A 57,671-nucleotide genomic window follows, 5' to 3' on the forward strand; every position below is an offset into this window, starting at 1 on the left:
AATTTAGCTTGAGCCTCAGTTTCTTCTTCAACTCCCAATTGTGCAGCAGTTTCATTTTCCGAAGTTACCTTAGCAACAGTCGCTGATTTACGGTTTGTTACTTTAGCAATTTTTGGCTTTTTCTTGTCGTCGGAAATGAGCAAACCACCAACTTCATCTCCACTACTATAATCATATCTATCATTACTTTTAAACCTATACGCTACTGTGAAATCATGTGAAGGACCAAAGGTTGATAAATCACCTATAGCTTTTTCATAATTATATTCTAGTGCTATTTGAGATGTAATGTTTATGCCTATTCCGCCAGAAACACCATAACGTGTATTGTAACCAGCTTGTGCCCAAATTCCTTTAGGTACAGTGAGCATTGCCATTGCAGATAAAATGGTTTCCTCTTTTTGAAATTCAGACTTAATTAGACCTGTAAATTTGGCTTCATCAAAAAAACCACGACTCCGCATCATATATCCAGTATACATAATATGGGCTTGAATGCTTTGTTGTGGATTATCTTCGATTAATGTTGATGATTCAAAATTGTATAATGCCAAATTATTAATTGATAAACCAAAATCTAGAAATCCCATACCGTAGTTTATTCCTGGATTAATGGTAAGTAAAAAGTTTTCGGGTATGTTTTGTAAAGAAGGATCGTCAAAATTTGTAATAACATTACCCGTGTTTACACCACTTTTATAAGCACCAATGTTTACACCAAAAGTTAAATTACTGTCTCGATCTAATTGTGCATTATAGGCGAAGTTTAGTGTACCACCAAACGTAGTTAATACACCATAATTTTGTTGAAACACACCAATACCTGCTCCAATATTTTCACCAAACCTACCAGAATAACTTGCTAAATAGGTGAGTGGTGCATTTTCAAAATCTACCCATTCTCGTTTATTAAAAATACTAATGTATTTAGTTTGTTCTCTAACAAAACTAAAGGTTGGGTTAATGGCGTAACGATTAAATGTTAATGAGTTTCTTATTGGTAGGTCAAGCGCAACCACTCCATCATCTTCTTGAGAATAGAACATCTGTATAGTACAGATACATAATATTAAAACCAAAAGAGGTGTTTTCATATTATTTGATTACTGTTATTGACCCTTTCTTAGTGTCGTTATTACTGGTTGTTATCACGTAATAAAATACTTGATTTATGCTATTTAAATTTAAATCACTCTCTGGCCAATTATTGAGATAATTATCGGTGTCTACAACAATTTTTCCTGTATTGGTCATAATCATGACTTTGGTGTTGGTTCCACTTGTGAAATTCACAGGTATAGTCCATGTATCGTTGATACCATCACCATTTGGGCTAATTACATTAGGGATGTTTTCAACATCTGGAAATGGATCATAAGCTTCTTGTATTTCGAATACAAATTCTCTAGAACCAGTACAACCAGAAGTTTCAGTTACAATAACTTTATAACTTCCAAATTGTGTAGCTTCAAAGTTATCTTCGGAAATATTAGTAATTACAACATCATTTAAATACCATTCAAATTCAGGATTAATCGCATTTGTCGTCACATTTACGGAGAGAGATTCGCCTTCTTCAATTGTATTTATGTCAGACACATTAATAGAGCCATCAAATAATTCGCTTAAGAGCTCAATTTCACCAGATGCCATGCATTCACCTAAATCTACCTGTACTGCATACGTGCCAGACTCACTAGTGTCATACATTTGCGATGTTGCATCAACGATTATATTTCCATCTTTAAACCATTGGTATGAGTTGCCCGAAATAGTAGTTAAAGTAGTAGCTCCATTTGCTGGGCAAAACGGATTTCCTAAACTAGAAGAAATCCCAGCATCAGAATTACCTGAAGTGACTTCGCTAATAGCAACCCGATTAGAAAAAGAATCTGAAGTACAGCTACCATAATTAGTTTCTACAAAAAAGGTTCCTGATTCACTTACGGTTAATGTTGGACCATCAGACACAAAACTAGATGTTGTTGGACCAGTTTCTTTATACCATTTATAAGTAAGAGAAGGGTAGTTAAGAGGAGAATTGTTTGTTCCATTTCCTGGATTGTCAATGGTAAGTAAATAACTTCCTCCTGCACAGTAAACGCCTGTTGAAACGAGGTTGTTTATAGAAAATGGAGCATCTTGAATTTTGTAATAAGCTGCAAATGTCGAAGAACCAGAACTCGTGGCTGCAGGAGCACTACTTTTTATTCTAATTCTATAACCTTCTCCAGCTGTTGTAGGTGGTAATGAAAAATCAATTGTTGCTGGTGAGGTTGTAATTGATCCAGGAGTTGAAGTAAATATTACTGTAGCAGCTGAAAAATCACCATCAGCATCAGATAATTCAATTGAGAATTGGTTTGAAGCACTTAAACCACTTTCTGGAGAAAACACAAAAGTTGTACTGTAGGTATTAAATGTATCGCTTGCGCATGCTTGACTAAATCCTAAATTCGGAGAACCTATAACGATTTGTGCGTTTAGATTTTCCGAAGAAAAAAATAAGATGACAAGCAGTGTGAAGACTAGTCTATTAAGGGAATTAGAGTAATACATTAGTTGTGCGTATTTTTTATTCTATAAGCAGTTTGTCTTAAATTAGGTTAATCTTCATCGTCATCAATAAGATCGTTAGATGCATAAATTCCATTAATTCGTAATCTATAATCTGGACGTGATGTACTAGTTGCATCTATAAAAGTTTCAGAGTCTGGACCTTTAGAATAAACGTTGTCGAAAGATCGACTACCATACCAGTTTTCTAAATCAGCATTATCTGTAAATCCATTTCTAAAGATGTTTCCTTTACAATTATTAAAATAGGTTCTTGTAAATTTTAATCGGTTTAAACTTTCTTGATTAATATTAATGTCTTCATCAAGTATAACGGCAGGATTAAAGCCAGATAAAACACTGGTGTCAATTGAAAAAGAGGCATCTGCACCAATGTATATGGCTTCATTGACTAAGCCAAGTTTAATGTCGTTATTCAAATCAGAACTAAGGTTTATGAGTGTTAAATTTGCTGCAGCAACAAAGGTTTGGTCTTTACTAAAATCGGTATCGTCTTTAATATCATAATCTACAACATATATGCTTCTTGAAATATCTGAATTAGAGACATAAGGAGACCTAACCGCTAGAGAGTTCTCTATCCATACTTGAGCTCCGTTATTAAATTTGTAATCATTACCACTAGATTTGTAAGAAACCATTTGATCTAAAATGAGTTTTCCGCCAAGAACATTGAAAGCATTTCCTTCGCTATAACTTACCATGATATTCTCAATTATAGTTTGTTGACCAACACCTGCTAAAGTTAATGCACTAAAATACCCGTAATCTCTTGTTCGTTTTCCTGCAAATTCTATGCGTACGTATTTTAAAATTCCTGAGTTACTATCTGGATTATCACCTCCAAAAGTTAACGTGTTTGATGCAGAAGAACGTAACCCATAATTTAAAGCTGACGTGCTACCAAATGCGTTTGTTGGCGCATCTCCAAGAATAAATAATCCTCCCCAATCTCCAGGTTTTTTAACACTTTTACTAGATGTGAAAATGATAGGATCTGTGGAGCTACCTTCTGCAATAATTTTAGAACCATTACTTATAGTTAAAGATCCTTTGGTTTTAAAATCACCAATAATTACGGTGCCAGGCTCAATGGTTAATGTGGTACTATCTGTAACAAAAACATCACCTAAAAGAAGATATACATCTCTCTTTGATAATGTTGTGTTTTTAGAAATATTGCCGCTTAGTATTTGGGTAGGTTTACCATATTCAACTTTGTTGGGTTTAAATTCTGTCCAAGGATTTAACCAATTATTATAGCCAATTATGCCTTTTTCTTGCTGGGCAAATAAATTGCCTATAACTAAAAATAAGATTAGAGTTAAAAACGTAACTTTTTTCATAGCAGGTAAATGTTTAATTAGATTAGTGGGTGCTAATTTATATAATCAAAAATAGCGTTTTTACACACGAAACGCAAATAATATCGACGAAATGCATAAATATATATGATTTTAAAGAAAAATCTTACAGCTAAATGCGTGATTTTTTTAAATTTTAAATTGATCAATTAATTCAGTCTAATCATAGCTCAAAATTAATAGCGTAGATGACCAAAAAAAACCTCAGTAAAAAAACTGAGGTTTAGAATTATTAACAATAAAAAACTATGAATTAGTCAGTTTTAAAATCATTATAGGTATGCAAAGATTTAAGTGTTTCTTCATAGAACAATATGGCAGCAATTAAATCTCTTGTATCGGAATATGGTAATATTTTCTTTTGAAATTCTACGGTACTATCAAAATACTCTACAGATGCATCTCTGTTAATCTCTAAAGCTTTTTTATTGTCTTTGGTTTCTGGTATTCCAAGAGAAGCCATAGTTACACCTGGTTTTGTTGCAAATGCAATGTTTGGCAATATATTTACAATAACTTGGATGCGTTCACTATATAATTTAAGTAATTCTCCTTTAGACATTTTGTCTAATTGTGAAAAGTTATGGTATTTAGAAATATTTACTTTACCATCAATAATAGTGATTTCTTTGTCTTTTTTTTGAGCGAAAGTTATACTTGCCATTAGAAAGAAAATAGCAATACATAAAGTAGATTTTGTTTTCATTTTAAAGTTTTTTATAGATCTAGGTGAGACAAATCTATACAAATTATTAAAAATTCCAACTTAATTTTGTGTTTTTTTTAAAATTATTTTTATCTACGAAATGCATATTTTACAGATTAAAGGCTCAAATAGTGGATTAAACGCAATTTTGTCCGATGAAATACCATGTGTTTTTTTTTGCTTTTGATTTCTTTAAATCGTAACAATTTAAGCAAAATTATAGCTTGATATGTTTGATAAAGTGGGTGTACTATAATTATTTATGAGCTCATGTGAGGTGTCATTTCATCGTTAAAAATTGCATGGCTTGTCTGTTTGTCGCATAAATGAGTGTATTGATAAGATTTTTAAGGGTTTATGATATATATCAGCCATTTTTGACTGAATTTATACTTAGCCTAATGAAAAATCTAATCACTCTTTGTTCTCTAATTTGTTTAATCGGACTTCAATTTACTGTAACAGCGCAGGAAATAACAACTATTTCTGGTACTTCAACTGCGCTCATTACAAATACGCAAAAAGAAGATGTTTTAGAGCGTCATCCTATTTATGATTATAATGCTCTAGATATAAGTGCTACAGATAGTATTCCTGATTTTGACACAAAGCAACAGCCTTTAAAAATTACAGGTACTATTTATAAAAGCGATGGTGTAACTCCAGCTCAAGGTGTTATTCTTTATATTGAACAAGCAGATGAAAATGGTGATTTTGATTTAAGAGAAAAAAATAATAAACGTTACGCTCATCATAGAGGTTGGGTAAAGACAGATGTTAATGGTCGTTATACGTTTTATACATTTATACCAGGAAATGACAGACGATATAATCAACTTTCTCAATTGTTTCCTACAATAAAAGAACCTTCACAACCTGCTTACGACTTAGCATCATTCTATTTTGATAATGATCCAATGCTTACCAAGTTATGTCGTAAAAGAATTTCAAAAAAAGGGGATTCAACAAGAATATTGAAACCCATTAAAAAAGACAACTTATTAATTGTAGAGAAAAATATTGTTTTAATTTCAAATACAGTAGCGTCAAAATAATAGCTTATTTTTCTATTACTAGCTTTTGACCAATTTTAAGAACCGAGTTACGTTTAATCGTATTGGTTTTACAAATGGAAGTAATGGTCACATTATTGCGTTTAGAAATTCTAGATAAGGTGTCTCCAGATTTAACAACATAAATAGATTTTTGTTTAATAAGGCTTGCTAATGCTTCTTCTTCGGAAATTAGAGGTTTTATAATGCTTTCTCTTTTGGAATTATGATAAATAGGTCGCGTCCATTTTTTTGTCACCCAAAGTTCATTTGCTCTAATTTTATTATGACTATTAAACTCAAATAAATATTCTGGGTTTATAGATACACCATTATAGTTTATAACCAAATGTAAATGGCTTCCTCTTGCATTACCTGAGACACCACCTTTACCAAGGTATTGGCCTTTTGATAAGGTGTCGTTTTCTTTTACGCCATATTCAGACAGGTGTGCATACACAGTCTCTAGTCCGTTAAAATGTCTTACAACAACGGTTTTGCCATGACCTCTGCTATAACGAGACATTCTTACAATACCATCAAACATGGTAAATAAACTATCTCCTGTTACCAAATCAATATCAATACCTTTGTGAGCACGACCTCTTCTCCAGCCATAACGAGAAGTGATTACCTTATTTTTTCCAATCGGTGAGTGGTAGGTAGAATCTTTAAACTTTAGTTGTAAAGGAAATTCTACGGTTGTTTCATGGTAAGGATTGTATACTGTGTTATCCCAATAATTAGCTTTAATATCTTTTGTGATAACAGTGTCTTTTACAGTAACTAATACTGGTTTTACAGAGTCATTTTGTGTGGTGTTAATTTTTAATTCTGAAAAGTCAATCAAAAGAGGATTAGGCTTCTCTTGTGCATTTAGGCTTATTGTTAGAAGTAATGTTAAAAAGGTAATTATAGATTTCATATGTTGAAATAGTACTTTAAATTTTCAGTTTCCGAAGATATAAAAATTATAAACGTTTCAACCTACTAATGTATTGTTGGTATTATTAGAAAGATTATTGGTCACTAAAATTGTGAATTATTCGAGCTCATTTAGATTAAAAAGTAAATGAGTTAACAATTTATGTGTTACCAATATTCTATTCTATGAATTAAAATGACCTTTGAAAAAAAATTAAACAATGGAAAAAATATTAGTAGCAGGTGCCACAGGTACCACAGGAAAAAAGGTCGTACAATTATTAAAAGCGTCTCAATATTTTGAGCCTATTGCTATGGTGAGAACCCAAGAGCAACAAAATGAATTCAAGGCTCACGATGTAAAAACGGTTATGGGAGATTTAGAAGATAAAGTTGCACATACTGTAAAGGATATAGATAAGGTTGTTTTTGCAGCAGGTTCTGGTGGAAAAAAAGTAAAAGCAGTTGATCAAGATGGTGCTAAAAAATTAATAGAAGCATCTAGTCAAGCGCATATTAAAAAGTTTGTGATGCTAAGTTCTATGGGAGCAGATAATCCTGAATCTAGCAATGAGTTAAAAGAATATCTAGAAGCAAAACATAACGCAGATGAGTTTTTAAAATCATCTCAGCTAAATTATAGTATTATAAGGCCTGGAAGTTTAACTAACCATAAGGGTGAAGGCAAAATAAAATTAGCAAATTCATTAAATGAAAGAGGGGAAATATCAAGAGATGATGTTGCTCAAACTTTAGTGAGAGCTCTACATGATGATGCTGTAAATAAGGCCGTTTTTGAAATTATTAAAGGAGACACTTTAATAGGAGAGGCTATTAATACATTAAATTAAGGATTATCATCGATCTATAAGTACAAGCTCATACACTTAAATTTAGATCGAAAATGTAATAATATTATAACAAAGAGTTATAATACTAGTATTATTATATTTTTGTTCTAAATTCATGTTTGATGAAAAAATTACTACTTACAGGCCTCATAGTCTTTTCATTATCGTTTAGTTTTGCTGCAAATGTTTATGTAGATCAATCTGCGCCTCCAAATGGAGATGGGACGAGTTGGGCAACTGCCTTTAACGACATACAAAGCGCTGTAGATGTGGCAGCAGCCAATGATGTGATTTTTTTAGCTGAAGGCATTTATAAGCCTCAATCTGATATTGATATTTTCATACCACTAACGATCAAAGGTGGCTATCCTCAAGGAGGAGGAGTTCAAAATATTCCGGCTCATATAGCGCAAATTCAAGCAGATTTTGATCCTAATGATTTGTTCTTCCTAATTTTTGATGTTTCTAGTAATTCTGAATTTGAAATTGAAGGCGTTCGGTTTTTTCAAACAAGAAGAGCAATTCATACCGATTCAAATATCATAATAAATAAAGTTCAATTTGAAGGATTAACTAACAATGGTCTAACAATTGGAAGCGATATTGATAGTGTATCAATCACAAATAGTATTTTTTCAAATAGTGAAGATACAAGTATCAATAATGGAGGACGTGTAGTTGCAGATTTTACTTTAGAAAATTGTGTCTTTCAAAATGGTCAAACAACTGCAATTCAAATTTCTGATGCTGTTGTCAATTTTACAATGTCAGATTGTACTATTAAAGATTATAATTCGTCTTCAACTTTAATGGGTTTTAGAGATAATAATGTGTTATTAGATAATTTATTGGCCGAAAATAATACTCTAGAGACTAGCGCTTTAATTGGTTTGTCTACAACAACACTTACTATTAGAGATTCTCAAATAATAAATAATATTGGTGAATCAGCTGTTTGTTTTAGTGGTAGTAATTGCGATGTCACTTTAGAAGGCAGTAGTTTTAGTAATAATACATCTAATGGTTCATTTGCTACTGGTGTTTTTAGCTCCTATAATTCTACAATATCTGCTACAAATTGTAGCTTTAACAATAATGATACTGTCGGATCTCAGCCTAATGGAGTAGGTACTTCAAATGGAGCAGAGACGGTTTTGTCATTTGATCGTTGTGAGTTTAAAAATAATAAGGCAGATGGTTCTATAGCATATGGCTTATTCAAACTATTTACAGGTGTTTCATTAACCGTTACAAACTCTATTATTGATGGTAATGAAGGTAATAATGGTTGTGCTATTAACATGTTTACTCTAGGTGAAATGATTTTAGAAAATAATATTTTTAGAAATCATAATAATGGAGGTCCTGTTATTGATACTTATAATTCAACTTCTGGTGTTGTCATTATAAATAATAACATTTTTGAAGAGAATTCAGTACCAGATCTTAATATAACAAACACAGCAAGTTTAACGTCAACTAACAATATATTCAATGGACCTAGTGCTTTTGTAAATATTTCTGGCGTTAATACGGCGAGTTTGTACAATGATTATTTTAAAGGAAATGAGAATGATGCAGAGTTTTTATCTTTAAATAATACAAATGCAAGCATAACGAACACTGTTATGATTTCCGAAAAAAATAGTGGTACACATGATGTAATTGAATCAGGAAACGGTGTTGCTCTAAATATTTTAAATAGTACATTTTCTTCAAGAACTCTAAGCAATATCAATGTAAGACTAGATTTTGATGATGGTCAACCTTCAACAATTTACAACTCAATAATTTGGGCAGGTAACGATTTAACAAATAGTGGTCTCACTGGAAATTTAAGTGACTTAACTGTAGAGTATTCTTTAATTAAAGGAGAAAATCTAGGAGGAATAGGAGATTTAGATGGTACGTTAAATGATAATAGACCATGGTTTGTAGATCAAAACTCTTTAGACTTCAGACTTCGAGCTTGCTCACCAGCTGTTAATGCAGGAAATAATAGTTATTTCACTGACACGTTAGATCATTTAGGCAATCCTAGAATTTTTGAAACAACTATAGATATGGGTGCTTACGAGTTACAAGAACCTGCTAGCGCAACCTGTGAAGAGCCTGTTATACCACTTTGTACTAATTTAATCGCACCTGTTAACAACGAAACTAATGTGCCTATTGATACCAATTTAAGTTGGTCTGCTGTTCCAGATGCAGTTCAATATCAGCTTGTTGTTGGTACGTCAGCTGGTAGTGCCGATATTTTATCTGTTTTTTTAGGGAACGTTACAAATTACAATCTCGCAAATGATTTACCCGAAAACACTCAAATATATGTAAGAGTAACTCCAATTAATGGAGCAGGTGCTAACCAAAATTGTGTAGACGAAAGTTTTACCACAGCGATAGGAGATATGGTTTCTAATGTAGGATGTAGTATCCTTATTCTGCCAGGTAATGGGTCAGTAAATGAAGAAGTAGATTCAGATATTACCTGGAGTGAAGACACAAACGCTAATGGCTATAGGTTAACTGCTGGCACAACGTCTGGCGGAAATGACATTCTCAATAATTTTGACGTCGGAAATGTAACTACCTACGATTTCCCGTCTGATTTACCAGAAAACACAGAAATCTTTATCATAGTCGTTCCATATAATGCGATAGGTAGTTTCGAAACTTGCCCTGAGCGAAGTTTTACAACAGGTGCAGCACCAACAATACCAAATTGTACAATCTTAAATAATCCAAATGATGGAGCCATTGACGTTTCTGTAGCGACAAATATAAACTGGAACGCTATTGTAGATGCAGATGGTTACATCATAACTATTGGAACAACATCAGGAGGAACAGACATCATAAATAATCAAGATGTTGGTAACATCACAACATTTGATATTCCTACCAATTTGCCAGAAAACACTGAGATTTTCGTAACGATTATACCTTACAATTCCGCAGGAAACGCAACAAGTTGTGCTGAAGAGAGTTTTACTACAGAATCTGCTTCTATAGATTTAGAATGTACTATTATTAATTCTCCTTTAGCTAATGCTATGAATGTTCCTGTGAATACTAATATATCATGGAATGCAGTTTTGGGAGCCACAGGCTATAGAGTTAATATTGGAACAGATTCTGGTGTTTGGGACATTTTAGACGATTTTGATGTAGGTAATACAACAACTGTAAATCCTCCAATCGATTTACCAGAAAACACTGAAATCTTTGTTTTAATAACACCGTACGATACAATTGGAACTTTATTAAGTTGTGAAGAGGAATCTTTTGGGACTGAATTTACTGAAACCATTCCAAATTGTACGTCTTTAAGTACGCCTTTAAATAATGCTATTGATGTCTCTATCTTTACAGACTTAACTTGGAACGCCATTTCTAACGCAGAGGGTTATATACTTACTATTGGAACCACTTCTGGAGGAACTGATATTATTAATAACATGGATGTTGGTAATGTCACAACATATGATATTCCTGCAGACTTACCAATTACTACCGAAATCTTTGTAACCGTTACACCTTACAATGCCTTAGGAAATGCAATTGATTGTATTGAAGAAAGCTTTATTACAGAATTGCCGCTTCCCGAATGCTCAAACCTTTTAATGCCTTCATTTCAGGAATTAGATGTTCCTGTAGATACAGATCTTATATGGTCTGCAAGTCAATATGCCGAAGGCTATACAGTAAATATAGGGACATCTACAGGAGCAACAGATATTTTAGATGTTACAGATGTTGGTAATGTTACAACGTATGATATTCCTTTTGATTTACCTGGAGGTACGGTTATCTATATAACTATTGGTTCATATAATAGTTCTGGCGGAACGGTTTGCGGTGATGATCAATTTACGACAGAAATTCCCTTTGTTGGTTGCTCAAGTTTAATAGATCCATTAAATGGCGCTACAAATGTGTCGGTTACTACAGATATTACATGGAGTGCAGCAGATAATGCAGATGGCTATATTTTAAATGTAGGGACGTCTCCCACGGTTAACGATATTCTTGACGGTTTTAATGTTACAAATGGCAATACATCACACGATTTTGTAAATGATTTACCCGCAAATACTGAGATTTTTGTAAAATTAATTACAGTTAATGCGTTTTCAGTAGATGAAACTTGTACTCAAGAAAGTTTTACAACTGGTGCTGCAAATTCTATGCTTGATTGTACAACGTTGACTTTGCCGTTGGCTGGTGAAACGAATGTATCTGTATCTACAAACTTCTCGTGGAATGCTGTAGAAGGCGCTAATGGTTATTTAATAAGTGTAGGTACAGCTGCTAATTTATTAGGAGGAGATGATGTTGGTAATGCGTTAACTTATGATTTACCTTTTGATTTACCCGAAAACACTGAAATAATTGTACAAATATCTCCATATTTAACACCTAATGACACTTTTGGCTGTGCTTCAGAGTGGTTTACAACCGGTTCTGCACCAGCTGTTCCAGATTGCACCAGTTTAATTTTACCAGTTGATGACAGTGTAAATGTGCCAATTTCCGAAGATATTTCATGGAACGCTGTTGCAAATGCAAGCGGTTATTTACTCAATATTGGGACTACTTCTGGAGGAACAGATATTGCAAATACTATTGACCTCGGAAATGTAACCACTTATGATATACCTGGAGATTTACCAGAAAATACAGTGATTTTCGTGACTGTAACTCCGTATAATTTGGAAGGCAATGCTATAAGTTGCACAGAAGATAGTTTTACAACGGAAACTTTAGCAACTATACCAGAATGTACTTATTTAATTTCACCGGTTGATGGCAGTGTAAATGTGCCAATTTCCGAAGATATTTCATGGAACACTGTTGCAAATGCAAGCGGTTATTTACTCAATATTGGGACTACTTCTGGAGGAACAGATATCATAAATACTATTGACCTCGGAAATGTAACCACCTATGATATTCCAGTAAATTTACCAGAAAACACAGTGATTTTTGTGACTGTAATTCCGTATAATTCTGAAGGAAACGCGCAAAGCTGCGATGAAGAAAGCTTTACAACCGAAACCCAAATTGTATTTCCAGAGGTTGAAGAAACAAAATATGGATTTTCACCAGATGGCAATGGAATTAATGATTTTTGGGAAATTAAAGGCATACAAAACTTTACAGATAATGTGGTGTATATCTACAACAGATGGGGAGATTTAGTTTTTGAGATTAAAGGATATGATAATGCTTCTCGAGTTTTTAGAGGTGATGCAAATAAAAAAAATAGGCTAGGAGCAGGACGATTACCATCTGGAACTTACTTTTTTAATATTCAAATTAATGGTCCTCACAATCTAAAGAAAACAAAAGGTTTTGTTGTTTTAAAGCGCTAATTTATGAAATTTACAAAATTATATAATAGCTTATTGCTAAGCGTTTTATTGCTCTTTTGCGTAAGTAAACATTTAAATGCGCAGCAAACAGCTTCGTTTCCCGAGTATAACTATAATCCGTTTATAATTAATCCTGCCTATGCTGGATTATTGCCAACTACCGAAATGACTCTAGCTAATACAGGTTTTAGTGCATTTGATGGAAGTCCTAAAAATATCAGTTTTAGTTTTCATACACCAATTGCAGATCGCAAAATGGGCATTGGAGCAGGAATTATTAGAGACGAAATAGGTGTTACAACATCTACTAGTGCTTTTGTAGCTTATTCTTATAAAATAAGATTTGACTTTCAAGATGATAGGCCATATTGGCAAAATTATGAGCCAGGAACATTATCTTTTGGATTGACAGCTGGATTACAACAATATCAGGATAATTTATTAGAGTTGAATATTATGGATGATATTCAATTTAGTGAAAATATAAATATTACGATTCCAACAATTGGTCTTGGGTTTTTATTTAATCATTCTCGTTTTTATGCAGGAATATCTGCACCTAACGTTATGGGAACGTCTTTAGCGTCAGAAGATGCTGTAAACCTAGAATTTCCTGTTTATGGTTATTTTGGATATCGCTTTTTTAATAATCGTTTTGAGAATTTTATGATTAAGCCAAGCTTATTCTTGAAACACGAAAAAGGAGCACCTTTGTTAGCAGATATGAATGTATCTGTGAGTTACCAAAATAAATTTGAATTAGGAGCAGGTTATAGATCAAGCTCTGCATTTAACGTACTAGCAGGACTTTATATCGCAAAATCATTGCGATGTATCTATCATTATAGTATAATTTCTGGTACGTCTCCTTTAGGAAATCAACACGGACTCATATTAAGCTTTAGGTTTAAAGAAGGCTACAAAACGAAATAAAATAAAGTAACTGTAAATTATTTGATTTTATAAGTTTTCCAATTGACTTGTTAGTTTTTAACTCTTATAGGTTTAAGCTTAATAAAACCTAGAGCATCTAATACTTTTATAATTACATAGGTGACATCAATTTCGTACCATTTTACCCCAAAATTTGCGCGACTTGCATGCTTATGATGATTATTATGATAACCTTCACCCATCATTAAAAAATCAAACCTGAAGAGATTTTTACTCGTATTCTTCATTTTAAAATTCACATAACCATAAATATGGCCAAACCAATTTATAATCACACCATGAATTGGAGCCATTAAAAATGTAATTGGCAGTAATAACCATTGCCACCAAGCTGTTGCAAAATATACAAAAACTAAAATGTAGAGCGCAATCCAGAGCAGTCTAGATATACGAGAACTAGCGAATGTATCAAAGGTTTTCCATTGCGGCACATTTTTAGTAAAACGCTCATCTACAGCAACACGTTGCTTATTAATATCTTGATATACGGTTTTTGTTTTCCACATCATGGCAAACACATTTGCATCATGAGATGGAGAGTGCGGATCTTTTTCTGTATCAGTATAAGCATGGTGCATACGATGCATTACGCCGTAACCATAAGCACTTAAATAACTTGAGCCTTGAAAAATCCAAGTTAGAACGAATGTTAAACGCTCCATTGTTTTAGACATCGTAAATACTTGATGCGCAGCATAACGATGTAAAAAAAATGACTGAAAAAATAAGCCTCCATACCATAGTATTAAGACAAAAATGATGATAACCATAACTTTTTTTGCAAAGATACTTGCAGCTTATGAGCTATACAATGAACCCAAATCAATTAAAGGCTTAAGATTTTCTTAATTAATAGAAGCAAGAAATTTAATTATCACACTCTTTTAAAAAATGTAAAATACTTAAAATTAGATTATATACGTTTTCTAATTCTACTCAATGCTTGAGCAGTGACACCAATATAAGAGCTAATGTACTTTAAGGGAATGACCTTTAATAATTCTGGACGTTCTTTAAAAAGTTTTAGATAGCGTTCTTCTGCTGTTAAATTTAATAGATATTGCTCGCGTTTTGATTTTAACAAAAAGAGACGTTCTGCAGTTAATCTGCCAATGAGATTGCCTATTTGAGTGGTTTTATAAACGTCTTGTAAATCTTGGTAGGTAATGCTTAATATCGTAGTTTTAGTTAAGGCTTGCAATTGATAAGCAGAAGGTGTTTGCGTTAAAAACGAATCGTAAGCACTAACAAATTGGTCTTTAAAGCTAAATCCAAAAGTGATTTCTTTTTCTGAATTTTCCTTCGGAATAAATAAACGCACCACACCAGATTCTATAAATGAAATATGATTTTCTATATCATTAAGCTTTAAAAATACTGTTTTTTTTGGTATTTCACGACGCTGTAATCTAGATGAGAAAAACTCCCAATCGGCATTTGAAATCGTAGCAATTTGATCTATGTAGGCTTTTATTTGGTGCACTTAGTTGTAAGCTTGAAAAATTAGAGCGTGAAGATACGGGTTTGTGATATTATAACTCTACCATTTTATGCTTTAAAATCTTTTGAATATCCATATTGTCTTTTTGTTTAATAAGATAATGCTGCAAATCCTCCTCATGCGTTATTTGCTCTTGTTTATCAATAAAACCGTAGCCTAAATACACATTATTTTTAATCCAGATGAAGGCTTCTTCATTCGCTGCTCTCCCTTTTTCTTTTAAAATGATATCTTTTTTACCTTCAGAAATAGCTTTAATAGCTTCAATAACTCGTTCGTTATAATCACTAATAGACTCTTCATTTCTACAAATACCTTTGCAATTGGTTATATTGTAATGTGAGCATTCCCAAACAGATTCTTGCAAATGGCAATATTTAGGACATAGATTGAATTGTGAACAAATTTTTTCCATATACAAGCGCACATCTCTTACATTAAAAAAAGTAACTAAAGGATTTGGTGTTAAACGCCCTTTATTCATAGCGAGATGAATGATACCATTTCTATCCTCATAAGAAAAAATGGAATAGGATTGAATGGTTCGTTTTGCAACTTTATTATAAATTGGAAAGTTCTGTTTTATTGCAGCATCTTCCATTAATAATGCAATTAGTTCACTGCCAGATAATTCGAAATCGATATCTCTAGTTTCTCTAACCATATCAAGCGATTTTTTCGTTTTACTATAAAAATGGCTCAATACTCTTTTCTTAATATCTTTGGCTTTCCCAATGTATATAATTGTACCCTTTTTATCTTTAAAATAATAAATACCTGGCGAATTTGGTAAGGTTTCAAACGTTTCTTTTGATAAATTAGGAGGCAGAGTAGATTCTCTAGAATTTTTGTTCAGAAAGTCACTAAAAGCCTCACTAGCGTTAGGTTGTTTTAATAATAGTTCAAATAAAACTACTGTAGCTTCAGCATCTCCACGAGCTCTGTGTCTTCCTACTAAATCAATAGACAATGCCTTACAAAGTTTTCCTAAACTATATGATTTATGTCCAGGAAGCAGTTTTCTAGACAAACGTACTGTGCACAATTTTTTTCTTCGGAAATCGATACCTAAACGCTTAAATTCGCCTCCAATGACATTATAATCAAAATTAACATTATGCGCTACAAAAATGGAGTCCTCTGTGATGTCAAGTATATGTTGTGCAACATCCTCAAAAACTGGCGCGTTTGAAACCATCTCATTGTCAATACCTGTGAGAGCTGTAATATGAAATGGAATATCACTCTGCGGATTTACGAGTGTTGTAAATTCGTCAATCACACAGTTTCCATCATATTTAAAAACAGAAATTTCAGTGATACGATTTCCACGTCCAGTAGTTTCAACATCAATTATGGTGTAGATCATGTATTAAAATAGATTTAGTGCTTTTAACCTTTAAAATTATAAAATTTAGAAGATTTTAAATGAGACTGTAAGATAAATGTTTAAAAGCAAAATTTGTAATTTTACTTTTTAAAAATTACAGATTTATGTAATTATTTTCAGAAAAAACTGTAATTATTTTAATTCTACTCGTATAGCAATAAAAGACGATTATCTTTGTTGAAAATTAAATTAAATTAACTTGTTATTTTTGTAGCGTTAATGATTTACAATACTAATAAGAAAGTACAAACATAAAATATAAGTAATAATGATTAATTGGTTAAAAAAACTATTTGGTTCAAGTAATGATTCAGGTTCTAATAAAGGAACACAAGAAGGAACCGTGAAATTTTTTAATTTTAGAAAAGGGTTTGGATTTATAACTCTTGCTGATTCTAACGAAGAGATTTTTGTTCACAAATCAAATGTTATCGGTAAAATTAAAGATAAAAACAAAGTCACGTTCAATATTGAACAAAGTGACAAAGGACCTATCGCAACAAATGTAAAGGTTATAAAAAAATAGACGATCATAATGCCATTAAGAACCATCGTAATTGATGGTTTTTTTTATTTATTATTTTAAAGTATCGTTAAATTCATTTAGCGCTATGATGTTATTCTATAACAAGGTATAGCTATCTTTATCAAAACTATTTTTATGTCACAACGTTTTTCAGAATTAGGAATTAATGATTCACTGCAACAGGCTTTAGCTAATTTAAAGATTTCTGTTCCTACAGATATCCAGGAAAAGTCAATTCCGGTTATTCTCAACCAAACCGAAGATCTTGTAGCTATTGCAAAAACAGGAACTGGAAAAACAGCAGCATTTGGTTTGCCGCTATTGCAAAAAGTTAATTTAGAAAGCGCGTCGGTTCAAATACTAATTTTAGCACCAACGAGAGAATTAGGGCAACAGATTTATAATAATTTAGTCGATTTTTCCGAAGAAAACTCTAAAATATCCATTGCGTCTGTATGTGGAGGAATCCCTATTAAACCACAAATTGAACGGCTTAAAGAAACCACTCACATTGTGGTAGCAACGCCTGGACGTTTAGTTGATTTGGTTAAACGCGGTGCAATTGATATTAAAAGCTTAAATTATTTGGTTCTTGATGAAGCTGATGAAATGGTAACAGCTTTAAAAACTGATCTCGATGTTATTATTAAAGCGATCCCTAAATCGAGGAGAACCTTACTATTTACAGCAACGCTATCTGGTGCGATCAAACAATTGGTTCAAAATTACATGTCAAAACATGTTGTGCAGGTAGAAGCGCATATGGAAACTGTTGGTCATCAAGGCATAGATCATCAATATGTTGTTGTAGAACCTATTGAAAAATTAGAAGTATTACTCCATTTTTTAAATTCTAAAGAAGGTCAACGTGGCATCATATTTTGCAAAACTAAAGCTGCAGTGAATAAGTTAGCTAAAAAACTGGCTATCAATAAATTTTCATCTGGAGCTATTCATGGAAGCTTAACTCAAGGTATTCGTGATCGTATCATGGGACAATTTAGAGAAGGGTTTATTGATATTTTGGTTGCAACAGATTTAGCTGCTCGTGGTATTGATGTTAAAGACGTGGCTTATGTTGTTAATTACCATTTACCTGATACGTATGAAGCTTATGTTCATAGAAGTGGTCGTACAGCTAGAGCAGGAGCAAAGGGCTTATCATTAAGTGTGATACAAAAGGAAGAAGTTGAAGAAATCCCTGAATTTGAAGACGAATTAGGGCTAGTGTTTACTGAATTTAAAAAAGCAAATGCGCAAAGTATAGCCGAAAATAATGGTTTACTTTGGGCTAAAAAGATTTTTAAAACCAAGCCTAATCGTCAAGTTTCTGAAGATTTTAAATCTCAAATTAAAACCATCTTTCACCATTTAACAAAAGAGGAACTGGTTGATAAAATATTAGCAAATTATTTAGCTCAAAATCCTACCGACATATCAAAACCTGAAACTGCTAAACAAGCTAAAAAGAAGTAAGTCTATGGCTCATGATATTAAAAATCGGCAGGATATTCTAAATAAGTTGAATATTGCTGCCTTAAATCCAATGCAAGAGGCAGCGACATCAAGTATTGCACAGGTTGAGAATACTGTAATTTTATCACCAACAGGAACAGGGAAAACCTTAGCATTTGCATTACCACTTTTAGAGTTATTAGATGTTGAATCATCAGAAATACAAGCCTTAATCATTGTACCGTCAAGAGAGTTGGCTATTCAAATAGAACGCGTCATTCGATCTATGGGTTCTGGTTATAAAGTGAATGCTGTTTATGGAGGCAGGCCAATGTCTAAAGATAAAATTGAGCTCAAACATAATCCTGCAATATTGGTAGGAACTCCTGGTCGTATTCTAGATCATTTTGATAATGATCGGTTTTCTAAAGCACATATCAAAACCTTAATTTTAGATGAATTTGATAAGTCTTTAGAGCAAGGTTTTGAAGAAGAAATGCAAGCTATTCTCTATTATTTGCCTAATTTAAATAAACGCATATTAACCTCTGCTAATCAAGCGGTTGATGTTCCTGATTTTGTAGGTTTAGAGCAGCCAAATATTATCGATTATTTAAATGAAAAAGACGAGTCTCGTCTAGCACTCAAATTAGTGATTTCTCCAGATAAAAAGAAATTATCAACCTTACTAGATGTTATTTTGCATATAGGAAATGAGCCAGGAATTATTTTCTGTAATTTTAGAGATAGTATCAATTTGGTGAGTGATTTTTTAAATAAAAACCAAATTAGCCATGCTTGTTTTTCAGGAGGCATGGAGCAAAAAGATAGAGAACGTGCACTTATAAAATTTAGAAATGGTACTTGCCAATTATTAGTTGCTACAGATTTGGCAGCACGTGGTATCGATATTCCTGAGATGAAATTTATTATTCATTATGAATTGCCTATTCACGAAGAGGAGTTTATTCATAGAAATGGTAGAACAGCACGAGTAAAAGCTTCAGGAACGTCTTATATTATAAAATGGAAAGACCAACTGCTTCCAGACTTTATTAACGTCAAAAATCCTATTGATGTGTCTAGCAAAGCGCCTTACAAAAAGCAATATTGGGAAACTTTGTTCATTTCCGGAGGGAGAAAAGATAAAATATCAAAAGGTGATATTGCAGGTTTATTTTTTAAACAAGGCGGACTTAAAAAAGACCAATTAGGTACCATTGAGTTGAAACCAGATTGTGCGTTTGTAGCGGTTCCTGTGGCTTTGGTAGATCAATTGATTAGTACTTTAAACAATAGTAGATTGAAAAAGAAGAAGGTTAGAATTACCGTTCTTTAATTCATTTTCATGTTTTTCTTCGGAAATGTTTAAGCTACACCAAAAGTCTATTGTAGTAAACTATGATCTAATTCGCACGAACCAAAGGTTCTAAAACATCCCAAACTGTGTTGGCAACAATCTTGTGACCTTCTTCGGTTGGATGAATACCATCGTTTTGGTTGAGCTCAGCAATACCACCAACATCTTTTAAAATAAACGGAATAAATTCTAAGTTGTTTTCTTTAGCTAAATCAATATAAATCTGTTTGAATTCTGTGGTATACGATTGACCCATATTTGGAGGCAATTGCATACCTGCTAGAATAATTGTAGTGTCTTTACTTTTTTGCTTTACAACATCAATGATTGATTGAAGGTTTGCACGAGTTTCAGATAAAGCAACACCACGCAAACCGTCGTTAGCACCCAATTCTAAAATAAATATCGAAATGTCTTGTTTTAAAATCCAATCAATTCTACTTTTTCCTCCAGCAGTTGTTTCGCCGCTTAATCCAGAATTAACAACAGTATAATCTGCACCTAAGGCATCTATTTTTTGTTGTAGTAGAGCAGGAAAAGCATCGTTAGTATCATCTAAGCCATAACCAGCAGTGATACTATCTCCAAAACATAAAATGGTTTTTGTTTTATTGTTAGTGACATCTTGCTCAGATTCTTTGTTAGTGTTTTCTACTGTTTCTGATTTCTCGACGGTTTTTGGAGTTTTCTCATTTCCGCAGGAAAACAGAAGACACACGAGCAGAAAATAACAAAACTTTAAGTATTTATGTACGATTGAAGTAGGTAACTTTGCAAGCAATTGATTATTTTGAACCATAGACGTAAGTTGTGAATTTTATTAAAATGAATACATCAAAGATATTAAAGATTACTGGCTTAGAAAAGACATATGCTAGTGGTAACAAAGAATTAACGGTTTTGCAGGACATCTCATTTGATGTAGATCGCGGACAAACATTTTCAATTATTGGACCATCAGGTAGCGGAAAAACAACCTTACTTGGGTTATGTGCTGGATTAGATGAGCCAAATGCTGGTAGTATAGAATTATGCGGACATGATTTAAGCTCTTTAAATGAGGATCAGCGTGCGCAATTACGTAATAAAGAAGTTGGGTTTATATTTCAAAATTTTCAATTGCTACCAACACTTACTGCTTTAGAAAATGTGAGTGTTCCGTTAGAATTGCAAGGAGCAAAAGATGCGGAAAAACGTAGTTTGATCTTACTAGAAAAAGTAGGATTGGCAAATCGCGTGCATCATTATCCGTCACAATTGTCAGGAGGAGAGCAGCAACGCGTGGCTTTGGCAAGAGCGTTTGCCAATGAACCCTCTATTTTATTTGCAGATGAACCGACAGGGAATTTAGATGAAGACACTGGAGAAAAAGTGATTAAACTCTTATTTGACCTTAATAAAGAAGCTGGTACAACATTGGTTATAATATCTCATGATTTAGATCTCGCTAACCGAACCCAACAAATTTTGCGCTTAAAAGGCGGACAAATTTTAACCAATACACGCACAACAGTACAATAATTAAGAGTTTATTAGATTATGAATCCAAGTACAAAATGGCTCTTTAAAATGGCATGGCGAGATGCCAAAGCAAGTAAAGTACGATTACTTTTGTTTATGAGTTCAATAGTTTTAGGAATTGCAGCTGTAGTTTCTATACAATTATTTAGCATCAATCTAAAGGATAATATACAGCGCCAATCAAAAGTATTGATGGGAGCAGATTACATTATTGATTCTAGACAAGAACCAACAAAGAGAGCTCAAGTAATTATTGATTCTTTGCAGCCTAATGCTCAAGAAGTCAACTTTGTATCTATGATTGCGTTTCCAAAAAATGGAGGTGCTAAATTGGTAAAAGTAAGAGGAATTGAAGGTGCGTTTCCATTTTATGGTCAAATACAAACAAAACCAGCAGTTGCTGCAACGAGTTATCAAAATTCAGGTGGAGCCTTGGTAGACGCAACCTTATTGCTTCAGTTTAATACCAAAGTTGGTGATTCTATAAAAGTAGGTGAGCTTACATTACCAATTGTTGGAGCTTTAAAATCTATTCCTGGTAGCAACGCTATTTCTAGCTCAGTTGCACCTCCAATTGTGATTCCTTATCATTTTTTAGAAGACACCAAGTTGTTGCAATTTGGGAGTAGAAAAGAATATCAGTTTTTTTATAAAACGACCAACGATTTCGATTTAGAAGCTTTTGAAGATATTATTGACCCTATGTTGGATTTTGAAAATGCCGATTTAGACACACATACCAGTACAAGTAAGCGTTTGGGTAATCGTTACGATAATGTGGACAAATTTTTGAATCTAGCTGCATTTATAGCCTTATTATTGGGTTGTATAGGTATTGCGAGTTCTGTTCATATTTATATAAAGGAAAAATTAAAATCGATAGCGGTTTTAAAATGTATGGGAGCATCTAGACGACAAAGTTTCATGATATTTCTAATTCAAATTGCAGGTATTGGTATAATTGGCGGACTTATAGGATCCATCATTGGGATTGCTCTGCAAGAGCTATTTCCATATCTGTTGCAATCGTTTTTACCGTTTACAGTTGAAATCAGTATTTCATTTTTACCAGTTATAATAGGTGTTTTTCTAGGTTTATTTATGTCTGTGCTTTTTGCACTATTGCCACTTATTAATACTTGGTATGTGTCACCTTTAGAAGTTTTAAGAGTAGGAGAGAGTGCGTCAAAAAGTTCTAATAAAACACAGTTAATCGTTGTAAGTGGTATTGTAATATTCTTGATATTGTTCTCATTTATTCTAGTAGGTAATATAAAATATGCTTTAGGTTTCGTGTTAGCAACTCTTGTGACTTTTGCAATTTTAGCAGGTATTGCTTTATTGAGTATGAAGGCAGTAAAAACGTTTTTTCCAAAGCGTTTTGGATTTGCAGCTCGCCAAAGTTTGTTAAATTTATTTAGACCTAACAACCAAACTATGGTATTAGTTGTTGCTATTGGATTAGGGACATTTTTAATAAGCACTTTATATTTTACTAAAGATATTTTATTATCTAAAACAGAAGTAGCAGATACTGCAGATGCCGCAAATATTATTATTTTAGATGTTCAAAATGAGCAAAAAGACGCTGTAGAAAAACGCATACAAAGTTTAGAATTACCCATTTTAGATAATATTCCAATTGTAACCATGCGTGTTCATAGTATTAAGGACCAATTGGTAAATACGTTACGTCAAGATTCAACACGTCAAATTAGAAGTTGGGTTTTAAACCATGAATTTAGAGCAACCTATCGAGATGCGCTTACGACTTCCGAAGATATTATATCTGGAGAATGGACACCAAAAATTAAACCCAATGCTCCAATTCTTATTTCCTTATCAGAAAATTTAGCGTTAGACGCAAAAGTTAAGGTTGGTGATGCCATTGTATTTAATGTGCAAGGTGTACTTATGAATACTGAAGTGGGAAGTATTAGACAGGTAGATTGGGCACAAATAAAACCAAATTTTACTATTCTTTTTCCTAAAGGTGTTTTAGAACAAGCGCCTCAATTTAATGTAATAACAACTGCTGTTCCAAACGAGGAAAAATCTGCAGAGTTGCAACGAGAATTAGTGTCTGGATTTCCAAATGTATCGGTTATTGACTTACGACAAGTGTATACAGTTGTTGAAGATATATTAGATAAAGTATCATGGATTATAAACTTTATGGCATTTTTTAGTATTCTCACAGGAATTATTGTATTGATAGGTTCTGTTAGAACCAGTAAATATCAGCGTATTAAAGAAAGTGTTTTACTGAGAACGCTAGGTGCGCAAAACAAGCAAATTTTAAAAATAGCATCGTTAGAATATCTCTTTTTAGGAATTTTAGGCAGTTTAGTAGGCATTTTATTGGCATTGGCTGGCAGTATGTGCTTAGCATTATTTGTGTTTAACGAGCCTTTTGTGCCATCTATGATTCCGTTTTTTGTGTTTTTACCAGGCATTAGCCTGTTGGTGGTTGTGATTGGGTTGAGCAATATTCAAACGGTTTTACGCAGTTCGCCATTAGAGGTTTTAAGACGAGAAGGCTAGGCATACATTTTTTGTTTAAACACTTTTATTTCTGAAATGTGCCAGATTCAAATTCGTCGTTCTAAAATCTATTGGTTTAAACGGGTTTGTAGGTTTTACATTTCCGAAGTAAATAAAACATAGAATCTAAGAATAATCTTATTTGCCTAATGTTGCAATTTGTATCTTGCACCACAAATTAGGAATCGTTGCATGTAACGTATTTCTGAAAAAAATGAGTCATTTTCCGTTATGAGTGAGCAAAACTTTAAAAAAAATGTCGATTTCTGTATTACGACCTTACAAAAAATATTAGATGATTCTAATCAACTCTATGACCTTCCCGAAGACCAAAGAGTTGCGCTTATTAAAGTGGCTGGACAACTTTCTAGACCAAGTCGTGATGAGCATAAACGTCGTAAAAAAGATGCTAAAAAAGCTATAAAACGTAAGATGATTGCTCGTGATAAACATGCACGAAAAACAACTGGAATACGTTCGGCTAGAGAAGCGAGTATTTTTACAGCACCAAAATTATTGGCTCCTGCACAAACTCAAAAAGATACTCCAGAATTAGAATCACCAAGAAACTGTTACGTGTGTAAAACGGTGTACACAAAATTGCATCACTTTTATGATACTATGTGCACAGAATGTGGTGATTTAAATTATGCGAAGCGTTTTCAAACCGCCGATTTAACAGATCAGGTTGCTGTGATTACTGGCTCTCGATTAAAAATTGGGTATCATATTACGTTAATGTTATTACGATCTGGAGCAACGGTAATTGCAACAACTCGTTTTCCGGCAGATTCTGCTATTCGATTTTCAAAAGAAGATGATTATAGTACATGGAAAGATCGTTTGCATATTCATGGATTAGACTTACGTCATATACCAAGTGTCGAGATATTTTGTAATTATATAGAGCAACAATATGATCGTTTAGATATTTTAATTAATAATGCAGCTCAAACGGTTAGACGACCTTCTGGATTTTATTTTCATTTGATGGAATATGAAAAGAAGCCTATTTCAGAATTGCCACAACGCGCACAAGAGTTGTTAAAGAGTCATGTGAGTTGCCTGCAAGAATTGTCAGATTTGAGTGTGTCTACCTCAAAAACCGCTAAAAATGATGTGTTGCCTGTGACTTGGCATGGTCCAGAACCCGGAATTGGTTTGCGTTCTTCGGCAGAGTTATCACAAATACCTTATAGTTTTGATAATGCGTTACAAGCTAAAGAAGTATTTCCTGAAGGAGAATTAGATGCCGATTTGCAGCAAGTAGATTTAAGAAAAACCAATAGCTGGCGCTTAACTTTGGGTGAAATACAAACTACCGAAATGGTAGAAGTACAGCTAGTAAATGCCGTAGCTCCTTTTGTACTTTGTAATCGTTTGTCTAATTTAATGAAGAAAGAGAATACTGGTAAAAAGCATATTATTAATGTCTCTGCTATGGAAGGAAAATTTCATAGATTTAAAAAGGAAGACCGTCATCCGCATACCAACATGGCAAAAGCAGCTTTAAATATGTTAACGCATACATCATCTGCAACTTTTGCAAAATCTGGAATTTATATGAATGCAGTTGATACAGGTTGGGTAACCGATGAGGATCCTGCAGAATTATCAAAACGTAAAGTAGAAATTCATGATTTTCAACCACCTTTAGATATCGTAGATGGTGCAGCTCGTGTTATGGATCCATTAATTGATGGTATTAATACTGGTAAGCATTGGTGTGGTAAATTTTTGAAGGATTACTTTCCAATAGATTGGTAGAACAACCATTTTTATATAAACTAGTTTTAACCTAACTACATGATTATAATGCCTAAATTAAGCTCTAAAGCCTTAATCATTATTGCGTTTTTTGCTATATACGTGATTTGGGGTTCTACATATTTGCTCAATAAAATCTCTGTAACTGAGTTGCCTCCATTTTTCTTGGCTGGTATTCGCTTTTTTTGTGCAAGTATATTGATATTTAGTATTGCAAGAGTACTAAAGTATAGTTTAAAAATTACAAAGAAACAGCTTCTTAATTCAACCTTTGTAGGCTTTTTGTTTTTAGTGTATGGCAATGGTGTGTTTGTTTGGGCTTTGAAGTATGTAGATAGTGGTTTTGGAGCTTTATTGGCATCTACACAACCCTTGTTTGTATTGCTTTTAATGCGATTGATAGATAACAAAAAAATGAAACCAAAATCTCTAATAGGTGTTGGACTTGGTATTGTAGGCATGTATCTTTTAGTAAGTCAGAAAGAAATGGTTACCAATGAAGATACTTTATTAGGTATTTTTATGATTTTTACGTGCGTATTAGGTTGGAGTTATGGTAGTGTTTTTGTAGCTAAAGCCGATGTGCCTAAAAATTATTTTGTAAGTACAGGATATCAAATGTTAATTGCAGGAGTTATTCTTTTAGCCACTAGTCTCTTGTTTAAAGAACCTTGGGTATCACCAGTTCATTGGAGCTCAAAAGTGCAATTAGCGATGTTAGCCCTTATAACAGTTGGTAGTATTGGTGCTTTTACAGCTTTTAATTATCTTTTAAAACAAGTATCTACAGAGAAAGTGGCAACGTCAGCATATATAAATCCAATTATTGCTATGCTTTTAGGATGGTATGTTTTAGATGAAACATTAAGTGTACAGTCTATAATTGCTGCTGCCATATTACTTACAGGTGTTTATTTTATTACGTCTAGAAAAAAGCCTCATACATTATCGTAATTCATTTAAAAATAGGTTGTACTTTCGCGCGCTCAAACTACAGTTGAAATGAAACGTATAAAACAATACAAGAAACTTTTTGGTATAGAAAACGAGATTGATTTAAAAATTCTTAAAAAATCGTATCGTAATTTGGTGAAAGAATGGCATCCTGACAAATTTCAAGATGGACATGAATTACAAGAGGAAGCAGAAATCCAAAGTAGAACTATTATCGATGGGTATCACTTTTTAGTGAGTATGGCTCCAGAAACAAAAGCTGCTAATTTGGAAGCCTATACTGAAACAATAACTAATGTAGGTATAGAAGATTATCAACACAAAGGGATGTTGCTAGAAATCAGTTTTCTAGATGGATCAACTTATGAGTATTTTGGTGTTACAAAACAAGTGTACATTAAAATGATTAATAGCGGAAAAATTAATCGTTTTGCAAAACGCTCTATTTATCCTAAATATACGTATAGAAAATCTAAGCGTACACTTGAAAATGCTTAGATATGGATTTTAATAATCTACTTAATGATATATAAAAAAAGGGTTAACCAATTGGTTAACCCTTTTTGATACTATGTAATAGAACTTATTTTAAGCTTTCTAATAATTTTTCTGCAACTAACTCAGATGATGCTGGATTTTGTCCAGTAATTAAATTTCCATCTTGAATAGCGTAAGCTGCCCAATCTTCTTTTTTAGAGTAGATTCCTCCATTTTCATTTAACATGTCTTCCACTAAAAATGGAACGACCTTTGTTAAACCAACAGCATCTTCTTCAGAATTTGTAAACCCTGTTACTTTTTTACCTTTTACTAATGGTTCTCCATCTGTTCCTTTAACATTTTTTAAGGCTGCTGGAGCGTGGCATACAAATGCTACAGGCTTCTCTTGTGTGTTAAATTTTTCGATTAAAGCAATGGACGTTTCATCGTTTGCTAAATCCCATAATGGTCCGTGACCTCCTGGATAAAATACAGCATCAAAATCGTCTGCGTTTAAATCGGCTAACGTGTGTGTATTTGCAATTAGAGCTTTTGTTTCTTCGTCTTTATTGTAACGCTCAGTATCTTCTGTTGCTGCATCTGGTGAATCGCTACTTGGGTCTATTGGTGCAGCACCACCATTTGGTGTTGCAATAGTGATTTTAGCACCTTTGTCTAATAATGTGTAATATGGATTTGCGAATTCTTCAACCCAAAATCCTGTTTTCTTTCCTGTGTCTCCTAATTTATCGTGTGATGTTAATACAAATAATACGTTCATATCCTTTTCTTTTTTTGTTCTTGTTTTTTCTTCGGAAACGATTTCCGAAGCAACCTTATTTTTAGCATCATTGCAGCTTGAAGCTGTAATAATGGTTAGTGCTAAGGCCATAGTTTTGATTACTTTCATTTAAATTCTTAAAAATTTAGTAGGCCATTTTTACAATTTTCTCTGCATCTTCTGGCATTAAAGCTTGACGTTCGCCTAGTTTCCAACCTCTAGCTTTAAAACGTTTAGCGACTTCTTCTGCAGTGCCTTCGTAATTGTTAGTGTAGTCTGATAACTTCGTATCAATACCTAGTTCATGGAAAAACGCTTCAGTTTTAGCAATAGCTTCATAGGCTTTATCGTCTGTACTACCTTCAGTAATATTCCAAACACGCTCACCATATTGTGCTAATTTTTCTTTTTTAGCTTCAAAATTATATTTGTAATGACTTGGTGTAATTACAGCCAAGGTACGTGCATGATCTATTCCAAATAAAGCTGTTAATTCGTGGCCCATCATGTGGATTGCCCAATCTCCTGGAACTCCTTTTTGTATTAGTCCGTTGAGCGCCATCGTACAACTCCACATAAAGTTAGACGCTGCTTGGTAATTTGTGGGATCTTTTAAAACCGTTGGTGCAACTTCCACTAAGGTTTGTAGTATACTTTCTGCAAAACGATCTTGTAATAATGCGCCAATTGGATACGTCATGTATTGTTCTAAAACGTGTGTAAACGCATCGGTTAATCCATTTGCTAATTGACGCTCTGGAATAGACGTAATCACTTGTGGATCTAAAATAGAGAACTTAGGAAATAAACCTGGTCCACCCATGGCAAGTTTCTCTTTAGTTTCTTCACGTGTAATAACTGCTCCAGAATTCATTTCAGATCCTGTTGCCGGTAGCGTTAACACAGTTCCAAATGGCATTCCTTTTTCGGTTCTAATATTTTTAGTTAATATATCCCAAGGCGTGTCACCATCATAAACTGCTGCTGCAGATAAAAATTTAGTTCCGTCAATTACAGAGCCACCACCAACTGCTAGTAAATAGGTGATATTTTCATCTTTAATAACTTTTAAAGCCTCCATTAATGTAGCATATTCTGGATTTGCAGGAATACCTCCAAACTCAGTGACATCAACATCTGCTAAAGCGGTTTTTACTTGGTCGTAAATTCCGTTTTTCTTAATACTTCCTCCACCATAAAGTAATAATACTTTCGCATCTGCAGGAATTTCTTGGTTTACTTTTTCTATAGTATCCTTTCCAAAAATAATTTTGGTTGGGTTTTTAAAATCAAAATTGTTCATCTTCTTTTTCTGTTTTGGTTATTATATTTTTACAATCATTTTTCCTTTGTTTTTACCTTCAAATAAATCGATAAAAGCTTGAGGAATATTATCGAAACCATCAACAATAGTTTCGGTATAGGTTAATTTGTCTTCAGATAACCAACCTGATAATTTTTGAATCGCTTCTGGAAATTTTTCAGCATAATTACTAACAATAAAACCTTGCATTAGCGCACTGTTTTTTACTAAAAATGGTTGTACACTTAAACTAGTTGGTAATTCACTTTCATTATACACTGAAATGGCACCACAAATTATAATTCTTGCAAACTGATTTATACTGAATAAAACAGCGTCAGATATTGGTCCGCCAACATTATCAAAATACACATCCACACCATTTGGCGCAGCTTCTGCAATGGCAGATTTCATATCTTTTGTGGTGTTGTAATTGATACCTTTATCAAAACCGAATTTACTTTTTATCATCTCGATTTTTTCATCTGTACCAGCAATTCCAATAACACGTAAACCTAGAATTTTTGCTATTTGTCCAACAACGCTACCAACTGCTCCTGCAGCTCCAGAAACTACAATGGTTTCGCCTTTTTTAGGTTTTCCTATTTCGGTTAAGCCTAAATAAGCTGTTAATCCTGTCATGCCTAAAACACCTAAATAGGTACTTAAAGGTGCTTTTTTTGGATTTACTTTATTTAAGCCTTCACCATTAGACACTTGTTGTGTAGACCAGTTTAACATTCCAGAAACGTAATCTCCAACTTGGAATTTTTCGTTTTTAGATTCTAAAACTTTGGCTACAACACCAGAGTGTACAGGTTCGTTTAATTTAAATGGCGGAACGTATGATTTTGCATCGCTCATGCGTCCTCTTAAATAAGGATCTACAGAAACATAAGCTGCTTCTAATAAAATTTCATCATCTGCGGTTGTAAGTGTTTTATCTTCTTCTACAAATTCAAAATTTGAAAGTGTAGGTTTCCCTTCAGGTCTACTTTTTAATTGTATCGTTTTCATATTCATTTTCATTTTTAATTTATTCAATTACAGTTACAATCTCGTTAATAGGTCTTCTAACCTTAACAAGATTTACTAACCAATCTTCATCCTCTTTTCTATAGCCAATAGGTAATAACACAGCACTACGCAATCCTTTTTCGCGTAATCCTAAAATTTTATCTACAGCATCTGGCTCAAAACCTTCTAAAGGCGTTGCATCTACACCTTCAAAAGCTGCAGCTGTTAAAGCTTCGGTAAATGCAATGTAGGCTTGTTTTGAAGCGTGGATAAAGTTTTCTTCTGGATCTTTTTGAGGATACATGGCTAAAAGCATTTGTCTATAATTTTCCCAACCTTCGTTTTTAAAACCACGAATATCGTTGGTTAAATCGAACATATAATTAATACGTTCTGGCGTGTAATGGTCCCAAGCAGCAAAAACTAAAAGGTGAGAACAGTCTGTAATAACAGATTGATTCCAGGCCACTGGTTTAATTTGTTCTTTAATATCATGGTTTTTTATAACAAATATTTCAAAAGGTTGTAAACCTGATGATGTAGGAGCTAAGCGTGCCGCTTCAAGAATCCGTTCTATTTTATCTTCGGAAACTTTCTCGCCATTCATGGCTTTTGCAGCGTACCTCCAATTTAATTTGTCTAGTAATTCCATATCTATTTTAATTATTTTTCGTGATTCTTTTTATATCGTTTGAAGTAATAATGACTTCGGCATGACTTTTACTATTGGCTAAATTTATCATGGCTTGAGCCATATTTTTAGGATCTGTAATTTTGTATTTCTTTAATTTTCCGAAGAATAAAGGCTGAATAACTTTAAATACAGCTTTGCCAATATCTTCTAAAGTGCGATTTTCTTTACGGTCTCCACCAATTAATGATGGTTGAAAAATGAACGTTTTTTTAATGCCTTGTTTTAACACATCGCGTTGCATTTCGCCTTTCGTTTTATTGTAAAACACGCTACTTTTTGCATCTGCACCTAAAGCTGAAATGACTAAAAAAGTTTCAATGCCATTGGTTTTAGCTAATTTTGCTGCCGATACAGGAATGCCATAATCTATTTTTTTATATAAATCTTTATTTGGTGTTTTTGATTTTGTGGTACCAATACAACAGAATACTTGATCTCCAGTAAAATCGCTTTTAAACTGTTCTAGCTCTAATAAATCACCTATAAACTGCGTGACTTTACTTGGTAAACCTTCAAGTTTTGAACGTGAAAATAACTTGATGCTATCATAACGCTCATCTTTAATCAATTGGCCTAATAATAAACCTCCTGTTAATCCTGATGCACCTAATATAATTGCTGTTTTTTTCATGTTATTGACATACTTTTATGCTGCTCCAAGCAGATTGATAAGCTTCTTCTAAATGGGTTTTATCCAATGTAAAAACACCACGTTTTTGTATGATCATTAAAAACGATAACGGATTAATAGCATAAGCATACAATAAATAATCAGACAACGGCTTTATAATACCTTCTTGTTTACCACGTTGCCACAGGTCGAGTAGTGGCTGCAGGTGTTTAATACCTTCTTGTCTACTTACTTCATCAATCATTGGTGTGTTATCACATTGTGCTAAAAACATGGCATTTTCGCACTCCTTTAGTTTGAAGTCTGCAATACGATTCCAAATTAATTTAAAACCAGCTTCTACAGACATCGTTTCGTTATATGTAGCAAATGCATATTTTGTGTATTCGGCTTTAACTTCTACATAAGTTTTATTTACTAAATCTTGTTTATTTTCAAAATATAGATAGATTGTAGCTGGTGAGACCTTAGCCATTTTAGCTATTTTACTCATTGGTGTCGCATGAAAACCGTTGTTATTAACCAACTCTATTGTCGCTTTGACCAATGCGTTTCGTTTATCTATACTTTTTTGAAGTTTTCCCATTTCAGTTTAAATTCTGATGCAAATATATATAAAAATGAACGTTCATTCTTTTTTTTTAACAAAGGTTTATCGTTTACTCTAATACTTCGTTAAACTTATTAAAATTAGTCGTTGAGCAAAATGTTGTATTATAGTTTTGCATGAAAAGAAATCAAAACTAAGATGAGCAAGCAACACCTTTTAACACCGTATAATAAAAATATTTCATTAAAAAATAGAGTCGTGATGGCACCAATGACGCGCAGTCGTGCCGATAATGATGGTAAAGTGCCAACTAACGCTTTACAGGGTTTGTATTACGAGCAACGTGCATCGGCTGGATTAATAATTACTGAAGGATCTCAAGTCTCTAAACAAGCTGTTGGTTATATAAACACACCAGGAATCCATACCAAAGCACAAGTAGAAGGTTGGAAAAAAGTTACACAACGTGTACACGATAAAGACGGTAAAATATTTATACAATTATGGCATGTTGGACGTATATCGCATCCAAATTTTCATGATGGCGATTTACCAGTTTCGGCTTCAGCCATAAATCCAGACGCTAAATCGTTTACACCAGATGGTTTTAAAGATACAGTAACACCAAAAGCAATGACTACTGAAGAGATTAAACAAACCGTTAAAGATTTTCAAAATGCAGCAGCAAATGCGGTAGAAGCTGGTTTTGATGGTGTTGAAATACATTCGTCTAACGGTTATTTATTTCAGCAGTTTTTTAATGCTTGCTCCAATGAAAGAAGCGATGAATATGGAGGTTCGATTGAAAATAGAGCGCGTTTCTTTTTTGAGGTTTTAGATGCTATGAAGGAGGTAATTCCGCAGGAAAAAATTGGCGCACGTTTTAATCCGTCGTTGCATGGAATGTCTGGGATAACTGTAGATGAAGAGACCATTCCTACGTTTGAATACATCATTAAAAAATTGAATGATTACAACTTAGCGTATATTCATTTATCTGAACCATTTACAGATGTCTCTGAAGTGCCTTTTGCTGTCACAGAAATTGCAAAACATTTTAGACCATTATACAACGGAACATTAATGATTAATACCGATTTTGATCAAGAGAAAGGAAACCAAGTTTTAGAAACTGGTGATGCCGATTTAGTAGCCTACGGAAAACCATTTATTTCTAATCCAGATTTAGTAGAACGTTTTGAAGACAATATTGAATTAGCAGATTGGAATAAGGATACATTTTACACCACAGGACCTGAAGGTTATACCGATTACCCGAAGGTATAAAGCCATAAAATAATAAACATAAAAAGCGTCTAAATTAATTTTTTTGGCGCTTTTTTCATTTAATTTAAATCCTAACAAAACTAAATTTTAGTGCTATAACATGTGTTAATTTTTTAGAGAAAGTTTATGAGATGATAGATTTAATAATAATCAATAAATAAATGTGAGTTATAAGTGTATCACTTCGGAAATGTAAAACACTTTATAATTAGAGATTAATATTCATAAGACGTAAAACTAGAGAAAACAAAAATTGAAAGCGCTTATAGACTGAAACATTACGAATATATGTTTAACTTGTGTATACATTGATTATCTGTTTATAATTAGGTTCTTAATTACTATCATTAGTTTTTTTAGATTTGAGATAGAAAACCTTTATACTGAAATTAATGAAAAACACTATTAACGTGTGTTAGTTTAAACTATGAAAAACATCAAATTATCAATAATATTTTTAATCGTCTTGATGACTTTTCAAACATTCACTTTTTCACAAGAGAGAACGATAGATAGTTTAAAAAATGCTTTAATTCTTCACAAAACAAATGATACTACCAAAGTTAACCTACTAAATAAACTATCCTTAAGTTACAATAGTTTTGATGTGAACAAATCTATTGAAATTGCTCAAGAGGCGAATGATTTGGCAAAACAACTTAACTATAAAAAAGGTGAGGCGAGGAGCCTCATTAGACTAAGTAATATTCATCGTAAAAAAACCGAATTAGATGAAGCTAAAACTTTAGGTCATCAAGCACTCCAGTTATATGAAGAACTTAACGATGAAAGCGGAATTAATGATTCTTATATAAGTCTAGGCAGTTTGGCATATCGAAATAACAATCCAAAAACAGCCTTAGAATACTTTGAAAAAGCACTAATATATAGTCAAAAAACAGATAATTTAAAGCAACAAGCCTTTATATTAAATAACATAGGTACGATAAGCTATGCGCAAGGTAATTTGGACGATGCATTGTCTTATTTTAAAAAATCATATGCTATTAGAGACCAATTAGGTGATAAAAAATTAGCCTTAGATGCCATAAGTAATATTGCAACTATTTGTCTTAATCAAGGAAAATATACCGAAGCCTTAGAAAATTATAACCATTGTTTAAATATCTATCGAGAAGATAATAATAAGCGTGGTATTGCACATATAACTTATAATATGAGCGCAGTATATTATGAATGGCAACAATACGATAAAACACTTAAGTATTTAGAGGAGTCATTAGCGCTTCATAAAGAATTAAAAAATAGGGGAATGATAGCCAGCTGCCTAGTCAATATAGGAGCTGTTTATGCCGATTTAAAAGAATTCCCCAAAGCTTTGGAGTTTATCACAGCATCATTAAACCTAAGTAAAGAAATTGATGATATATCAGAACTAAGTGCTTGTCATTTTCAACTTGGAGACTTACGTTTTTTAATGGGACAACCAAAAATAGCCCTAAAACATTATAAAACTTGTTTGGAGCTAAGCGAGACTTTAGATAGTAAAATATTTATATGTCATTCTCATATAGGCATGGCTAAAACATATATTGAATTAAAAAATTATACAAAAGCTTTGCATCATGCTTTAGAAGGAAAAAAAATAGCCGATGAGTTACAACTTTTATCGCAACAAAAATTAGCATCTGGAATTCTGGCAACAGTTTATAGTAAAATGGATAATTATAAAAATGCATTTAAAAGCCATCAAGAGTTTAAAGCGCTAAACGATAGTCTTTTTAATAAGGAAAATGTAGAAAAAATAACACAACTAGAATACGAATATAAATATAAGCAAGCCTTAGATTCTGCAAGTATTAGAGAATTAAAATTAACAAAAACAGTAAAAGATACGAATCAAAATCTCGAGAAATCTCAGCGCAATTTGTTTCTTGGTGTCATAGCTTTTTTAATTTTGGCTATAGTTTTAGGTGCTATAATTTTCTTTTTAAAATTACGCAATGAAAAAGCTAAAACTCAAAACATTGAAATAGAACAAAAATTATTACGTTCTCAAATGACACCTCATTTTATTTTTAATTCTTTATCAGTTTTACAAGGCATGATTTTGAATAAAGAAGATAAAAAATCGGTACTATACCTTTCTAAGTTTTCAAAATTATTGCGTATCACATTAGAAAACTCAAGAGATAAAGTTGTGCCATTGCATGAAGAATTAACCGCAGTAAATAATTATTTAGAGCTTCAAAATTTAGAAGTTAGTCAATCCTACCAATACACTATTTTAGTAGATGAAGCTTTAGATGTATCTGTGTTTGAAATACCTCCAATGCTTATCCAACCATTTATTGAAAATGCCATTGAGCACGGTTTTAAAAATCAAAAAGAAAATAGAAAAATTGATATTCAACTTAAGTACCTTAATAAAGATTTAATTTGCACAATTAAAGACAATGGTGTGGGTATTAATGCACAAAAAGAACCTAAAAAGAGACATAAAAAATCATTGGCAACGACAATCACCAACGAACGATTAAAGATAGTTTCAAAAGAGTTTAAAACAAATGGATCTATTCATATTGAAAACAGAAAAGTTTATGATGAGCAAGGTACAATTGTAACATTAATAATCCCATATAAAAAGCGAGTAGTATAATGAAAGCAATAATCGTAGAAGACAAAGCATACATTAGAAAAGGTCTACTTAATTTATTAGATCTTTTAGAAACGGAAACTCAAATTATTGGAGAATGCGAATCTGTAAAGGACGCTGTAATTGTCGCAAATGCTTGTAAGCCTCAACTTATATTTCTTGATATCAATCTTACAGATGGGACTGGGTTTGATTTTATCGACCAAACAGAACACCTAAACTATAAAATTATTTTTATAACGGCTTACGAAGAATTTGCTCTCCAAGCTTTAAAAATTGGAGCCGTAGATTATTTATTAAAACCAGTAGATGTTGACGAACTTCAAATCGCTTTAAAAAAAGTACATGCATTGCCTATTTCCGAACAAAAAAAACAAATACAAACAGTAAAAAAAATCTGGAATAACGAAGGCTCTCAATTAATATTATCACTCCATGATAGTTTTCAAGTTATAGATTTAAACGAGTTGTTATTTTGCGAAACAGATAAAGGTTACACCACGTTTTACTGTAGTGATGGTAAAAAATACATGGTGTCTAAAACCTTAAAAGAATTTGAAGAGCAACTATCTAATGCAAATTTTACGCGTCCGCATCAATCATTTATGGTTAATTTAAAGTTTATCGATAAATATGACAAGTCTGGACAAATTCATTTAAAAAACGGAAAAAAAATCCCAGTATCCTCAAGAAAAAAAGAGTCTTTTCTATCAACATTTTTAAACTGGAACAAAAGCTAAACTCTTTTCTTTATCAAGTTAGCATTTCAACCTCGCACAAGATCCTCTATTAACCCATTAGATAAATAATTTGAAACCATTTCCTATTTACGGATAATGCATCAACTATCGCACTTATTGATTCTTAACGCACTGAAATAGATTTCCTATTTCATTCTTCTTTCTTACCATATACATTTATATCTCAAATCGATAAAATTAGTATATCAACACTATCAAATCAAAATTAGGCAAAGGAGGTTTGCTACTTGCAGCACTAGGCATTATGTCTATTGTTCTCTCATTTTTTAACTACAATGTTAGATTGCTCTCATGGATAGATCTTTGGGGAAACACGATGGATTAGATTATTAGAATCCTACTAATTGTTGGAGGAGGAGCTTTGTTTTTTCTCTTCGGAAATGAGCTAGACACAAACCTTGATACTGATGTTGACTAACATTTATAAATAACTAAACTCAAAATAAAATGAAAACTTTAAAATTATTAATACTTGTAATTATAGTAAGAACGCTAACATCTTGTGGAGAATCAGGAACACAACCAGCAACAGCAGATGGTTTTTTAGACATACAAAATCAAATACAAAATGAATTTGGTGATGATGCTTATTATACAGATATCAGTATCGTTTATAATGAAGCCATCGGTAATATTGTAGGAGTGACGGTCACCAAAGATCCAAGCTCATTAAAAATGGGGCAATGGAATCAAACACAAGGCGTTTGGCAACAAAACCAAGATATCTCATTAGAAGTGCCAAGTGGGACAAAAGCAGAAGATTATATGTATCAACTTAATGAGCAGATTAATCTCAAAAAACTGGGTGAACTCATAGAAAAGTCTATAGCTCAATTAAAATCTGAAAAAAGCATAGACAAACCAACCTTGAATATGGCTTTAGTGAAATTTCCTGAAAATGGAGATGTTTCAAAAACTGAATACACAGTTATGTTACAACCACAACATGGTGGTACAACGTTTACATTTCGCTATGATCTTAAAGGTACACTTATAAACATGAACTATTAATTTATTTACAAAACTCAACACAAATTTATAACACAATATATTATGAAAAAAGAACTACTAATTTTAATGAATTTTATAGCTATAGCTACATTAAATTTTGGATTAAATGCACAAAACGTAAACATACCAGATGCGAATTTTAAAGCTTATTTGCTAGGTAATTCTTCAATTAACATTAATAACGATAACGAAATTCAAATAAGTGAAGCAGCCAGTTTTACAGGACTCATTAATTGCTCAAATAATGGAATATCTAACTTAACAGGAATAGAAAGTTTTATTAATTTAACTGCTTTGGTTTGTTTGGGTAATAATTTATCGTCTATAGATGTCAGTCAAAATACAGCTTTAATAGCCATAAATTGCTCAAATAATAATTTAACATCCCTTGATGTAAGTCTTAATACTGCTTTAACAAGTTTGTTCTGTATACAAAACAATATTAGTGTTTTGAATGTAGATCAAAATACTGCGTTACAAGAACTGTATTGTTCTTCAAACAACTTAAGCGCCATAAATCTAAACCAAAATACAGGTTTGACTAGTTTTGAGTGTGAGCAAAATAATGTAAATGTCTTAGACTTAAGTAACAACCCTAATCTATCCTATTTAAACTGTCAAGAAAATAATTTAACCGTAATGAATATGAAAAATATTAGCACCAGCACTTTGCAATCTTCATCTTTTCTTGCTGCGTCAAATCCAAATCTCACATGTATAGAGGTTGATAATGTGGCTGCAGCCACTTCTAACTGGACAAACATAGACCCTGTTTCTAGTTTTAGCACAGATTGTGGTTCTTTAGTAGTAGGTGATACTTTTGTTTCAGATTTTATTACCTATGAAGTTACGTCATTAAATCCTAATACTACAAAAGCCATAGATTATAATGAGGCAGGAGGCACTGTTGTTAATATGCCTGGCACTGTTTCTTTTAATGGTTTCACTTATAGTATTACGAGTATTGGTAATCAAGCTTTTTTTCAAAACGGATTGACTAGTGTGTCAATTCCAAACAGTGTCACGATAATTGATGATGCTGCTTTTCGTGGAAATAGCTTTACAAGCTTTACGATACCAAATAGCGTTATTACTATAGGTAATAGTGCTTTTAGAGATAATATGTTAATGACTAATATTACACTAGGTAATAATATAACTAGTATTGGTCAAGAGGCTTTTGCTTTTAATGATTTACAGAGCCTTACAATTCCTGATAGTGTTCTTACCATTGGTTATGGTGCATTTGTTCAAAACACTAACCTCAATAATTTAATCTTAGGAAATAACCTTACCAGTATTGATGACCTTGCTTTTGCTTATGCTTTTATTTCTAATATTACTATACCTGCTAGTGTTACCACTATTGGCGCTAATGCTTTCTTGAATAATAATGTATTAGTTGATGTGACATCTCTAAGCACTACACCACCAATTATTACTACAGGAACTAATGATACTTTTGGTAGTATTGCTAATCGTGGTACTATTAATTTACATATACCTCCAAATACAACAGGTGCTTATGTTACAGATACTGGAGCTCTATGGACGGACTTTATGACTGTTACTGAAGACGCCTTATTAGGTACTTCAGCGTTTAACATTTCAAACGCTATAAAAATTATTACAACTCTAGACTATATTAAAGTAGTAACATCAAATGGTGTGATACTAAACCAATATGAGGTTTATAATATTTCCGGAGCAAAAATTACAACAGGACATGTAAATAATATACCTACGACGTTTTTGTCTAGTGGAATCTACCTTTTAAAATTAGAGTTTAATCAAGGCACAATAACTAAAAAGATACTAATAAAATAGTGCGCCATATTTATAAAAACTAAAAGCCACTTTACCTTATGGGTTAAGGTGGCTTTTTTAATAGAAACTAAATTTTTTTAAAGCGATAGAAAAAATAATCACAGTTAAAAACGCGTATAATACTAGATGCCTATCTTAAAATATATTACCTTACATTTAAGGTACGTAAACCATTATATAATCAGCCGTAAACGATAGTATGCGATTTAAAACATTAAAGCTTTATACTCATATATTAGAGGCAGAATTACATTTTTATTCGGAAATTTTAGGTTTTGAATTAATAGATAAAAGCAACAACACTTTTACTGTAAAAGTAGGTTGGAGTATGCTGACATTTGAAAGATCTGAAAAAATTTCACAATATCATTACTGTTTTTTAATTCCTGCTAATCAGTTACATCAAGCTTTAAAATGGATGAGTGAAAGAGTAGATGTTATTGAGCTTGATAAAGGTAAAAACATCCATAATTTCAAAACTTGGAATGCCGATTCTTTTTATTTTTATGACGCTAGCGGAAATATAGCCGAGTGTATTGTGCGTTACGATTTAAACACTAATAACGATTCAAATTTTGATAGTAGTAACGTATTATGCATTAATGAAATAGGTATGCCAACTGCAAATGTTGATAAATTAAATAAACAACTTGAAACTGAATTGCATACGAGATTTTGGAAAGGCGATTTAAAAATATTTGGAACTAATGGCTCACAAGAAGGGCTTTTTCTTCTGCCAAATTACGAGGTAAAAGATACCTGGTTTCCTACGTCCATAAACATCAAGCCAGAGCCTTTTGAAGCTGTTGTAGATAATGGTACTCAAGATTTTAAAATAGTATATCGAGATAAAAAATTAACAACAAAAGCCTTATGATAACTTATCAAACAGAACCCAATTTATCTCCTATGGAGTTTAGAGATGTGCTTATAAAATCTACTTTAGGAGAACGACGGCCTGTAAATGACTTAGAACGAATTACAGCGATGGTCAAAAATGCGAATTTAATTGTTACTGCAAGAGATGCCGGAAAATTAGTTGGTGTCTCAAGATCTGTAACAGATATGGTATATTGTACTTATCTTTCAGATTTGGCAGTAGATACAATGTATCAAAAAAGAGGCATTGGTAAAGAACTTATTAGATTAACAAAAATAGAAACACCCAAAGCAACACTCATTTTATTGGCAGCTCCAGAGGCTGTAGACTATTATCCGCACATAGGAATGACTAAAATAGATGTCTGTTTTTTGTTGAGAGAATTAAATGACCTAAAATGAAAAAGTACGCATTATTGCTTATAATATTTGGCTGTTTAAGTTGCAGCATTCAAAAAGTAGAACTCAATAACGCCTTACCTAAAGATTATGTTATATATGAGACCTATTTTGCCGATTTGAATAATGACCAACAAGAGGACTGCATTTTAATAATTAAAGACACAAACAAAGCTAAAAAACGTTTAAATAGGTTTGATACTATTGTAGATCGAAATAGAAGAGGTATCATTATTTTATTTAAAAAGAATAACAACTATACCTTAGTAGACAAAAACTATGATTGTTTTTCTTCGGAAAATGAAGAGGGTGGAGTTTATTATCCGCCTCAATTAAGTATTGAGACCCAAAAAGAAGATCTCATTATTCAATATAACCATGGTAGATACGGTTCTTGGAGTTATAGATTTAGGTTAATAGAGGCCAACTTTAAGCTTATAAAATATGAAGCAACCCGTAACTATGGTCCAATTATTACTAAAGAAACCACTCTTGATTTTTTAACTAAAAAGAAATTAGTGCGAAAAAACATCAATGAAAACGCTAAAGGCGGAGATGAAGTTTTTGAAAACAAGTACACTACAATTGTTATAGATACATTAATAGAGCTTTCTAAAATTGAAGATTTTGATAATCTCGATTTGAGCATTTATTAAGTCATGAAAAAACATGTTGCATCTTAATATTTAGTTCATGATTGTAAAATGAGATGGGTTCTTCGGAAATGTGATAGCTACATGTATTTAAAAGTTTAAAAATTATAGATAGTATAGTAATGAATGTAATAAAGCGAATATTTAATTATGGTATATGGACGTTAATTGCTCTACTATTAACAATTGGTTATATGCGTATTATTTTAGGACCTCCACCAGAGCCGTCAAATAATTTTATGAGAATGTTTGATTGGGTATATAGTTATGTCTTTATTCATGTAGGATTGATCATTGGGAGTATAGTTACTTTTTTATTCATCTTAATTGATATCGTCTTTCTTAATAGAAAACTAGAACATAAGGCAAATAAAAATTTAATTCGATTGCTTATCATGATTTCCATATCCATTATAACTGGCGGAATACACTACTTACTAGAAAAAGTGATTGATGTTATATAATAAAATTAACTAGTATACAAACCTAAATACAATGAAAAGCATAGCTATAATCTTGTTGCAGTTTACAACTACTGGTTACCTATATTTAATAGGTGATTAAATATTGATTATAAGTTGATTAAGTTGCATTATCTTAATGATTTAATTAAGCTATTTAAGTGCTTGGTATTCAAAAATAATCCTATTTTTAAATGCGTTTTTAATAACCAGAATGAAAAGATATTTTTTTATATTAATTATAAGTTTCGCAGCATGTAGTGATGGCTTTAATTATGAAACTCTAGTAACTTACAAAGCTAAAAAATCAAATTTAACAGCTAATCTTATAGCATCTGGTCATATACTTAATGGCCATGATTTAGATGAAAATGGCATTGTTAATGGCTATATAGTGAGTACAGCTTTTTCAGATACTTTATTTATTCAGTCAACAGAGTACAACTTATTAGTGTTTACAAATAAAAAGGATTCAATTAATTTACATAGTGCAAACATCAAAAATTACCTTGACCAACTGCACTATGAAAAGTATAATACAGATGAAATCACTGAGTTAGAAAAAGTTATAAAAGCGACCGCTTATGGTCCAAAAGGAACATATGTACAAGGGCAAACCGAATTTTTAGAAGTTGTGGATGTAGATTTTGTTTTCAATTAGCAACATTTGGTATCTCCGCTTTGAAAAGCAAATAAAACTCTTCATAAGTATTATCAAAACATTAAGATAAACTATCAATTAAATACCATTATTTTGATCTTTATTTAAATAGATGATTATGATGACAAACAAAATGATTGGTATAGTAGGAGGAGTAGGAAGTTACGCAGGAATCGACCTAATTAAAAAGGTCTACGATTTAACCGAAGCCACTTCAGATCAAGACCATTTACCAGTTTCAATGTTGTCTGTGCCTCATAAAATTATAGATAGAACAAAGTATCTGTTAGGCGAGACCAAAATAAATCCTGGTATTGCAATTGCCGAAATTATTACGTCGTTAATCGCTAATGGATCGTCTATTATTGGGATTCCTTGTAATACTGCTCATGCCAAACCTATTTTAAGTTTAATTGAAAAAAGCATTCCTGAATCTTGTGTTTTAGTCAATTTAATTGAAGAAGTAGGTCTTCATATTTCTACAAAGCACCCACAAATTACTAAAGTTGGAGTTTTAGGAACTACCGGAACTATTTTAGCAAAAGTATATCCCGAAGTATTGTCTAGATATAATATTGAAGTTATTCAACCATCTGAAGATATACAGGATTTATTTGTACACCCTTCAATTTATGATACCTCTTACGGAATTAAAGCTTTCTCAAATCCTGTAAACGAAAAAGCCAAAGAAAATCTAAGCATGGCAGCAACTTATCTGTCTAGAAAAGGTGCGCAAGCTGTGATTTTAGGTTGTACTGAAATTCCTTTAGCCATTCAATACGAAAAGATTGAAGATAGTTTAATAATTGATGCTACAACAGTTTTAGCAAGTGCATTAATTAGAGAATCTAGAAAAATGGAAATGGCCATTTAATCTATTTTGTATAATCTCCTTTTTCTTTAATCGTAGCTACTCCCCAATCTGCAATGGCCTGCACCACAGGAACAAGTGTTTTGCCAAAATCGGTTAATGAGTATTCTACTTTTAAAGGCGGTTTTGAGGTATAAACTTTGCGTTTTACTAAACCATCTTCTTCCAAGGTTTTTAATTGTAAACTTAGTGTTCGCTCAGTAACCGATGGCATTTCTTTGCGCAGTTCGTTATATCGAAGTGTTTTTTCTCTTAGATGGAATAGAATAACTGTTTTCCATTTTCCGCCAATAAATCCCATTGTTAAGCTTGCGCAACAAGGATATTCTTTACCATTTAACGTGTACATAACCTCTAATATTAATTTTGATACAAAGATAGAATACTATCATAAATTACACAACTATACTTTTTATAGTATATTTAACATTATCTCAAACCACACGTTATTAAGGGTTTAATAGGTTATTGAAATGTAAATCTTATACTATCCTTTTTGACCGTTCTTGTATAAAATATATACTAAAACTACATTTGCACTATACTTTTGATAGTATACTTATTTATAAACTCGAAAAAACACATACACATGAATTTAAAAGAAATACTTAACTGGAGATACACCACTAAAGAATTTGACCCAACCAAAATAATATCTGAGGCAGATATGGCAGACGTAAAAAACTTATTAAGAATGAGCCCTTCTAGCGTCAACTTACAACCTTGGCATTTTATTGTTGCAGAAACTAAAGAAGGTAAAGCTCGTATGGCAAAAGGAACTCAAGGTTTCTTTCATTTTAATGAACCTAAAGTAACTAAAGCTTCAGCAGTTGTATTATTCTGTTCAAAAATTGATGCAGGTGATGACTATTATCAACACATTGCAGATACTGAAGATAAAAATGGAAGATTTCCAAATGAAGACATAAAAAACGGATTCCTTGGTGCTGTTAAAGCGTTTGCTGGTATTCATAAATACGATTTGAAAGACCAACAACACTGGATGGAAAAACAGGTGTATTTAAATATAGGAAGCTTTTTATTAGGTGTGGCGAGTTTAGGGATTGATGCTACTCCAATGGAAGGCATAGATGTAAAAGCATTAGATGAAGAATTTGGTTTAAGAGAAAAAGGTTATACCGCTTTAGTTGCTGTGTCGATAGGTTATAGAGCAGACTCTGACTTTAATTCAACAGATAAAACACCAAAATCTAGATTGCCAGAAAGTGAATTATTTACCGAAATATAGTCCGTAGTGCAATAGAAATTTAATGATATGAAAAACAATATCTTAATCGTATTAGGGTTAGTAGTAGGAGTTTTTGTAAACGCACAGACACCAACCATAGATGATGTAAAATCTGTAAACGAGGTAGTTACTGCAGACAACATAGAATGGGGTTGGTTGAATCCGTTACGAGGCGATAAAAGTCCAGCAGCTGGAAAACTTTGGGGAGACCGAACAAAAAACGAACCTGCAGGTTTCTTAGTGAAATTTAAAAAAGGATTTTCTTCACCACCACACATTCATAATATTACATATCGTGGTGTTGTTATAAAAGGTTTTTTACACAATGATGATGAAAATGCAGAAAAACAATGGTTGCCAGCTGGTTCTTATTGGCAGCAACCAGCAGGAGAAGCACATATAACCGCTGCAAATGGTCAAGAAAACATGGCTTTTTTAGACATTCAAGAAGGGCCATATTTAGTGAAACCAACTTCTGAAGCTTTTGATAATGGAGAACGACCTATAAATGTTGATACATCCAATTTAGTATGGTTAAATGCCAATGATATAGAATGGGTTACTGAAAAACGTAACGTAGAAATTGCATTTTTATGGGGAAAGTATGAAAAGAACCAACTACGTGCAGCACTTCTAAAATTACCAGCTGGTTTCAGTGGGAAAATCAAAAATTTGAGTCCTAATTTTAGAGCTGTAGTTATTTCTGGCGGAATTTCACACCAGTTTTCTAAAAAAGAAGATAAAAAGGAGTTAAAAGCACCATCTTATTTTGGAGCAGAAGAAAATGCAACTTCAATTATTTCAGCAGAAAAAGAAACCATTCTTTACATTAGAACTAATGGAGAATTTAAGGTGAAATAATGATTGATTATGACCTGATTATTTATTAATAGTAGGAAAAACCGACAATATTGTGGATTCTTCCATTTTAAATATTTTGAAATTTCATTAAAATATGGCTAGAACAATCCTAGAAAATAACCTGATGAAGCATCTACAGGTTCAGTAGTAGATTTTTATGATAAAGTTTCAAGTAAAGCCTTCATCAGTTTACCTGATGCACCAAAAGATACTTCAGCACCATTTAAAAAATATAGAATACATGACGAGGCAAAAATTGAAAATTTATTAGTGATTACGAGTAGTTTGGTATAAGAAATCTATATATTAAATATGGAATTTGATTTGAACCAATTTTTAATTGGATTGCGTTAAGGCAACTTTTGGTTTAGCTGTAATTTTATAAGAGTAGACTAATAATAGTTTATTTAATTTTAAAATTTATAAAAATGTCAAAGCCAATAGAAGATAAATTAAAAGGAAACTGGAATATTGCTAAAGGAAAACTAAAGCAAAAATGGGGAGATTTAACCGATGATGATTTAGATTACCAAGAGGGTAAAGAAGATGAGTTGGTTGGTAGAATTCAGAAAAAAACTGGAGAAACCAAAGAGAACGTAAATGATTTTTTAGATAGCATGAAATTCTAGTTATCAAATATCGTTTAAATTAAAATGCTGAGATTAATTAAATTTAATCTCAGCATTTCTTATATTATAAGCAAAATGACATCATTTTTAAATGAAATTGTAAACTGTACACAGGTATGTTTCATTCAAAATAATTTGTCTTAAATAAAACCAAATAACTTGTTATATCAGATGATATTCTAGTTCTTGCACGATTAAATTTTTTGATAAAATGGATAACCTAATAACCTTTTCAATTACAGTTTTTACTGCTTTTTTCGCTATTACAAACCCAATATCAAATATGACAGTTTTTTTATCCTTAACTCAAGGTGCTGATAAAAAAACGAAGCATGATATTAATAAGCGTTCTAATTTTATAGCTTTTATTATAGTCACTGTATTTGTGCTTTTAGGAAAGTATATTTTCGAATTATTTAATATTAGTATTCCAGCATTTAAAATTACAGGTGGCATTTTAATTTTCTTTATTGGTTTTGACATGCTTCAATCAAAAACTTCTAATGTAAAAAGTATAGATAATGTAAACATTGATGAAAACATAGCAGTCTCACCTTTAGCAATCCCAATTTTAGCTGGCCCAGGAACCATTGTAACAGCTATGAATTTTGTTGCTAATGTAGAAACTATCCATATTATTTTAGTAATTCTCATATTTGGTAGCATGAGTCTATTAACTTATTTCACATTTAAATTAAGTGATTTTATTGTGAACGTATTTGGTAATAATGTGATTTCTGTAATTGGGAAAATTATGGGATTAATCATTGCTATCATTGGTACAGGTATGATTATACAAGGAATTAAGATTTCTTTTAATTTATTAACCTAAAGTATTTTAGTTGTAATTAAGTATGTAAAATGAAAAAAATTCTAATTCTATTTTCACATCCTAAACTTGAAAAATCTAGAGTAAATTTATCGTTAATTAACCATATTAAGGATAAAGAAAACGTGACCCTTCATGATTTATATGATGAATATCCAGATTTTCATATCGATGTACCAAAAGAGCAAAAATTATTATTACAACACGATATAATTATTTGGCATCATCCTTTTTATTGGTATAGTTGTCCGCCATTAATGAAACAGTGGATTGACATGGTTTTAGAGTTTAATTGGGCTTATGGGCCAGAAGGTAAAGCGCTTCAAAATAAAACATGTTTAAATGCTATAACAACTGGAGGTTCTAAAGAAGTGTATTGTTCTGCTGGATATAATAGTTTTACGGTAGAGCAATTTTTACGTCCTTTTGAGCAAACAGCAAACTTATGCGGCATGACTTATTTACCACCTTTTGCAGTGATGGGAACCCATAATCTTTCCGAAGAAAAATTGAACGATTATAAAATTAACTACGGAAAATTAATCGATTTACTTCAAGCCGAACTGACTATAAATGATTTTGAGAAAATATCATTCATTAATGATATTCCACAACTTAAAGCTCATAATACATGACAGGAAGTTTACTTTTTGAAGCCATTGTGTTTTTAGCTGGAGCCATAATTTGTGTATCTATAGCTAAACGTTTGGGCTTAAGTTCTGTTATAGGCTATCTATTAGCAGGTGTTTTAATTGGGCCTTATGTATTAGGTTTTATTGGAGAAGAAGGCGAAGATATTTTACATTTTGCAGAATTTGGTGTCGTAATGATGTTATTTCTTATTGGCTTAGAAATTGAACCCAAAAATTTCTGGAACATGAGAAAAACCATACTTGGCATGGGAAGTATTCAAGTAGGAGGCACCATGCTGCTATCATTTTTTCTCTTCACACTATTAGGTTTTAACTGGAAAGTAGCGCTAGTAATTTCTATGGCTGTAGCATTATCATCTACAGCGATTGCTATGCAAACTATTAAAGAAAAAGGGTTGATGGAAACCACATTTGGGACATCAGCTTTTTCTATATTATTGTTTCAAGATATTGTCGTTATTTTTATGATTGGTGCCATGCCTTTATTAGCAAACATGAGTGATGACACAACTGCAAATAACCATAATGAATCGTTAAGCTTAATAGAGAGCTTACCCTTAGGATTTCAAACCTTAGCCATCATAGCATCTGTTATTGTAATCATCGCTTTAGGACGTTACGTTGTCGTACCTATGCTTAGAAAAGTGGCAAAAACTGGAGTGCGAGAATTATTGATTGCTGCTGCCTTTTTAATTGTTTTTGGTATTTCATTTATCATGGAATTGGTGGGATTAAGTCCTGCATTAGGTGCTTTTTTAGGAGGCGTTGTGTTATCAAATAGTGAGTTTAAACACGAGCTAGAAAGTACTTTAGAGCCTTTTAAGGATTTACTTTTAGGCTTATTTTTTATGGCTGTTGGAGCATCTATCAACTTTATTGTAATTGCAAAAAGCCCACTCACAATTGCCGGATTTTTAATTGGTGTCATTTTTCTTAAAGCCCTAGTTTTATTTATAACTGGTCGCGCTTTTAACTTAAAATTAGATCAAAAATTGCTATTAACGTTTAGTTTAGCGCAAGTGGGAGAGTTTGCTTTTGTATTGCTATCATTTGCATTCGGACTTAATATTTTAGAACAAGAACAAATGGACATGTTGTTAGTGATTACAGCATTAAGTATGGCTTTAACACCAATTATAAGTATTGTAAATGAGCGGTTTATTCTTCCTAAAGTTGGTACTAAAGAGTCTATTCAACGCCCTATGGATCATATTGCAAAATCACACAAAATTATATTAGTAGGTTTTGGCCATTTTGGGAGTACAGTTGGTCGTTTTTTAAGATCTCATGGTGTAGAAGCTACCGTTTTAGATCAAGATTCCAATCGTGTCGATTTTCTTCGGAAAATGGGATTCGAAGTATATTATGGAGATGCAACACGATTAGATCTATTAGAATCGGCTGGTATTGCAGACGCAAAAATTGTAATTATAGCCACTAACAAATTAAGTGTTACAAAGGCCATAAGTAAAATTGTAGACCAAAAATATCCTCATATAGAACTTATGATTAGAACAAAAAACCGATATGATGCCTATGAGTTGTTAAATCTTGGTAGAGAACATATTTATAGAGAATCATTAGACACATCGTTAGCATTAGCTAGTGATGTTTTACATAAACTTGGGTTTAGAAAATACACTTTAAATAGACAGGTTAAAAATTTCATTAAATACGATGAAGCAAGTTTAAGACGACTAGCAAAAGCACCTAAACAAGAAGCTGACTATATATTTAAAGCTAGAAAAGAGTTGCAAGAGCAGGAAGAATTGTTGAATTCTGACTTTAAACGTGGTATTGTTGCCTTTGATAACCATTGGGATAGTGATTATATTAGAAAAGCTTTAGAAAAGGTAACTACAAAATATAACTCGAAGTAACTTGAGTATTGCGAGATGGGAAAACGAATTTTAAAAATATGTAAACGAATGGTAATAAGCATTGGTATAATATTAGGATTATTAGCACTTATTGTAATTGTATTCGTAAATACAAGTCCAGAATTTGGAGGTAAAGCGAGTCCTGAAAAATTAGCGATTTACAACACATCTAAAAACTATAAAGACGGTAAGTTTGTAAATACAAATGCTGTAAATTTAGATATGAGTTTAAGCGATATAGGTAAAACGTTAATAGCTTATTTTAAGTCTCAGCCCAATACTATTCCAGATACTAATATTTCCGTAGAAAAAATAGATTCCTTACACATTGATAATTACAAGGATCGTACGAGGCTTATGTGGTTTGGTCATTCTACATTTTTATTACAAATGGATCAAAAAACTATTTTAATAGATCCCATGTTTGGTGATGTTCCTGCTCCTCATCCTATGCTAGGAAGTAAGCGTTTTAGCGATGAATTGCCCATAACTGTTGAGAAATTACCAAATATTGACGCTGTACTTATTTCACACGATCATTATGATCATCTAGATTATGGTTCAATTATAGCTTTAAAAGATAAGGTAGATGTCTTTTACACACCTCTTGGAGTAGGAGCGCATTTAGAAAAATGGGGCATAAATAAAGATAGAATTATAGAATTAGATTGGTGGCAAGAAGCAACCTTAGATGGTGTACAGTTTAAATGTACACCAGCACAACATTTTTCAGGTAGAGGACTCACAGATCGCACAAAAACATTGTGGTGCTCTTGGGTTATTAAATCGGGTACAGATAATATTTTTTTTAGTGGAGACAGTGGGTATTCTACTCATTTTAAAGCAATTGGTGATGCCTATGGACCATTTGATTTGGCGATGATAGAATGTGGTCAATACAATGAAAAATGGCCAGATATACACATGTTTCCTGAAGAAAGCGTAAAAGCAGGAATTGATGTAAAAGCAAAACAAATGATGCCAATACATTGGGGAGCTTTTAAATTAGCAATGCACCCTTGGACAGATCCAGTAGAGCGCGTTACAAAAAAAGCTGAAGAATTAAATGTATCTATAATAACGCCTAAAATTGGAGACGTTTTTTTTCTGAAAAGTGAAAACTCCATACCACAGCAATGGTGGATTAAATAATTGTAAATCATGTCTAAAGAAATCCCTCATATTTCATTTAAATCTTCAAATCCAGATAACAATGGTATTGAAATTTTAACGATTGAAAGTCTTGCGGCTCGCAAGAAAGATGCAAATCATAATCCGGAAAGAGCACATCAAGTGGCATTTAATATGATTGTTTTTTACACACATGGCGAGAGCAAACACTTGGTAGATTTTATTTGGCATCCTGTAAAAAAAAATACATTAATTCATATTTCTAAAGGTCAGATTAACCGTTTTCAATTTCAACCTGGTTTAAAAGGTTATATTTTATTATTTACCGATGATTATTTAAAAAATCAAATACATACATTGCCGAAAACTGAAATAGACAGGTTATTTAATTCACAATTATTTTCTCCTATCATTGAAGTGCCTGCTGAGTCTAATATTGAAAGATATATGACATTATTTGATGAAGAATATTCAAATTTAAATGATAACCTTAATCAAAATGCTATTTGTAATGCACTTTATACTATCATTTTTTCGAAGTTAGAACGGTTGAAGAAATTTCAAACCCATCATTTAAAACACTCTGAAAAACTAAGTACGTTTTTAGAGTTTAAGTCTCTTTTAGAAAATCACTTTAATGAAAGTCGAAATGCCGATTTTTATGCCATCAAGTTACATATTACTTATAAACATCTTAATACAATTTGTAAGGACATTGTTGCCATAACTGCCAAACAGTTTATAGATGAGTTCATAGTTTTAGAAGCTAAACGATTACTTATAAATTCTAAAATTAAGAGCACTCAATTAGCTTATTCTTTAGGTTTTGATGAACCCACAAATTTCGTAAAGTATTTTAAGAAACATACAGGATTTACCCTAAATCAGTTCAAAAAAGACTATTTATAAGTTTAAGGGTTCGGTATTAACCATTTATAAGGGCATATTTATCTGTTACAATATAAAAGGTTTCATGACATTTGTTACAAAGAAATAACAATGTCAGATATAAAAACCTGCCCAAAATGTGGCGCTAAAGCAACCTATAAAATTAAAGGAACTATTGAAGCTTTTGAAGCTGTTCAAGATGATGAAGCCTTTAAAAAAATCGGGCAACTTAAAAAAGCAATGCAAAAATATAAGGATAAAGCAGAAGCTTTAGAGCAAGAATTACAAACACTAAAATCATTATAAAGTTATGGATATTCAGCACAATAAAAAAAATGCTATTGCCTTTTATAAAATGGCTTATGAAGGGAATCCAGAAAAAGCGGTCGAATTATATGTTGGAGAGCAGTATATTCAACACAACCCAATGGTGGCAGATGGACCTCAGGCATTTATAGATTATTTTAATCGTATGCAAAAAGAATATCCTGTAAAAACTATGGATTTTGTACGAGCTATTGCTGAAGATGATTTGGTAGCCTTACATACGCATCAAGTTTGGCCAGGTAACGATCATTATATTACCATGGATTTCTTTAGGTTTGATAGCCAAGGGAAAATTATTGAGCATTGGGATAGTATTCAACAAATACCTGAAACATCAGCCAACAATAACACAATGTATTAAAGCGTAAACGCTACAAGTTTATACGTCATTGGCTTAGATTTAACTTGAGTATTTTTACTGTTATAAACTAAACCCTTACATTTATTACCACAGAAAAGCTTACAATCTTATTGAACTACAGACTTTTGTTTTTAGTCGTTTTTTAATCTGTAATCTTTTAAAAATCGATGCGACTGAAATCACAATAAATTTAAAAGATGAAAAAACAAATGCATTTAGCTGCTCAATATTTAGCAGCTGCAGGAATTAGCTTTTTAGAAAAAAAAGATGACGATAGTCACACTAACTTAGGTTTTAATATTAAGGACGCTTTATTAGAAACGCATGTATTATCAAATAATGGAGATCAATTATGTTTAAATTATAATACATTTTCATTGCAATGGAAATCTGGTGAAGGTTTTATAACGTCATTTTTATTAGATGGAAAAACACATAAAGAAGTTTTAACATGGTTAAAAGACACTTCTAAAAAGCATTTAAATAAAGCATACAATTATCATTTACATTACGATTTACCGTATACAATACATGACGACTTTGTTTTTTTACTAAAGACTACTTCACAGTTAGACGCATTAGTACATTTAAGAACAATGGCTCAATTAAGTTTAGAGCAAATCAATTTAGATTTTAAAACAAATGCAAGTATTAGAGTTTGGCCTCATCATTTTGATACTGGTATCTACACCACATTAGTCGATCAAACTATAAGTTTTGGACTTGGTTTAGCTATTCCTGATGATTTAAGCGAAGTTCACTATCTTTACATTAGTGCTTATAAAGATGGTCAAGCGGTTACAACTTCTGGTTTTAGTCCGCTTCAAAAAGGTAGATGGATAAATAATAACTTTAAAGGCGCTATATTACCAGCAACAGGAGTCACTAAACAAGACGCTATCATCTTTTTTAAAGCTGCTATTAATCATTACAATCAATAATTAAAATTTTGACAAAAGACATTATTACGAGATATAAAGATGTAAGGCAAGCAACGCTAGAGTTTTGCAAACCTTTACATATTGAAGATTTTTCTATTCAAGTGGTTCAATTTGCAAGTCCTGCAAAATGGCATTTAGCGCATACCACTTGGTTTTTTGAAACCTTTATTCTTAAGAAATATGTCACAGATTATAAAGAATTTGATTCTAATTTCAATTTTCTATTTAATAGTTATTATAATGGTGTTGGTGATAGAATTTTACAAAACAATAGAGGTAATATGTCACGTCCAAGCACAGATAAAGTGTTTGAGTACCGAAACTATGTTGATACAAAACTGTTAGAATTTTTAGTTGATGTTTCCGATGAAAACATTATCAAGCTTATCATACTTGGTTTACAACATGAGCAACAGCATCAAGAATTGTTGATGACAGACGTAAAATATATGTTTGGTCATAATCCAATTTTACCAGTATATCAAGACAATTTTAATAAGGTTAACGATACAAATACCACAACAAATAGTATTAAAGTTACCTCTGGATTATATAAAATTGGACACCAAGCACCCGATTTTTGTTATGATAATGAATTAGGTGTGCATCAAGTTTATGTTGACGATTTTGAAATACATAATCATTTGGTTACCAATGGTGAATATATTGAGTTTATGGAATCTGGTGGTTATTCTAATTTTAATTTTTGGTTAGATGACGGTTGGTCTTGGGTAAATAGCAACAAGATTACAGCACCAATGTATTGGCATAAAATAGATGGAGAATGGCAGTATTACACACTTTCTGGATTGAAAAAAGTGAATAAAGATGCTATTGTAGCTCATATTAATTTTTATGAAGCTTCTGCATATGCCGAATGGAAAGCTATGCGTTTACCCACCGAATTTGAATGGGAAATTGCAGCTCAACATTTGGATTGGGGAAAACGATGGGAATGGACCAATAGTGCCTACTTGCCTTACCCTAATTTTGAAACTGAAAATGGAGCAGTAGGAGAGTACAATGGGAAATTTATGAGTAATAGAATGGTGCTTCGTGGTGCTTCTGTAGCAACATCAAAAAACCATAGCAGATCAACATATCGTAATTTTTTTAACCCAACAGAACGTTGGCAATTCACCGGAATTAGATTAGTAAAATAGAAGTTAGATACCATACAAACCAACAAGAAAACACAAATAAACAAATTATGATTGACGCATTTAAGACTGAAGTGGCTAACGGACTCAATTCAAATCCTAAAACATTGCCTTCAAAATACTTTTATAATGCTATTGGTGATGCTCTATTTGTAGAAATCATGAATCTCCCAGAATATTATTTAACACGTAGTGAGTTAGATATATTTAAAAATAAAACAGAAGATGTTATCAATGCCCTTCAAATTAACTTGAATTCGCATTTTGATTTAATTGAATTAGGAGCTGGAGATGGCTTAAAAACCAAAGAGCTATTAAAATCGTTAGTCAAACAAGATTATAAGTTTAATTATCTACCTGTTGATATTTCATCAAATGCTTTACATTTATTAGAACAAGACCTTTCTAAAACCTTACCTAATTTATCAGTAAAAACACAACAAGGTGATTATTTTCAAATATTAGCCTCTTTAAAAGAAAACAATACGCCTAAGGTGATTTTGTTTTTAGGTTCTAATATTGGTAATATGAATGATGAAAGAGCCGCAAAATTTATTTACAATCTTGGTGCTAATTTAAAACCTGGAGATCAATTGCTTTTAGGTGTAGATTTGATAAAGTCTAAAGCTATTGTCCTTCCTGCATATGACGACAGTAAAGGAGTTACAGCAAAATTTAACCTCAATTTACTGCACAGAATTAATGAAGAATTAGATGGTGATTTTAACCTTAATACATTTAAACATCAACCAGAATACGATGAAAAGGAAGGTATTGCTAAAAGTTATATTGCAAGCACCATTGATCAAACCGTTACTATAAAAGCCATTGGTAAATCTTACGATTTTAAAGCAGGAGAAAAAATACATACCGAAATTTCAAGAAAATACAACGATGCGTTAGTTCAAAAAATAATTACTAATACCGATTTTAAATTAACCACTAAAATTTTGGATAGTAAAGCCTATTTTGCCGATTATATTTTGACAAGACATTAGAATGCCACAAACAAAACTTGCTATTTTAGGACTTGGAAGTCGTTCTACGCTTTATTATTTAAGCGAGCTAAATAGGTTGTATCATCTAGCAAAAGGTGGTTATAGCACGTGTCCGTTTTTGTTATTAAACACCAATTTTGATACAATTAATAGCTTGTTACCAAATACTTCAAAAGCTTTAGATGCAGCTGTAAATCATTATATTAATGATATAGAAAAGCTTGAAGTGCAACAACTCATCATCCCAAATATTACACTTCACAGTACCATAGATCGCTTACAAATTTCTAAGCATATTATTCATCCTATTGTTTTAAGTATTGAAAAAATCAAAGCACAACAATGGCAAACAATTGTGTTATTTGGTTCGTACTACAGTATGACATCTCCCTATATTGCACAGCACCTAGAAGCTAGTGGTATTGAAGTTTTACTTCCTACAGAAAGCGATATGCGTTTTTTAGATGTTGTAAGAAGGCATGTGTATTACAACACTGAAACCAATGATGTGATAACCAAATATCATAACTTAATTCATCGTTATTTGGCTAAAACGCCTGTGATTTTATCTTGTACAGAATTATCTATTTTAAAACCTATCGGAAATGTGAAGCTACTAGATATGGCAGATATACAAATAGAACAAGCCATACAAACTATTATAGAATAGAGCTCAGATTTACCATTTTTTGACACAGATGTATCATTATTTTGATCGTAATTAGTCCAATTTTTGCAAATTATTATTTTTCGAATTAGTAGTGTTGAAATCGAGATCATGTCCATCTTAATACTGCTTAACATATAGTTCTATATAGTTTAAAATAAAAACATAGTACATATAATGATAATGACACGTTAACTATTAAAGTAATAGTAATTTGTGATTAATAGCGAAAAAGGTTGTCGTGTAGGCAACCTTTTTCATGTTCTAAAACTTTTTTAAATAACCGAGGTCTTAAAATGTGTGACGTTGCTCTTGAGTTGAAGACGCGTTTAATAATTGATTAAATATTTTAATCGTATCAAAATTTTGTTCAATAGCGGTTGTAGCAGCAATACCCGAAACACCAGTATTTAAAATCGCCCTAACATCAGTAGTGGTAATACCTCCAAAACCAAGAATTGGCGTTTCGGTTTGTAAAACATCTACGATACTTGTAAATCCGTTTAATCCTAAAACAGTATCAAATTGGTCTTGAGTTGTAGTTGTTCTAAACGGACTCAACATCACATAATCTACCTCTTTAGCAATGAGCATTTCACAATCTTGCAAGGTGTTTGCTGTAGCACCAATCATTTGCCAAGGTTCTAAATGTTTTCTAGCTATCGTAGGGCAGACATCGGTCTTTTCTAAATGCACACCATCTGCTTTTATCGCTTTTGCAACCTTATAATGACCATTTATAATGAGCCTAGTTTGATAATGAGATGTAATTTCTATGATGTTTTTTGCGAGTTTTAACACCTTTTTTTCTGAGCCATTTTTAACGCGCAATTGCACCAATTCTATTCCTGAGGTGCAGGCTTTTTGAATGTGTTCTAAACACGCTTTTGGTGTCGTATCTTGTGATATATAATGTAATTTAGGAATCATCATGGTGAAGCGCAGTCATTGTTATTAGCCTGTAAAAATACAACTTTTAAAAGCAGTATCTCATGTGTTGCGTTTTCCAAAATATCGATTTTTTGTTGACTTCGGAAATGAGCCAAATCACCATTTTTGGCATTATGAGTCGTGTTTTGTTAAGGGATTAAAATTCATACGGTTATCTTCAAATAATCTAAATACGCTTTAAGACTAGATGCCATTTGGTTTGTATGTAATTCCTCACACATTTAACACTACCAATTTTGGTTTTCTGTTATGATTTCCGAAGAAAAAAAGTACCTTTAAATCCAATTAACTATTTATAAACGTGGATTTTAAATATTACTATGTAGCGCTTTTTTTACTATTAAGTTTAGGAACCCAAACCCTTTGGTCACAATCTGCGATACCTTCTAGCGAAGAAGCGTATGCAGCATATAAAGCCATAAGCGATTCTATGGCTATAGAA

The 57,671-nt window shown here is 32.3% G+C and carries 55 protein-coding genes (1 of these 55 running past the window's edge); 38 read left to right on the forward strand and 17 right to left on the reverse strand.

Annotated features, from left to right (window positions below; genetic code table 11):
- From TD29_RS14340 to TD29_RS14355, 4 genes are all read right to left on the reverse strand, one after another.
- Window positions 1–1,094, reverse strand: a 1,094-nt coding sequence (locus tag TD29_RS14340) for a PorP/SprF family type IX secretion system membrane protein (protein ID WP_040282164.1), incomplete at its 3' end; no start/stop codon positions are given.
- A 1-nt stretch (window position 1,095) separates the two neighbouring features.
- Window positions 1,096–2,559 (reverse strand): T9SS type B sorting domain-containing protein, encoded by a 1,464-nt coding sequence (locus TD29_RS14345; RefSeq protein WP_040281556.1) that lies wholly within the window; start codon window positions 2,557–2,559, stop codon window positions 1,096–1,098.
- 47 nt (window positions 2,560–2,606) lie between these two features.
- Window positions 2,607–3,923, reverse strand: a complete 1,317-nt coding sequence (locus TD29_RS14350) for a hypothetical protein (RefSeq protein WP_040281558.1) — start codon at window positions 3,921–3,923, stop codon at window positions 2,607–2,609.
- A 271-nt stretch (window positions 3,924–4,194) separates the two neighbouring features.
- Window positions 4,195–4,647 carry a hypothetical protein gene (locus tag TD29_RS14355; RefSeq protein ID WP_040281560.1) on the reverse strand — a complete coding sequence of 151 codons (453 nt, stop codon included), beginning with the start codon at window positions 4,645–4,647 and terminating at the stop codon, window positions 4,195–4,197.
- A 401-nt stretch (window positions 4,648–5,048) separates the two neighbouring features.
- Between TD29_RS14355 and TD29_RS14360 the strand changes: the two genes are divergently transcribed.
- Entirely contained in the window at window positions 5,049–5,702 is a 654-nt protein-coding gene (locus tag TD29_RS14360) for a peptidase associated/transthyretin-like domain-containing protein (RefSeq protein WP_040281562.1), read from the forward strand.
- Between the two features lie 4 nt (window positions 5,703–5,706).
- On the opposite strand, the gene TD29_RS14365 is transcribed toward TD29_RS14360, so the two are convergent.
- Window positions 5,707–6,624 (reverse strand): M23 family metallopeptidase, encoded by a 918-nt coding sequence (locus TD29_RS14365; protein WP_040281564.1) that lies wholly within the window; start codon window positions 6,622–6,624, stop codon window positions 5,707–5,709.
- Window positions 6,625–6,844: 220 nt separating this feature from the next.
- On the opposite strand from TD29_RS14365, the gene TD29_RS14370 reads away from it, so the two are divergent.
- From TD29_RS14370 to TD29_RS14380, 3 genes are all read left to right on the forward strand, one after another.
- Window positions 6,845–7,474 carry an SDR family oxidoreductase gene (locus TD29_RS14370; protein ID WP_040281566.1) on the forward strand — a complete coding sequence of 210 codons (630 nt, stop codon included), beginning with the start codon at window positions 6,845–6,847 and terminating at the stop codon, window positions 7,472–7,474.
- Between the two features lie 122 nt (window positions 7,475–7,596).
- Window positions 7,597–12,849, forward strand: coding sequence for a T9SS type B sorting domain-containing protein (locus TD29_RS14375; RefSeq protein WP_040281568.1), 5,253 nt, complete (start codon window positions 7,597–7,599; stop codon window positions 12,847–12,849).
- Window positions 12,850–12,852: 3 nt separating this feature from the next.
- Window positions 12,853–13,782, forward strand: coding sequence for a PorP/SprF family type IX secretion system membrane protein (locus TD29_RS14380; protein ID WP_040281571.1), 930 nt, complete (start codon window positions 12,853–12,855; stop codon window positions 13,780–13,782).
- Window positions 13,783–13,832: 50 nt separating this feature from the next.
- On the opposite strand, the gene TD29_RS14385 is transcribed toward TD29_RS14380, so the two are convergent.
- The 3 genes from TD29_RS14385 to TD29_RS14395 form a co-directional block, all read right to left on the reverse strand.
- The gene (locus TD29_RS14385) at window positions 13,833–14,573 is read right to left on the reverse strand and encodes an acyl-CoA desaturase (RefSeq protein WP_040281573.1); all 741 of its coding nucleotides are present in this window, start codon (window positions 14,571–14,573) and stop codon (window positions 13,833–13,835) included.
- A gap of 143 nt (window positions 14,574–14,716) precedes the next feature.
- Complete coding sequence (locus TD29_RS14390; RefSeq protein ID WP_040281575.1) at window positions 14,717–15,286, reverse strand: Crp/Fnr family transcriptional regulator; 570 nt, start codon at window positions 15,284–15,286, stop codon at window positions 14,717–14,719.
- Between the two features lie 49 nt (window positions 15,287–15,335).
- Window positions 15,336–16,673: an exonuclease domain-containing protein gene (locus TD29_RS14395; protein ID WP_040281577.1), complete on the reverse strand. Its 1,338-nt coding sequence runs from the start codon at window positions 16,671–16,673 to the stop codon at window positions 15,336–15,338.
- A gap of 289 nt (window positions 16,674–16,962) precedes the next feature.
- Here TD29_RS14395 and TD29_RS14400 point away from each other — a divergent pair, with 289 nt between their 5' ends.
- The 3 genes from TD29_RS14400 (at window position 16,963) to TD29_RS14410 (ending at window position 20,014) form a co-directional block, all read left to right on the forward strand.
- Window positions 16,963–17,220: a cold-shock protein gene (locus TD29_RS14400; protein ID WP_084203496.1), complete on the forward strand. Its 258-nt coding sequence runs from the start codon at window positions 16,963–16,965 to the stop codon at window positions 17,218–17,220.
- Window positions 17,221–17,355: 135 nt separating this feature from the next.
- Complete coding sequence (locus TD29_RS14405; RefSeq protein ID WP_040281578.1) at window positions 17,356–18,696, forward strand: DEAD/DEAH box helicase; 1,341 nt, start codon at window positions 17,356–17,358, stop codon at window positions 18,694–18,696.
- Window positions 18,697–18,700: 4 nt separating this feature from the next.
- Complete coding sequence (locus TD29_RS14410) at window positions 18,701–20,014, forward strand: DEAD/DEAH box helicase (protein WP_040281579.1); 1,314 nt, start codon at window positions 18,701–18,703, stop codon at window positions 20,012–20,014.
- 67 nt (window positions 20,015–20,081) lie between these two features.
- Here TD29_RS14410 and TD29_RS14415 read toward each other — a convergent pair whose 3' ends face one another.
- The gene (locus TD29_RS14415) at window positions 20,082–20,834 is read right to left on the reverse strand and encodes an arylesterase (RefSeq protein WP_040281580.1); all 753 of its coding nucleotides are present in this window, start codon (window positions 20,832–20,834) and stop codon (window positions 20,082–20,084) included.
- Window positions 20,835–20,860: 26 nt separating this feature from the next.
- On the opposite strand from TD29_RS14415, the gene TD29_RS14420 reads away from it, so the two are divergent.
- The 5 genes from TD29_RS14420 to TD29_RS14440 all read left to right on the forward strand — a co-directional run bounded on the left by TD29_RS14420 (window position 20,861) and on the right by TD29_RS14440 (window position 27,319).
- On the forward strand, window positions 20,861–21,556 hold the full coding sequence (locus TD29_RS14420; RefSeq protein WP_040281583.1) for an ABC transporter ATP-binding protein: 696 nt from the start codon (window positions 20,861–20,863) through the stop codon (window positions 21,554–21,556).
- Between the two features lie 48 nt (window positions 21,557–21,604).
- Window positions 21,605–24,100, forward strand: coding sequence for an ABC transporter permease (locus TD29_RS14425; protein WP_040282168.1), 2,496 nt, complete (start codon window positions 21,605–21,607; stop codon window positions 24,098–24,100).
- 231 nt (window positions 24,101–24,331) lie between these two features.
- A complete protein-coding gene (locus TD29_RS14430) occupies window positions 24,332–25,867 on the forward strand; it encodes an SDR family NAD(P)-dependent oxidoreductase (RefSeq protein WP_040281590.1) in 1,536 nt (511 codons plus the stop codon).
- A gap of 48 nt (window positions 25,868–25,915) precedes the next feature.
- A complete protein-coding gene (locus TD29_RS14435; RefSeq protein ID WP_040281593.1) occupies window positions 25,916–26,821 on the forward strand; it encodes an EamA family transporter in 906 nt (301 codons plus the stop codon).
- A 48-nt stretch (window positions 26,822–26,869) separates the two neighbouring features.
- Window positions 26,870–27,319, forward strand: coding sequence for a KTSC domain-containing protein (locus TD29_RS14440; RefSeq protein WP_040281595.1), 450 nt, complete (start codon window positions 26,870–26,872; stop codon window positions 27,317–27,319).
- 85 nt (window positions 27,320–27,404) lie between these two features.
- On the opposite strand, the gene TD29_RS14445 is transcribed toward TD29_RS14440, so the two are convergent.
- Genes TD29_RS14445 through TD29_RS14470 form a run of 6 tightly spaced genes read right to left on the reverse strand, consistent with a single transcriptional unit; the run spans window position 27,405 to window position 32,313 of the window.
- On the reverse strand, window positions 27,405–28,211 hold the full coding sequence (locus TD29_RS14445) for a type 1 glutamine amidotransferase domain-containing protein (protein ID WP_174435345.1): 807 nt from the start codon (window positions 28,209–28,211) through the stop codon (window positions 27,405–27,407).
- A gap of 16 nt (window positions 28,212–28,227) precedes the next feature.
- On the reverse strand, window positions 28,228–29,385 hold the full coding sequence (locus TD29_RS14450) for an iron-containing alcohol dehydrogenase (protein ID WP_040281596.1): 1,158 nt from the start codon (window positions 29,383–29,385) through the stop codon (window positions 28,228–28,230).
- 21 nt (window positions 29,386–29,406) lie between these two features.
- A complete protein-coding gene (locus TD29_RS14455; protein WP_394331538.1) occupies window positions 29,407–30,402 on the reverse strand; it encodes an NADP-dependent oxidoreductase in 996 nt (331 codons plus the stop codon).
- A 19-nt stretch (window positions 30,403–30,421) separates the two neighbouring features.
- A complete protein-coding gene (locus TD29_RS14460; RefSeq protein ID WP_040281597.1) occupies window positions 30,422–31,054 on the reverse strand; it encodes an NAD(P)H-dependent oxidoreductase in 633 nt (210 codons plus the stop codon).
- A 7-nt stretch (window positions 31,055–31,061) separates the two neighbouring features.
- Window positions 31,062–31,727: an NAD(P)H-binding protein gene (locus TD29_RS14465; RefSeq protein WP_040281599.1), complete on the reverse strand. Its 666-nt coding sequence runs from the start codon at window positions 31,725–31,727 to the stop codon at window positions 31,062–31,064.
- Window position 31,728: 1 nt separating this feature from the next.
- Window positions 31,729–32,313, reverse strand: coding sequence for a TetR/AcrR family transcriptional regulator (locus TD29_RS14470; RefSeq protein ID WP_040281600.1), 585 nt, complete (start codon window positions 32,311–32,313; stop codon window positions 31,729–31,731).
- Window positions 32,314–32,475: 162 nt separating this feature from the next.
- On the opposite strand from TD29_RS14470, the gene TD29_RS14475 reads away from it, so the two are divergent.
- The 11 genes from TD29_RS14475 to TD29_RS14525 all read left to right on the forward strand — a co-directional run bounded on the left by TD29_RS14475 (window position 32,476) and on the right by TD29_RS14525 (window position 43,707).
- Window positions 32,476–33,564: an alkene reductase gene (locus tag TD29_RS14475; RefSeq protein ID WP_040281602.1), complete on the forward strand. Its 1,089-nt coding sequence runs from the start codon at window positions 32,476–32,478 to the stop codon at window positions 33,562–33,564.
- Window positions 33,565–33,991: 427 nt separating this feature from the next.
- Window positions 33,992–36,184: a tetratricopeptide repeat-containing sensor histidine kinase gene (locus tag TD29_RS14480; RefSeq protein WP_152611531.1), complete on the forward strand. Its 2,193-nt coding sequence runs from the start codon at window positions 33,992–33,994 to the stop codon at window positions 36,182–36,184.
- Window positions 36,184–36,921: a LytR/AlgR family response regulator transcription factor gene (locus tag TD29_RS14485; protein WP_052467130.1), complete on the forward strand. Its 738-nt coding sequence runs from the start codon at window positions 36,184–36,186 to the stop codon at window positions 36,919–36,921. The genes TD29_RS14480 and TD29_RS14485 overlap by 1 nt, the downstream gene beginning before the upstream one ends.
- Window positions 36,922–37,389: 468 nt before the next feature.
- Entirely contained in the window at window positions 37,390–37,953 is a 564-nt protein-coding gene (locus tag TD29_RS14490) for a hypothetical protein (protein ID WP_040281606.1), read from the forward strand.
- 42 nt (window positions 37,954–37,995) lie between these two features.
- A complete protein-coding gene (locus tag TD29_RS18030) occupies window positions 37,996–39,780 on the forward strand; it encodes a leucine-rich repeat domain-containing protein (RefSeq protein ID WP_052467131.1) in 1,785 nt (594 codons plus the stop codon).
- 199 nt (window positions 39,781–39,979) lie between these two features.
- Window positions 39,980–40,657 carry a VOC family protein gene (locus TD29_RS14500; RefSeq protein ID WP_040281608.1) on the forward strand — a complete coding sequence of 226 codons (678 nt, stop codon included), beginning with the start codon at window positions 39,980–39,982 and terminating at the stop codon, window positions 40,655–40,657.
- Entirely contained in the window at window positions 40,654–41,061 is a 408-nt protein-coding gene (locus TD29_RS14505) for a GNAT family N-acetyltransferase (RefSeq protein ID WP_040281610.1), read from the forward strand. The genes TD29_RS14500 and TD29_RS14505 overlap by 4 nt, the downstream gene beginning before the upstream one ends.
- On the forward strand, window positions 41,058–41,714 hold the full coding sequence (locus tag TD29_RS14510; RefSeq protein ID WP_040281612.1) for a hypothetical protein: 657 nt from the start codon (window positions 41,058–41,060) through the stop codon (window positions 41,712–41,714). The genes TD29_RS14505 and TD29_RS14510 overlap by 4 nt, the downstream gene beginning before the upstream one ends.
- A gap of 119 nt (window positions 41,715–41,833) precedes the next feature.
- Complete coding sequence (locus TD29_RS14515) at window positions 41,834–42,175, forward strand: hypothetical protein (RefSeq protein WP_040281614.1); 342 nt, start codon at window positions 41,834–41,836, stop codon at window positions 42,173–42,175.
- Window positions 42,176–42,386: 211 nt separating this feature from the next.
- Window positions 42,387–42,833, forward strand: a complete 447-nt coding sequence (locus TD29_RS14520) for a hypothetical protein (protein ID WP_040281616.1) — start codon at window positions 42,387–42,389, stop codon at window positions 42,831–42,833.
- Window positions 42,834–42,951: 118 nt separating this feature from the next.
- Window positions 42,952–43,707, forward strand: coding sequence for an aspartate/glutamate racemase family protein (locus tag TD29_RS14525; protein WP_040281618.1), 756 nt, complete (start codon window positions 42,952–42,954; stop codon window positions 43,705–43,707).
- Window position 43,708: 1 nt separating this feature from the next.
- Here TD29_RS14525 and TD29_RS14530 read toward each other — a convergent pair whose 3' ends face one another.
- A complete protein-coding gene (locus TD29_RS14530) occupies window positions 43,709–44,053 on the reverse strand; it encodes a winged helix-turn-helix transcriptional regulator (protein WP_040281620.1) in 345 nt (114 codons plus the stop codon).
- Between the two features lie 240 nt (window positions 44,054–44,293).
- Between TD29_RS14530 and TD29_RS14535 the strand changes: the two genes are divergently transcribed.
- The 14 genes from TD29_RS14535 to TD29_RS14600 all read left to right on the forward strand — a co-directional run bounded on the left by TD29_RS14535 (window position 44,294) and on the right by TD29_RS14600 (window position 56,281).
- Complete coding sequence (locus tag TD29_RS14535) at window positions 44,294–44,953, forward strand: oxygen-insensitive NAD(P)H-dependent nitroreductase NfsB (protein ID WP_040281622.1); 660 nt, start codon at window positions 44,294–44,296, stop codon at window positions 44,951–44,953.
- A 27-nt stretch (window positions 44,954–44,980) separates the two neighbouring features.
- Window positions 44,981–45,814, forward strand: a complete 834-nt coding sequence (locus TD29_RS14540) for a DUF4437 domain-containing protein (protein WP_040281624.1) — start codon at window positions 44,981–44,983, stop codon at window positions 45,812–45,814.
- A gap of 428 nt (window positions 45,815–46,242) precedes the next feature.
- Entirely contained in the window at window positions 46,243–46,443 is a 201-nt protein-coding gene (locus TD29_RS14545; RefSeq protein ID WP_040281626.1) for a CsbD family protein, read from the forward strand.
- A 211-nt stretch (window positions 46,444–46,654) separates the two neighbouring features.
- Window positions 46,655–47,275, forward strand: a complete 621-nt coding sequence (locus TD29_RS14550) for a MarC family protein (protein ID WP_040281628.1) — start codon at window positions 46,655–46,657, stop codon at window positions 47,273–47,275.
- Between the two features lie 29 nt (window positions 47,276–47,304).
- A complete protein-coding gene (gene kefF, locus TD29_RS14555) occupies window positions 47,305–47,907 on the forward strand; it encodes a glutathione-regulated potassium-efflux system oxidoreductase KefF (protein WP_040281630.1) in 603 nt (200 codons plus the stop codon).
- A complete protein-coding gene (locus TD29_RS14560) occupies window positions 47,904–49,805 on the forward strand; it encodes a monovalent cation:proton antiporter-2 (CPA2) family protein (protein WP_040281632.1) in 1,902 nt (633 codons plus the stop codon). The genes kefF and TD29_RS14560 overlap by 4 nt, the downstream gene beginning before the upstream one ends.
- A gap of 48 nt (window positions 49,806–49,853) precedes the next feature.
- Window positions 49,854–50,957, forward strand: coding sequence for an MBL fold metallo-hydrolase (locus TD29_RS14565; RefSeq protein WP_040282175.1), 1,104 nt, complete (start codon window positions 49,854–49,856; stop codon window positions 50,955–50,957).
- Between the two features lie 9 nt (window positions 50,958–50,966).
- Window positions 50,967–51,845 carry a helix-turn-helix domain-containing protein gene (locus TD29_RS18035; protein WP_052467133.1) on the forward strand — a complete coding sequence of 293 codons (879 nt, stop codon included), beginning with the start codon at window positions 50,967–50,969 and terminating at the stop codon, window positions 51,843–51,845.
- Window positions 51,846–51,935: 90 nt separating this feature from the next.
- A complete protein-coding gene (locus TD29_RS14575; protein ID WP_040281634.1) occupies window positions 51,936–52,130 on the forward strand; it encodes a hypothetical protein in 195 nt (64 codons plus the stop codon).
- 4 nt (window positions 52,131–52,134) lie between these two features.
- Window positions 52,135–52,512, forward strand: coding sequence for a nuclear transport factor 2 family protein (locus TD29_RS14580; RefSeq protein WP_040281636.1), 378 nt, complete (start codon window positions 52,135–52,137; stop codon window positions 52,510–52,512).
- A gap of 197 nt (window positions 52,513–52,709) precedes the next feature.
- Window positions 52,710–53,453 (forward strand): hypothetical protein, encoded by a 744-nt coding sequence (locus tag TD29_RS14585; RefSeq protein WP_040281638.1) that lies wholly within the window; start codon window positions 52,710–52,712, stop codon window positions 53,451–53,453.
- Window positions 53,454–53,461: 8 nt separating this feature from the next.
- Entirely contained in the window at window positions 53,462–54,616 is a 1,155-nt protein-coding gene (gene egtB, locus TD29_RS14590; protein ID WP_241485285.1) for an ergothioneine biosynthesis protein EgtB, read from the forward strand.
- 47 nt (window positions 54,617–54,663) lie between these two features.
- A complete protein-coding gene (locus tag TD29_RS14595) occupies window positions 54,664–55,611 on the forward strand; it encodes an L-histidine N(alpha)-methyltransferase (protein ID WP_040281640.1) in 948 nt (315 codons plus the stop codon).
- A gap of 1 nt (window position 55,612) precedes the next feature.
- Complete coding sequence (locus TD29_RS14600; protein WP_040281642.1) at window positions 55,613–56,281, forward strand: aspartate/glutamate racemase family protein; 669 nt, start codon at window positions 55,613–55,615, stop codon at window positions 56,279–56,281.
- A gap of 288 nt (window positions 56,282–56,569) precedes the next feature.
- On the opposite strand, the gene TD29_RS14605 is transcribed toward TD29_RS14600, so the two are convergent.
- Window positions 56,570–57,211 carry a thiamine phosphate synthase gene (locus TD29_RS14605; RefSeq protein ID WP_040281644.1) on the reverse strand — a complete coding sequence of 214 codons (642 nt, stop codon included), beginning with the start codon at window positions 57,209–57,211 and terminating at the stop codon, window positions 56,570–56,572.
- Window positions 57,212–57,530: 319 nt separating this feature from the next.
- On the opposite strand from TD29_RS14605, the gene TD29_RS14610 reads away from it, so the two are divergent.
- On the forward strand, window positions 57,531–57,671 hold the beginning of the coding sequence (locus TD29_RS14610) for a transcriptional regulator (protein ID WP_040281646.1). Its footprint extends 1,623 nt past the window's final position; 141 of the gene's 1,764 nt are visible here — the first part of the coding sequence; its start codon is at window positions 57,531–57,533; its stop codon lies off the right edge, out of view.

Source organism: Psychroserpens damuponensis, assembly GCF_000826655.1.
In the GTDB taxonomy this organism is placed as follows: domain Bacteria; phylum Bacteroidota; class Bacteroidia; order Flavobacteriales; family Flavobacteriaceae; genus Psychroserpens; species Psychroserpens damuponensis.

Coding starts and splice junctions, on each gene's coding strand:
- TD29_RS14430 (WP_040281590.1), top strand. CDS start 24,332: ATGAGTGAGCAAAACTTTAAAAAAAATGTCGATTTCTGTATTACGACC.
- TD29_RS14525 (WP_040281618.1), top strand. CDS start 42,952: ATGATGACAAACAAAATGATTGGTATAGTAGGAGGAGTAGGAAGTTAC.
- TD29_RS14490 (WP_040281606.1), top strand. CDS start 37,390: ATGAAAACTTTAAAATTATTAATACTTGTAATTATAGTAAGAACGCTA.
- TD29_RS14450 (WP_040281596.1), bottom strand. CDS start 29,385: ATGAACAATTTTGATTTTAAAAACCCAACCAAAATTATTTTTGGAAAG.
- TD29_RS14470 (WP_040281600.1), bottom strand. CDS start 32,313: ATGGGAAAACTTCAAAAAAGTATAGATAAACGAAACGCATTGGTCAAA.
- TD29_RS14445 (WP_174435345.1), bottom strand. CDS start 28,211: ATGAAAGTAATCAAAACTATGGCCTTAGCACTAACCATTATTACAGCT.
- TD29_RS14515 (WP_040281614.1), top strand. CDS start 41,834: ATGAATGTAATAAAGCGAATATTTAATTATGGTATATGGACGTTAATT.
- TD29_RS14350 (WP_040281558.1), bottom strand. CDS start 3,923: ATGAAAAAAGTTACGTTTTTAACTCTAATCTTATTTTTAGTTATAGGC.
- TD29_RS14585 (WP_040281638.1), top strand. CDS start 52,710: ATGAAAAAACAAATGCATTTAGCTGCTCAATATTTAGCAGCTGCAGGA.
- TD29_RS14440 (WP_040281595.1), top strand. CDS start 26,870: ATGAAACGTATAAAACAATACAAGAAACTTTTTGGTATAGAAAACGAG.
- TD29_RS14575 (WP_040281634.1), top strand. CDS start 51,936: ATGTCAGATATAAAAACCTGCCCAAAATGTGGCGCTAAAGCAACCTAT.
- TD29_RS14465 (WP_040281599.1), bottom strand. CDS start 31,727: ATGAAAAAAACAGCAATTATATTAGGTGCATCAGGATTAACAGGAGGT.
- TD29_RS14580 (WP_040281636.1), top strand. CDS start 52,135: ATGGATATTCAGCACAATAAAAAAAATGCTATTGCCTTTTATAAAATG.
- TD29_RS14510 (WP_040281612.1), top strand. CDS start 41,058: ATGAAAAAGTACGCATTATTGCTTATAATATTTGGCTGTTTAAGTTGC.
- TD29_RS14480 (WP_152611531.1), top strand. CDS start 33,992: ATGAAAAACATCAAATTATCAATAATATTTTTAATCGTCTTGATGACT.
- TD29_RS14400 (WP_084203496.1), top strand. CDS start 16,963: ATGATTAATTGGTTAAAAAAACTATTTGGTTCAAGTAATGATTCAGGT.
- TD29_RS14360 (WP_040281562.1), top strand. CDS start 5,049: ATGAAAAATCTAATCACTCTTTGTTCTCTAATTTGTTTAATCGGACTT.
- TD29_RS14505 (WP_040281610.1), top strand. CDS start 40,654: ATGATAACTTATCAAACAGAACCCAATTTATCTCCTATGGAGTTTAGA.
- TD29_RS14435 (WP_040281593.1), top strand. CDS start 25,916: ATGCCTAAATTAAGCTCTAAAGCCTTAATCATTATTGCGTTTTTTGCT.
- TD29_RS14385 (WP_040281573.1), bottom strand. CDS start 14,573: ATGGTTATCATCATTTTTGTCTTAATACTATGGTATGGAGGCTTATTT.
- TD29_RS14425 (WP_040282168.1), top strand. CDS start 21,605: ATGGCATGGCGAGATGCCAAAGCAAGTAAAGTACGATTACTTTTGTTT.
- TD29_RS14605 (WP_040281644.1), bottom strand. CDS start 57,211: ATGATGATTCCTAAATTACATTATATATCACAAGATACGACACCAAAA.
- TD29_RS14365 (WP_040281564.1), bottom strand. CDS start 6,624: ATGAAATCTATAATTACCTTTTTAACATTACTTCTAACAATAAGCCTA.
- TD29_RS14355 (WP_040281560.1), bottom strand. CDS start 4,647: ATGAAAACAAAATCTACTTTATGTATTGCTATTTTCTTTCTAATGGCA.
- kefF (WP_040281630.1), top strand. CDS start 47,305: ATGAAAAAAATTCTAATTCTATTTTCACATCCTAAACTTGAAAAATCT.
- TD29_RS14600 (WP_040281642.1), top strand. CDS start 55,613: ATGCCACAAACAAAACTTGCTATTTTAGGACTTGGAAGTCGTTCTACG.
- TD29_RS14560 (WP_040281632.1), top strand. CDS start 47,904: ATGACAGGAAGTTTACTTTTTGAAGCCATTGTGTTTTTAGCTGGAGCC.
- TD29_RS14550 (WP_040281628.1), top strand. CDS start 46,655: ATGGATAACCTAATAACCTTTTCAATTACAGTTTTTACTGCTTTTTTC.
- TD29_RS14410 (WP_040281579.1), top strand. CDS start 18,701: ATGGCTCATGATATTAAAAATCGGCAGGATATTCTAAATAAGTTGAAT.
- TD29_RS14485 (WP_052467130.1), top strand. CDS start 36,184: ATGAAAGCAATAATCGTAGAAGACAAAGCATACATTAGAAAAGGTCTA.
- TD29_RS14535 (WP_040281622.1), top strand. CDS start 44,294: ATGAATTTAAAAGAAATACTTAACTGGAGATACACCACTAAAGAATTT.
- TD29_RS14530 (WP_040281620.1), bottom strand. CDS start 44,053: ATGTACACGTTAAATGGTAAAGAATATCCTTGTTGCGCAAGCTTAACA.
- TD29_RS14455 (WP_394331538.1), bottom strand. CDS start 30,402: ATGAAAACGATACAATTAAAAAGTAGACCTGAAGGGAAACCTACACTT.
- TD29_RS14405 (WP_040281578.1), top strand. CDS start 17,356: ATGTCACAACGTTTTTCAGAATTAGGAATTAATGATTCACTGCAACAG.
- TD29_RS14520 (WP_040281616.1), top strand. CDS start 42,387: ATGAAAAGATATTTTTTTATATTAATTATAAGTTTCGCAGCATGTAGT.
- TD29_RS14415 (WP_040281580.1), bottom strand. CDS start 20,834: ATGGTTCAAAATAATCAATTGCTTGCAAAGTTACCTACTTCAATCGTA.
- TD29_RS14460 (WP_040281597.1), bottom strand. CDS start 31,054: ATGGAATTACTAGACAAATTAAATTGGAGGTACGCTGCAAAAGCCATG.
- TD29_RS14565 (WP_040282175.1), top strand. CDS start 49,854: ATGGTAATAAGCATTGGTATAATATTAGGATTATTAGCACTTATTGTA.
- TD29_RS14545 (WP_040281626.1), top strand. CDS start 46,243: ATGTCAAAGCCAATAGAAGATAAATTAAAAGGAAACTGGAATATTGCT.
- TD29_RS14370 (WP_040281566.1), top strand. CDS start 6,845: ATGGAAAAAATATTAGTAGCAGGTGCCACAGGTACCACAGGAAAAAAG.
- TD29_RS14475 (WP_040281602.1), top strand. CDS start 32,476: ATGAGCAAGCAACACCTTTTAACACCGTATAATAAAAATATTTCATTA.
- TD29_RS14375 (WP_040281568.1), top strand. CDS start 7,597: ATGAAAAAATTACTACTTACAGGCCTCATAGTCTTTTCATTATCGTTT.
- TD29_RS14500 (WP_040281608.1), top strand. CDS start 39,980: ATGCGATTTAAAACATTAAAGCTTTATACTCATATATTAGAGGCAGAA.
- TD29_RS14345 (WP_040281556.1), bottom strand. CDS start 2,559: ATGTATTACTCTAATTCCCTTAATAGACTAGTCTTCACACTGCTTGTC.
- TD29_RS18030 (WP_052467131.1), top strand. CDS start 37,996: ATGAAAAAAGAACTACTAATTTTAATGAATTTTATAGCTATAGCTACA.
- TD29_RS14595 (WP_040281640.1), top strand. CDS start 54,664: ATGATTGACGCATTTAAGACTGAAGTGGCTAACGGACTCAATTCAAAT.
- TD29_RS14420 (WP_040281583.1), top strand. CDS start 20,861: ATGAATACATCAAAGATATTAAAGATTACTGGCTTAGAAAAGACATAT.
- TD29_RS14380 (WP_040281571.1), top strand. CDS start 12,853: ATGAAATTTACAAAATTATATAATAGCTTATTGCTAAGCGTTTTATTG.
- TD29_RS18035 (WP_052467133.1), top strand. CDS start 50,967: ATGTCTAAAGAAATCCCTCATATTTCATTTAAATCTTCAAATCCAGAT.
- TD29_RS14395 (WP_040281577.1), bottom strand. CDS start 16,673: ATGATCTACACCATAATTGATGTTGAAACTACTGGACGTGGAAATCGT.
- TD29_RS14540 (WP_040281624.1), top strand. CDS start 44,981: ATGAAAAACAATATCTTAATCGTATTAGGGTTAGTAGTAGGAGTTTTT.